Raw genomic sequence first — 56,342 nt, forward strand, 5'->3', positions numbered from 1 at the left:
CGTGGCCGAGGCGTTGAGGTAACGGCGGCGATTTTCCAGGTCGTCCAGCGTCACCAGCATCTGTGCGGCGGTGATGCCCTTTTCGTCGAGCAGGCTGGCCCAGCATTGCGAGAGGGCGATCTGCCCCGTCGCCGCCGCCGCCTGCGCATCCTCCAGCGACCCGCGCCCGCCCTTGGGCAGCTTCAGCCGCCGCGCGCCCAGCGCGATCGCGCCCGACGACACGATGATGACCTGCTGCCCCGCCGCGCGACGCACCGCGACATCGGCGACCAGCGTGCGCAACCAGTCCACCCGCACCGCGCCCGCCGGATCGACCAGCAGCGCGGAGCCGATCTTGACGACCAGGCGGCGGACGAGGGCGGGGGGGAAACCGGAGAGGGCGTTCATGGCGGTCTAAAACAACATCCGTTCGGTTCGAGCTTGTCGAGAACCCTCGCGCATGGTTCTCGACAAGCTCGAACCAAACGGAGGTAGGGCTATAGCGCCGTCAGATCGGCGACCATGTCCCGTCGCTTTCTTCCCCGCTATCTTCGGACGCCTCGCGCGCATCCTCGTCCATTACCAGCAGCACCGCGTCGAGCAGCGCGCCCACGCCCTCGCCGGTCGCGCCGGAGATGATGAACACGTCCTCGACCCCCGCCTCTTCACGCAGTTGGTCGGCAATGTCCTCCATCAGCTCCTGCCCCAGCAGGTCGCCCTTGTTGAGCACGACGATCTGCGGCTTCTCGTCCAGCCCCTCGCCATAAGCGGCCAGTTCCTCGGTGACGATATGGAACGCCTCGACCGGATCGTCGGTCGTCGCGTCGATCAGGTGCAGCAGGACGCGGCAACGCTCGATATGCCCCAGGAAGCGATCGCCGATGCCGACCCCTTCCGCCGCGCCCGCGATCAGGCCGGGAATGTCCGCCAGCACGAACTCGCGGTCGCGGTGCAACACCACGCCCAGTTGCGGCTTGGTGGTGGTGAAGGCATAGGCGCCGACCTTCGCCTTGGTGTTGGTCACCTGATTGATGAGCGTAGACTTGCCCGCATTCGGCATCCCCACCAGCCCGACATCGGCCAGCAGCTTCAGCCGCAGCCACACCCACATTTCCTGGCCAGGCCAGCCCGTGCCATGTTGGCGCGGCGCGCGATTGGTGCTGGTCTTGTAGGACATGTTGCCCCGGCCGCCGTCGCCGCCACGCAGGAAGGTGACGCGCTGCCCGACCTTAGTGAAGTCGGCCAGGACGTCCTGGTCCTCATAGTCGCAATGGCCGTCCTCGTCCTCACTGCCTTCAATCGGCTTGGGGTCGGACAGGATCTGCGTGCCGACCGGCACCTTGATGATCAGATCCTTGCCGCCCGCGCCATAGCGGTTCTTGCCCATGCCGGGCGTGCCGCGCTGCGCCTTGAAATGCTGCGTGTAGCGGAAGTCGATCAGGGTGTTGAGACCCTGCACCGCTTCGAAGATGATGTCGCCGCCCTTGCCGCCATTGCCGCCGTCGGGACCGCCATATTCCTCATATTTTTCGCGGCGAAAACTGACCGCGCCGGGGCCGCCCCAGCCGGATTTGATATAGATTTTGGCTTGATCGAGAAAATGCATGGGCGGCCCATAACCGCAAAAGGGGAAAAGTTAAACCTTGGCCTGCGCCGCCATCGCCGCAGCCTCCTGCATCAGCGCGAAAGTCAGGCTGCGCGTGGCGATTTCGCGCGCTTTTTCGCGCGGCAGGGCAAGCGCGGCGGCCATGGCGCCACCCAATTGCGAATCGCCCAGCGCCAGCAGCACCAGCATCAGCGTATTGTCCCGGATCAGTTCGGCCAGATGCGGGGTCAGCGCGCTCGCCGCCAGCTTGTCGACCAGCCGGTGGATCGCCTCCACCACCGGGTCCAGCGCATCCTCATTGCCCGACGCCAGCATCCAGCTCGCCAGCGCGCCCGCGCCTTCCCGGTCGAACGCATCGAAGGTCATGTCGACGATCGTGCGTGGACTGACCTCGCCGCGTCGCGCGGCATCCACCGCCTCGCCGATCTTGGCGGTGATGGTATCGGCCAGATGCGCCGCCAGCGCCTTCTGCAATCCCGCCGCCGATCCGAAATGGTGCAGCAGATTGGCGTGCGTCCGCCCGACCCGCCCCGCCACGGCCTTCAACGTCACCGCCTGCGGCCCTGCCTCGATCAGCAGGTCGCGGGCCGCCTCCACGGCGACGAGGCGGCTTTCATCCGGGCTGAGGCGCGCGCGTTTTATTGACATGATTGTAAGCAACTCTTATTTACATCAATGTAAGTAACGACCGGAGACATTCCCATGACCCCGACCGACCTCACCATCACGCCGCGCGACCGCCGTTTCGGGCGAGACCGTGCAACAGCGCGACATTGGCTGAACGGCGACCCGATCGCCACGGCTTTCTTCAATGCGCTGTCGATCACCTTCCCGCGCGGCGAAGCCTTTTTCATCGAGAGCGTCCGCGCCTTCCGCGACGGCGTGCCCGACAGGCTGGCGGGCGAGATCGCCGCCTTCACCAAACAGGAGGTCGTCCACAGCCGCGAACATATCGCCTTCAACCGGCAGGTGACCGACCATGGCTATGACGTGTCGCGCCTCGACGCCGACGTGACGATGGTGCTGGACTTGGCCAAACAGCGCCCGCCGATCGCCAGCCTGGCCGCGACCATGGCGCTGGAGCATTTCACCGCCATCCTCGCCCATGAGCTGCTTCGCGACCCGCGCCATCTGGACGGCGCCGACCCGGAGAGCGCGGCGCTGTGGCGCTGGCACGCGATCGAGGAGATCGAGCATAAGGGCGTGGCGCACGACACCTGGGTCCATGCCACGCGCGACTGGAGCCGCGTCAAACGCTGGTGGGTCAAGACGGCGATGATGCTGGTCGTGACCAGGCATTTCCTCCACCACCGCGCCCGCGGGATGATGGACCTGTTGCGGCAGGACGGTATTACCGGGCGCCTCGCCTGGGGTGGGTTGCTGCGCTATGTGCTAGTGCGGCCGGGTATCGTGCGACAGGTGGCGCGGCCGTGGCTGGGCTATTTCCTGCCCGGCTTCCATCCTTGGGCGGTCGACGACCGCGCGCTCATCGCCCTCGCCGACAGCCCCTACGCCCATGCGCGGCCTGACGGCGCATGGCCTTCGACCGCTTGACCGGACGCGGGCAGGGGGCTCTTATCGGCGCATGACCGATGTCCCCACACTCGAAACCGCCCGCTTGGTCCTGCGCCCCCATCGGGTGGACGACTATGGCGCCTGCCGTACCCTCTGGGCCGACCCGGACGTCGTGCGCCATATCGGCGGCGTCCCGCTCGACAGCCAGGCCGTCTGGTTTCGTATCCTGCGCTATGCCGGCATGTGGCCTTTGCTCGGTTACGGCATGTGGGTGATCGAGGCGCGCGACAGCGGCGCTTTCCTGGGCGAAGCCGGACTGCTCAGCGCGCAGCGGGGTCTTGCCGAACTGGAGGGCGTGCCGGAAGCCGGCTGGGTGCTCGGTCCGCAAGCCTGGGGCAGGGGGATCGCCACCGAAGCGATGCAGGCGATATTGAATTGGAGCGACGCCCATCTCGAAGCGCCATCGCTCCGCTGCATCATCGATCCGGGCAATATGGCCTCGATCAAGGTCGCCGAGAAACTGGGTTTCCAGATGCTGACCGACACCGAACTGGGCGGGAAGCCGACGCGGGTGTTCGATCGACCGAAAGCGCCTCCCCTGTAAAGGAAGGCGCCCAATCAGGCCGCCATCGGCACGACCGCATCGCGATACAGGTCTATCGCCGGGTCGTTGCTCTGCCGTCCGGCATCGCCTTCCTCGAACAACAGACAATCGACCAGAGCGTCGCGGCCCAGGCTGTAGCGTTGCGCGGTCCGTCCGCTGAAGCGGAAGCCCAGCTTGCGCAGGACGTTGCCCGACGCGCGATTGTCGGCGAAATGACCGGCGCGGATGTCGCGTACGCCATTGGCCCGCGCCATGCCCAGCACGGCGCGCGCGGCCTCGGTCGCGAAGCCCAGGCCCCAATAGGGACGGGCGATCCAATAGCCGAGTTCGGGTGCGCCATCCTCGTCCATATGGACGCCGCAGCCGCCGACCATGCGCGGCGCGCCCTGGGTGCGGGTGAAGGCCAGCAGGCGGGGCAGGTGCGGATGCTGCGGCAGGGCCAGAAACGCCTGCGCATCGTCCGGTCCATAGGGGCTGGGCGCGCGCGACAGGTTGCGCAGGATCGCCGGGTCGTTGATCGTCTGGGCCAGCGTGGCGGCATCTTCCATCCAGCCCGGACGCAGGAGCAGGCGGGGGGTACGGGCAAACATTCTCGTCTCTCCTCTTGTCTGCGCCCTTAGCCGCCAATCATGACGACTTCGCGACGCGCGGTTCTGGATGAATCCCCGCCCGCAAGACGCGCGAGAAGACGTGGAGTTCCAGAGGCTTGGAGGGAAATCGGAAGAGAAATGCACCCTTGTCTGTCAGCACAGTTCCGGCAAGGAACGGGCAACGGAAAAAGGGGCGCTCCCATGGAAGGAGCGCCCCTTGTTTCCCTCGAAAACCGATCAGTGCTTCATGGCTCCGACCGGGAGGATCGCCCCTTTTTGCGGGGGACGATCCGTCATCGATCGTCCGTTATTCGGCCGCCTGGGCCAGTGCGTCGACCGACACATATTTGCGGCCGAGCTTGCCGGTGTGGAATACCACGCGGCCCTCGTTCAGCGCGAACAGCGTATGGTCCTTGCCGATGCCGACATTGCGGCCCGGATAGACGCGCGTGCCGCGCTGGCGAATGATGATGTTGCCGCCGATCACTTCCTGACCGCCGAACTTCTTCACGCCAAGGCGCTTCGACTCAGAATCGCGACCGTTGCGCGACGAACCGCCAGCTTTTTTATGTGCCATTGTCTAAACTCCTGGAATATCTGGCCGGAAGCGATCAGGCTTCGGCAGCAGCCGGCGCTGCGTCTTGGGTCTTGGCAGCGGCCTTGTCGGCCTTCTTGCTTTCGCCGCCGATCGACAGGATCCGCAGGATCGTGTGATTCTGGCGGTGGCCGTTCTTGCGGCGATAATTGTGACGGCGACGCTTCTTGAAGACGATGACCTTCTCGCCCTTCGCCTGCGCGATGATTTCCGCCGCAACGGTCAGCTTGGCTACGTCCTTCAGGTCGCCGCCTTCGCCGGCCAGCAGGACATCGCCCAGCGTCACCTGGTCGCCGGCTTCGCCAGCCATCTTTTCAACGACGATCTTGTCTCCGGCGGCGACGCGATACTGCTTGCCGCCTGTGCGCACGATAGCGAACATGGCTTGTCTCTTCTCGTTCAAATCTGCTTTACGCAGCTCACCAAAGACATGACGCCTTAGCCGACCCGCGCGGGAATGTGGCCCGTTAGTGGAATGACTCGCGCCTGTCAACCGATGGCGGCGCAGGACGGGGGTGGTTTTCCCGCGTCACCATGCCTATCTTGGCGGCGAACAAGGGATAGCGACTATATATGCGGCACGCCATCGGGCAGGAATGGAACGGAAAGGGCGCAACCCTGCGCCTGCCCGTCCTGATCGCCTTATGGACGCTGATTCTGGTCACATTGCTGTCCGCCCTGGCGCCGTTGGGGCCGCCGCTCAGCCGGGCCACCGGCTCCGCCTTCAATCCCGCCACTGCCGACGTCGTATTGAAGGCGCGCACCCAGGCCAGCGGGCAGGTCGTCGCAGCACCGCGCCCCGATGGCGACGGCGCGCCGCCGCTGATTCTGGCCATCGCCCTCGCCATCATCCTACTGGCCGGCCGTCATGCCCTGCCGATCGCGCCGACGGTCCGTCTCGTCCAGAACCCCCGGCCCTTTACCCCGTCGCGCACCCGTCGCGCCCGCGCGCCGCCTGCCGCTTCCTGACGATTCGCTTCTCCGCCCGCACCTTGCGGGCATTCGTCGGAAGAAGGAGCATCCCATGGCTCGCAGGAAAGCCCGGCGCACCCGTCGCCGCCCGCCCTGGTGGTTCATGCCCGCCGTCATGTCCGGTCTGGCCGTCGCCGCCGCAGGTCTGTCCGCGGTGATGATGACCGTCGTAGAATAATCATGTTAGACTGTACGACGGCGCGGCCCGTATCGCGCCGTCGGCAGCAGCGTTTCGAAAGGCTTCCATGCCCCATCACACGCCCCTGATCGGCACTATCGTCGCCGGCCTCGTCGTCGCCTTCATCATGGGCGCCATCGCCCATCGCCTCAAACTCTCGCCGCTGGTCGGCTACCTCGTCGCCGGCATCATGGTCGGCCCCTTCACCCCCGGCTTCGTCGCCGATGCGGGCCTGGCCAACGAACTGGCCGAAATCGGCGTCATCCTGTTGATGTTCGGCGTCGGCCTGCATTTCTCGCTCAAGGATCTTCTGTCGGTCAAATATATCGCGGTCCCCGGTGCGCTGGTGCAGATCGCGGTCGCGACTCTGCTTGGCATGGGCCTCTCCCACTTGATGGGATGGCCGCTGATGGGCGGGATCGTGTTCGGCCTCGCGCTCTCGGTCGCCAGCACCGTGGTGCTGCTGCGCGCCCTCCAGGGGGCCGATCTGGTCGAAACCCGGCGGGGCCGGGTCGCGGTCGGCTGGCTGATCGTGGAAGATCTGGTAATGGTGCTGGCGCTCGTCCTGCTGCCCGCGCTCGCCAACGTCATCAACAGCGCCGACGCGGGTGGGGGCGCGGGAGCGTTGATCGCGCCGCTGGTCGGCACCCTGCTCAAGGTCGCGGGCTTCGTCGCGCTGATGCTGGTGGTGGGTCGCCGCGTCATCCCCTGGGCGCTGCACTGGGTCGTCCATACCGGGTCGCGCGAGCTGTTCCGCCTCGCCGTCCTCGCCATTGCGCTGGGCGTTGCGTTCGGCGCGGCCTATGCGTTCGACGTGTCGTTCGCGCTGGGCGCCTTCTTCGCCGGCATGATCCTGGGCGAAACGCCCTTGAGCCGCCGCGCGACGGAAGAAACGCTCCCCCTGCGCGACGCCTTCGCCGTGCTGTTCTTCGTGTCGGTGGGCATGTTGTTCAATCCCGCCGTCCTGTGGGAACAGCCGCTGCCGCTGCTGGCCACCGTCGCGATCATCGTCGTGGGCAAATCGATCGCCGCCTATGCCATCGTCCGCCTGTTCCGCTATCCCAACGACACCGCGCTCACCATCGCGGTCAGCCTGGCGCAGATCGGCGAATTTTCCTTCATTCTCGCCTCGCTCGGCACCGGACTTGGTGTCCTTCCGGCCGACGCGCGCGACCTGATCCTGGCCGGGGCGATCGTATCGATCTTCCTCAACCCGATCCTCTTCTCGCTGGTGGTGCGCGCGCGCAAGCAGGAGGAGCAGGATGAGGAGGACGCGCGCGCCGCCGCCGCCGCGCCCCGCATGGGCCATGTCATCCTCGTCGGCTATGGCCGCGTGGGCAAGCTGATCGCCGAACGGCTGGCCCAGCGCCGGATCGACTTCACCATCATAGAGGATGACGCCGAAAAAGTGGCGGAGGCGAAGGAAGCCGGCCTGCCGGTCGTGCGCGGCAACGCGCTGGAGGATAAATATCTGATCGCCGCCGGCATAGGGGAGGCGCGGCACCTGCTGATCGCCGTCCCCGAAGGCTTTGAGGGCGGGGCGATCCACGAACATGCCCGGCATCTGAACGACCGGCTGCAGGTCATCGCCCGCGCCCATTCGGACGCGGAGGTCGAATATCTCGAATCGCTGGGCGTGCCCCATATCGTGATGGGCGAACGCGAACTGGCCGGGCGCATGCTCACGCTCTGCGGCGCGGGATAAAGAAAAAGCCCCGTTCGGTACGAACCGAACGGGGCTTTTTCTAACCCAATTTAGCCGATCAACCCCGGCTGCGCGGCGGCCCCTTGCGCGGGCCACCGGCGCCAGCGCCCTTGAACGGGCGCGGGCTGTGCGGGGCGCCGCCGCCACGCGAACCGGCGCCCGGACCGCCACGGGGCGGGCCGCTGCGATTGGGCCGCGCATCGTTGGACGGGCGCAACTGCTTGCGGTTTTCCCGCGCTTCCATGCGGGGAGCGCCATCGACCGGATCGAACATCACATCCGCGCCTTCGTCGCCCGCTTCGCCCGAACGGCGGACCGCAGCCAGGAACTTGGCCGAAATCGCCTTGGGGATTTCGAACATCGTTTCATTGGTGGTAATGCGGATCGCGCCGATATCGCCGCGCGACACATGGCCGCGGCGGCAGATCAGCGGCAGGATCCAGCGCGGATCGGCATTTTGGGTGCGGCCGATATTCATGCGGAACCACTGCGTATCCTCAAAACCTGGACGCGGTCCATCGCGGCGCGCCGGGGCTTCGCTGGCGTCCAGCAGCTCTTCGGGCGCGGGCATGGCGGAGCGGGCGCTCTTCACCAGCATCGCGGCAATTTCCTTGGCGCTCTTGGCTTCCAGCAGCTCGGCGCCCAGCGCCCAGTCGGACTCTTCCAGTTCCACCGGCGCCAGCAACTGCGCGCGCAGTCGCTCGGCATCCTGCTGGGCGATCGCTTCCTTGCTGGGCGCCGTCGTCCATTCGACCGGGATCTTGGCCCCGCGCAGCATCGATTCGACGCGGCGGCGGCGGGGATAAGGCACGATCAGCACGGCGGTGCCCTTCTTGCCCGCGCGCCCGGTGCGGCCCGACCGGTGCTGCATCGTTTCCGCGTCGCGCGGCAGTTCGACATGGACGACCAGCGTCAGCGAGGGCAGGTCGATGCCGCGCGCCGCGACGTCGGTCGCCACGCACACCCGCGCTCGCTTGTCGCGCAGCGCCTGCAACGCATGGTTGCGCTCATTCTGGCTATGTTCGCCCGACAGCGCCACGGCGGCGAAGCCACGCTCGGTCAGGCTGGCGTGCAGGTGACGCACATTGTCGCGTGTCGCGCAGAACAGGATCGCCGTCTCCGCCTCATGATAGCGCAGCAGGTTCACCACGGCATTTTCGATGTCGGCGGGGGCGACGGTCATCGCCTGATAGCTGATGTCGCCATGGCCGCGCTCACCGGCGGCCGACGTGATCTGGAACGCATCCTTCTGGTAGCGCCGCGCGAGCTGCACGATCGGCTTGGGCATGGTCGCCGAAAACAGCAGGGTGCGGCGGCCATCGGGCGTGGCGTCGAGAATGCCTTCCAGATCCTCGCGGAAACCCATGTCGAGCATCTCGTCGGCTTCGTCCAAGACGGCGGTCTTGAGCGCCGACAGGTCGAGCGCGCCGCGCTCCAGATGGTCCCGCAGGCGGCCCGGCGTGCCGACCACGATATGCGCGCCCTGCGCCAGGGCGCGGCGTTCCTTGGCGGCGTCCATGCCGCCGACGCATGTGGCGATGCGGGCGCGGGCGCCGGCATAGAGCCATTCCAGCTCGCGGCTGACCTGCAACGCCAGTTCGCGCGTCGGCGCGATCACCAGCGCCAGCGGCCAGGCGGGCGGGGGCAGGCGATCGGCGTCTCCGAGCAGCTCGCTCGCCATGGCCAGGCCAAAGGCGACGGTCTTGCCCGAACCGGTCTGCGCCGACACGATCAGGTCGCGGCCATGCGCTTCCTCCTGCGTGACTTCGGCCTGGACCGGGGTCAGCGCTTCATAGCCCTTGGTGGTCAGCGCCTGGGCGAGGAGGGGGTGGAGAGTGTCGAATGTCATATTATTGTTTTCCATCGGATAAAGCGACCCGCCTTCTTCCGACGGAATCAACATAACCTTTCTCGCTGTCGCCTGTGCGCGATCAGCCGGTGCGTCAGGTCATTTCGCACCCGTTCAGGTTGGTAGCCCAACCGCCATTCCGTGGAACGGCCAAGGGGACGAGCGTTTCGCCCATCCCCCAAATAAGAAAGCCTCCTTCCCGCGTTCCCGAGGAAGGAGGCTTGCCTTAACTATATAGCGCAAAAATCAGACCGAGGCGACTTCCGCCACATCGACCTTGACGCCCGGGCCCATCGAGGACGACAGGGCGATCTTGCGGACATATTTGCCCTTCGAACCCGACGGCTTCGCCTTGACGATCGCATCGACGAAGGCGTCGAAATTCTTGCGAAGATCTTCGGCCGAGAAGCTCGACTTGCCAAGGCCGGCGTGGATGATGCCGGCCTTTTCGACGCGGAATTCGATCTGACCACCCTTGGCGGCCTTCACGGCTTCGGCGACGTTCGGCGTCACGGTGCCCAGCTTGGGGTTCGGCATCAGACCCTTGGGGCCCAGCACCTTACCCAGGCGACCGACCAGGCCCATCATGTCCGGCGTCGCGATAACGCGCTGGAAATCGATGTTGCCGGCCTGGATCGATTCCAGCAGGTCTTCGGCGCCCACGATGTCGGCGCCGGCGTCGAGCGCCTGCTGGGCCTTGTCGTTGCGGGCGAACACGGCGACGCGGACGTCCTTGCCGGTGCCGGCGGGCAGGGTGACGACGCCACGGACCATCTGGTCGGCGTGACGCGGATCGACGCCCAGGTTGATCGCGATTTCGACCGATTCGTCGAACTTGGCGGTCGCGTGGGTCTTGATCAGGCCCAGCGCTTCATCGACGCCGTGCAGCTTTTCACGGTCAACTGCGGTGGCCAGAGCCTTCGCCTTCTTGGTCAGCTTTGCCATGGTCTTAGCCCTCCACCACGTCGAGGCCCATCGCGCGAGCGGAGCCTTCGATGATCTTCGTTGCAGCGTCGATGTCGTTCGCGTTGAGGTCGACCATCTTGGCCTGCGCGATTTCAGCGAGTTGGGCGCGCGTGATCTTGCCGGCGACGATCTTGCCCGGTTCCTTGGAACCCGACTTCAGGTTGATCGCCTTCTTGATCAGGTAGGTGGCCGGCGGCTGCTTCGTCGTGAAGGTGAAGCTGCGGTCCGCATAGACGGTGATGATGGTCGGCAGCGGAGTGCCCTTTTCCATCTTGTCCGTCGAGGCGTTGAACGCCTTGCAGAATTCCATGATGTTCACACCGCGCTGACCCAGCGCCGGACCGATCGGCGGCGAGGGGTTGGCGGCTCCAGCGGGCACCTGGAGCTTGATATAGCCCGTAATCTTCTTGGCCATTGTCACTCACTCTGTTGCTGGACGCACCTGCAAGGCGCGCCCGGTTCAAGTTTAGCGGTTCAACCGGGGGCCGAAGCCTCCTCCCGCACAACATTTCCGGTCGCCCGGAAATTTCTGTTCGCGTCCCTGCCGGAGCAAGGCCGCCAAATTCTTACTTCGACAGTTCGACCTGCTCGAAATCCAGTTCGACCGGGGTGGCGCGACCGAAGATCGACACCGACACCTTGACCCGGTTCTTCTCGAAATCCAGTTCCTCGACCACGCCGTTGAAGCTGGCGAAGGGACCGTCGAGCACCTTGACGCTGTCGCCGATCTCGTAATCGACGCTGACCTTGTGCTTGGGCGCGGCTTCGGCTTCCTTGCGGGCTCCGAAATAGCGGGCGGCTTCGGTTTCGCTGATCGCCTGTGGCTTGCCCATCGAACCCAGGAAGCCCGTCACCTTGGGCGTGTTCTTGACCAGGTGATAGATGTCGTCGTTCATCGCCAGCTTGGCGAGGACGTAGCCGGGCATGAACTTGCGCTCGACCTGGACCTTCTTGCCGCGCTTGACCTCGGTCACCGTCTCGACAGGCACTTCCACCTGTTCGACCAGCTGGGAGAGGCCCATGCGCTCGGCTTCGGACAGGATCGATTCCTTGACCTTGTTTTCGAAGCCCGAATAGGCGTGGATGATGTACCAGCGCGCCATGTTACCCTTTCAAATTCCCAATCAGGCCCGGCTCTAGCGATTTACTTGAAAATCGCGCCAACAAAAACTCGGGCGATTTACTCGGAAATCGCGCCGACAAAGCTCAGGCCCGGCCTGCGGCGACGCCCAGCAACCACTGGACGATCGCGCCGAAGAAGGTGTCGATGCCGAAGAAGAACAGGCCCAGCAGCGTCGTCATGATGACGACCATCACGCCGGTCATCATGGTTTCGCGGCCGGTAGGCCATACGATCTTCTTCGCCTCGGTCTGCACCTGATTGACGAATTCGCCGGGGGAAACCTTCGCCATCGCCTGCCTCTGCACGTCTCGAACCAACACCAATTCGCGAAGCAACAGTCCGCCCTCCCGATCCCGCCCTGTCTGGCGTCCGGGGGTGCGGCCACATGCTCCGCGACCAAATTCACCGGCCTGTGCGGCCGCGATTTCTTGACGGTGCCCGTTGCCGGCCACCTCGAAATCGCTTCGGCGCACTTAGCCGCGAACCCCCGAATTTTCAAGGGTCCGCGGCCAGTTCGCTTGGCAGGAGTGGAGGGACTCGAACCCACGGCATTCGGTTTTGGAGACCGACGCTCTACCAACTGAGCTACACTCCTGCACTGGCCCTAGCCAGCGAAGGAGGGCGCTTTAGCGTGGCATGACAGGGAGGGCAAGCGCGATTATGCCGCTTTTGCGTCTTGCGGCGCGACGCTGGTGTCGGCGCTGGTCTGGCGCTCGGCTTCCGCGTTGATCTGCGCGCCCAGCAACACGATATAGGCCGATACGAACAGCCAGAGTTGCAGCACCACCACTGCGCCCAGCGATCCATAGGTCTTGTTGTAATTGCCGAAGGTGGACACGTAGAAGGACACGCCCAGCGTCGCGACCAGCCAGAACAGCGTCGCCGACACCGATCCCACGGTCAGCCACTGCCATTGCGCATGGCGCCGGTTGGGGCCGAAGCGATAGATCAGGCCGAAGATGATGCTGGCCAGCAATCCCGCGCACACCCATGTCGTCGCCTTGATCGCGAACAGCACGCCCGGTCCCCAATTGGTCAGGAAATCCTGCAACAGGCCGATGATCGTTGCGGTGAACACGCCCACGACCACGACCAGCACCGCGGAAAAGGTGATCCCCATCGACGTGCGATAGAAGCGGAAGATGTTGCGCCCTTCCTTCTGCCCATAGACGATATTGAGCGCCTCCATGATCGCGGACGCCGCCCGCGTCGCGCCATAGACGGCGATCGCCAGCGCCAGCAGCAGGCCGAATCCGATCGCGGGCTTGCGCGTGCTGACCACGCCCAGCAACTGGTCGTTGATCAGTGACGCGGCATCGGCGGGCACGACGGAGATGATCGCCTGCATATGCCGCTGCACCATCGCCGGATCGCCGAACAGGCCATAGGTCAGCACGACCGCGGCCAGCAGCGGCGCGATTGACAGGAAGGCATAATAGGCGACGCCCGCGGCCAGCAGTCCGACATGATTGCCCGACAGCGCGCCATGCACCCGTTTGAGAATTTCCCACCACGCTCGCGGCGGTATCTTCCATGGCGCATCGACATGCACCTGCTGCGCGACTTTCTGCGTCATCCACATCCCCTGCCGGTCATGCAAGGCAAGCGCGCGAGCGGTCGGGCGGTTCCCTCCACCCTGCTGTCTACAGAAACACGCCGCCCTTCATGATCCGCCGCGCCCGCCCCTGCGCCGGCAGCCGGTCGAACGGTGTGTTCCCCGCCGCGGCCGCCATCTTCGCCGAATCGACGATCCAGGGTGCGTCGGGATCGACGAAGATCAGGTCCGCGGCGCTCCCGGCCGCAAAGCCGCCCGCATCGACGCCCAAAATCTTCGCCGGATTGGCCGACAGCAGCGTCATCAGCCGGTTGATCGTCACCTGCCCGTCGCGGACCAGGTTGAGCGATAGCGCCAGCAGCGTCTCCGCCCCCGCCATGCCCGGCGACGCATCGGCGAAGGGCAGGCGCTTGTCCTCCGGCCCGCGCGGATCGTGGCTGGAGGTGATGACGTCGATCGTCCCGTCGGCGACCGCCGCGAGGCAGGCCTGCCGGTCGCGCTCGTCGCGCAGCGGTGGCGACAGCCGTGCAAAGGTGCGGAAGTCGGTCGCCGCCTGGTCGTTCAGGAACAGATAGGCCGGGCTGATGCCGCATGTGACCTTCAGCCCTTCCGTCTTGGCCGCGCGGATCAGGTCGAATCCCGTCTTGGTCGTCACCAGCCGGAAATGGATCGCCGCGCCGGTTTCGCGCGCCAGCATGATGTCGCGCGCGATCGCCAGTGCCTCGGCGCAGGCCGGGGCGTGGGGGAGGCCGAGGCGGGTCGCCGTCTCGCCGCTGGTTGCCACCGCCTTGGCGGTCAACCCGCCATCTTCGGCATGGGCGATGACGGTCAGGCCCAGGCCGCTGGCATAGGACAGCACGCGCAGCATCACGCCCGAATCGGCGATCCATTGCCGTCCGGTGCCGACCGCCTTGGCGCCCGCCATCTGCATCAGGCCCATTTCGGCCATTTCCTGGCCAAGCAGCCCGCGCGTCGCCGCGGCGATCGGATGGACCCAGAAATCGGGCTTGCCCGCGCGGGTCGCTTCCCGGATCAGGCCGACCTCGTCCAGTGGCGCGCGCTGGTCGGGCATCAGCGCCGCGCGCGTGATCCCGCCGAAATGGAAGGCCGGCTTGTCGGTCGCAAAGACGCCCAGATCGATCAGGCCGGGCGCGACCACCAGCCCCTGCGCATCGATCCGCTGCGCGTCGTCCGGCACCGCGACATCGCCCGCCGCGACGATCCGGTCGCCCGCGATCAGCACGATGCCGGGCGTCAGCGCATCGCCGGCAGGATCGGCCAGTCTGCCGTTGATAATGGCGATCCTGCTCACGCTGTCATTTCCTCAAACCAAATGCCGTCAAAGGATGGAAGGCTCATACCCACCCCTCCGTTCCCCGCGCCCCGCGCGTCAGCACGTCCAGGCAGGCCATGCGCACCGCCACGCCCATCGCCACCTGCTCGGTGATGGCGGAGCGCTCGGGATGATCGGCGACCGAACTGCTGATCTCCACGCCCCGGTTCATCGGCCCCGGATGCATCACCAGAGCGTCCGGCTTGGCCAGCGCCAGCCGTTCCGGCGTCAGCCCGTAGAGCGCATGATATTCGCGCGGGGAGGGGATGAACGCTCCGTCCATCCGCTCATTCTGGAGTCGCAGCATCATCACCACGTCGGCCCCCTCCAGCCCCTCATCCATTCGGGTGAAGGGCGTCGCCCCCAGCATCTCGACCTCGGGCGGCAGCAAAGTCGGCGGCGCGACCGCGCGCACCTGCGCGCCCAGCGCGGCCAGGCACAGCATGTTCGATCGCGCCACCCGGCTGTGCAGCACATCGCCGCAGATCGCGACCACCAGCCCCTCGAACCCGCCCTTGCGTCGCCGGATCGTCAGCGCATCGAGCAGCGCCTGTGTGGGATGCTGGTGCCAGCCATCGCCCGCGTTCAGCACAGGGCAGTCCACCTTGTCCGCGATCAGCCGCACCGCGCCCGAACTGGCATGGCGGATCACGATGACATCGGCCGCCATCGCGTTCAGCGTCATGGCGGTGTCGATCAGCGTTTCGCCCTTCTTCACGCTCGACTGGCCCGCATGCATGTTGACGACATCCGCGCCCAGCCGCTTCCCCGCAATCTCGAACGACAGCAACGTCCGCGTGCTGTTCTCGAAAAAGGCGTTGATCTGCGTCATCCCCGCCAATCGCCCGTCATGCTTGCGCGCCCGGCCCTTGTTCGCCTGCGCCCAATGTTCCGCCTCATCCAGCAGGAAGCGGATTTCCCAAGGCTTCAGGTCCGCGATGGACAGAAGATGCTTGTGCGGAAACAACGCCCGGCCTGTCAGCTCGGGTGTCGCGTCGGGTATGAAGATGTCGGGCATGAACCGGTGCTTTAGGGAAGGCGGCCGGGCAGGGCAAGGCGTCGATGGCGCGCTTATCCCCGCCCGCGCCATTTCCCGAAGATCGCCTTGTCCTTCATCACCTCGCGCGCGGCATTATGCCCGGGCGCGCCGGTCACGCCGCCGCCCGGATGCGTCCCCGCGCCGCACATATAGAGGCCCTTCACCGGCCCGCGATAGGCGCCATGGCCCAATACCGGGCGCGCCGCCCACATCTGGTCCAGCGTCAGATTGCCATGCATGATGTCGCCGCCGACCAGCCCGAACTTGCGCTCCAGGTCGAGCGGCGAATGAATCTGCCGCGCGATCACGCTCCTGGCGAAGCCCGGCGCCTGCGCCTCCACCGTCGCGATGATATCGTCCGCCGCCGTCTCGCGCTCCTCGTCCCAGCTCCGCCCAACGGGAAGCTCCGGCGCGAATTGCTGGCAGAACAGGCTCGCCACATGGCAACCTGCGGGTGCGAGCGTATCGTCGATGGTCGACGGGATCAGCATCTCCACGATCGGCGCCTTCGACCAGCCGTCCCGCTTTGCGTCCATGAAGGCGCGGTCCATATAGTCCAGCGTCGGCGCGATGATGATCCCCGACTGGTGATGCTCCCCCACGCCCGGAAGGCAGGTGAAGTCGGGCAGGGCGCTCAGCGCCACATTCATGCGGAACGTCCCCGATCCCGCCTTGAACGCCTTGACCCGTTTGGTGAAATCGGCCGGCAGGTCGCTTGGGTCCATCATCCGCTCATAGAGCAGCTTCGGCCCGACATTGGCGATCACCGCGCCGCCCATCACTTCCTCGCCGCTCTCCAGCCGTACGCCGACCGCGCGCCCGCCATCCACCAGCACCGTCTCGACCGGGGCCTCCAGGCTGATCTCCACCCCCATGGCGGTCACGACTTTAGCCATGATCTGCGTGATCGCGCCCATGCCGCCGACGCTGTGGCCCCATGCGCCCTTCTTGCCGTTCACCTCGCCGAACACATGGTGCAACAGCACATAGGCGCTGCCCGGCGTATCGGGGCTGGCGTAATTGCCGACCACCGCGTCGAAGCCGAACGCCGCCTTTACCGCGTCGCTCTCGAACCAGCCGTCGAGGAAGCTACGCGCCGACTTGGTGAACAGGTCCAGCACGTCGCGCTGCTGCTCCAGCCCCAGTCCCGCGACGCGCCGTCCTTGCTTCAGCGCCTCGACGATCATGGTCAGCCCGTCGCCGACATTGGGGGGGCTTTTCAGCACCAGGTCGCGCAGCACGTCCGCCACCACCTCCAGCGCCGCATAATAAGCGGGCAGCGCCTCGGCATCCTGCGCGCTGAACTTGGCGAATTCCGCCTGCGTCTTTTCCAGCCCGCCGCCCAGTTTCAGATAGCCGCCATCGGGCTGCGGCAGGAAATTGCTGATCGGCCGCTCGATCACGCGATAGCCATGATCGGCCAGTTGCATGTCGCGGATGACCTTGGGATTGAGCAGGCTGACGGTATAGCTGGCGGTCGAATTGCGGAAGCCCGGATGGAACTCCTCCGTCACCGCCGCCCCGCCTACGACGTCGCGCCGTTCCAGGATGCGAACCTTATAGCCCGCCCGCGCCAGATAGAAGGCGCAGACCAGCCCATTATGCCCGCCCCCGATAATGACGGCGTCGTAGGATTTGGTCATGCTTTATTACTCCACCCCATCCCCGGCGCGCGATGCAGTCGCGCTTGCGGGATCACATCGCGCACCCGCCCGCAAAAATGCCGCAGCGCCACTTCCCGCTCGCTCAATGGCCCGACGGTGAAGCTGGCCGACGCCATCCCCGCCTGCACCCGCGCGACCAAATCGGTATCCTCGGCATTGACCTGCCGGTTGATCCGCCAGTTGAGGTAGCGCGCCGCCTTCATCTCCCGCCGCGCATCGGGCAGGGCGTAACTAATCTCGCGGATCAGCGTCTGCATCGGCGACACCGGCAGCCAGGCCATGAAATCCACTTGGTCGGGATAGATGTCGAACGCGAAATTGGGCCACAGCTTATAATAGGTCCACAGCCGCTGCCGTTCCGGCGGCAGATGTGGCACGTCCGGCAGGAAGTGCTGATAGGCCCGCTCGGACAGGTTGGCCGACGGCCGGTCCAATATCGGTCCCCACATCTTGTCGGCGTGGCGCGATGCCTCCACGCCATAGCCATCGCCCATCAGCCGCTTGAGGCCCGGATGCGCGACCGCGATATGCAGCCCGTCCGAATAATTGTCGCCGATATTCTTCCAGTTCACCGGCCGTGGCCGCAGCGTCACCCGCCCCAGCGCCCGCATGTCCTCGAAGCGATAGGCGGCTACCTCGTCCTTATAGGGCGCCATCATCTGCGCCACCGACGGCCCGCCATCATTGGCCAGCCGCACGAACAGGAAGCCCTGCCAGCTTTCCACCTCGACCGGCATCAGGCCATGATCCGCCATCGCGAAAGCCGCGCCATAGCTGGCCTTCATCGGCACGCCGGTCAGCCGCCCGTCCGTCTCATAGGTCCAGCCATGATAGGGGCAGACCAGCTTCTTCGCGCAGCCGCTGGCGCCATCCACGATCCGCGCGCCCCGATGGCGGCAGACATTGGTAAAGGCGCGCACCGTCCCATCGTCGCCGCGGATTACGATCACGCTCTCGCCGATCATATCGAGCGTGTGGAAATCGCCGGGGGTGGGAATGTCGCTCTGGTGGCAGACGATCTGCCAGGCCGGGCGAAAGATGCGCTCCACCTCGACCGCGAAAAATTCAGGATCGCTATAGGTCCATGCGGGCAGGCTCCACCCGGCGTCCGGGTCCACCATCCTGTCGATCTGCCCCGCCACCTTGTAAGGATTCCCTAGCGTCAATTCATAATTTTACGATTGTATAATGTAACCGTGCGGAACGCCATCCCAAATCGATTCAGCTGTCCGACTCGCTGTCGCTTTTGGCATCCGCTTGCGCCCCGTACCGCCGCGCCAGCATGGCGCAGGCCATCAACTGGATTTGGTGGAAGACCATGATCGGCAGCAGGATCGGTCCGACCGCCGCCGCCGGGAACAAGACGCCCGCGATCGGCACGCCCGACGCCAGGCTTTTCTTGGACCCGCAGAACTGCAGCACGATCGCATCTTCCCGCGACAGGCCCAGCATCCGCCCCAGCATCAGCGTGAAGAGCAGGATGACGACCAGCATCGCGATGCACAGCCCCGCCAGCACCAGCAGTTCCTCGCTCGACACTCTGGACCATAGCCCCTCGACCACCGCGGCGGAAAAGGCGGCATAGACCACCAGCAGGATTGATCCGCGATCGACCCGTCCCAGCATCATCTTGTGCCGCGTCACGAAGCCGCCGATCCACGGTCGCAACAGATGCCCCACGCCGAAGGGAAGCAACAGTTGCAGCACGATCCCCTCGACCGAAGACAGCGAGATCAGGCTCCCGCTGCCGCTCCGCTGCATCAGCAGCGCGACCAACAGCGGCGTCAGAAAGATGCCCAGCAGGTTGGAGAAGGAGGCGCTGACCACCGCGGCAGCCACATTGCCCCGCGCGATCGCGGTGAAGGCGATGGACGATTGCACCGTCGACGGCAGCAGCGCCAGAAACAGCAGACCCGCGCGCATATCCTGCGGCACGAAGCCGAATCGGCCGACCAGCAATCCCAGCAACGGGAAGGCGACGAAGGTCGTCCCCAGCGTCGCCAGGTGCAATTTCCACGCCTTGGCACCGCTCCAGATCGCCTCGCGCGACAATTTTGCGCCATGCAGGAAAAAAAGCAGCACGATCCCCGCGTCCGCGACGATCCCGGCGATGCGCGCGCCCTCGCCGCGTGCCGGCAGCAGCGACGCTAGGGCGACGGTCGCAAGCAGGAGTAGCAGAAACGGGTCCAGGGCTTGGCGCAGGCGGTTCATCATCAGCTTCGGTCAGGCGATAGAATAGGCGGGGGGATAGACGCAGGCCATGGGATGCGCCAACAACTTCGCCTTGGGCCGGCACAAGTTAGACAGGACAGGGAGACTCTGACCATGAGCGACCATATCGCGATCGTGGACGAGGCGGGCGTGATCGAAATCCACATCGATCGCCCGGACAAGAAGAATGCGCTGACCGCGGCGATGTATCGCGCCATGACCGCCGCACTGGCCGACGCATCGGCCCGCGCCGACATCGGCGCCGTGCTGATCGCGGGTCGGGGCGACGCCTTTTGCGCGGGCAACGACCTGAAGGATTTCACCGCCGGGCCGGAGGGCGGGGCCGCCGCCTTCGACTTCATCCGCGCCATCGCCGCCTTCGACAAGCCGCTGGTCGCGGCGGTGCAGGGGCTGGCGGTGGGCGTTGGCACGACCATGCTCTTCCACTGCGACCTCGTCTATGCCGCGCCCGACGCGCGCTTTGTCATGCCCTTCGTCAATCTGGGGATCGTGCCCGAAGCCGGCTCCAGCCTGCTCGCGCCCGCGGTCATGGGCCATGCCAAGGCGGCGGCGATGCTGTTGCTGGGCGAACCGATGGATGCAGACGGCGCCGACCGCGCCGGTTTCGTCACTGCGATTGTCCCGGCCGCGGGTCTGTTCGACCATGCCCGCGCCAAGGCGGCGGCGCTGATGGCCAAGCCGCCACAGGCGCTGGCCGCCACCCGCCGTTTGATGAAGGGCGATCCCACCGCGCTCAATGCCCGGATCGAAGAGGAAGCACGCCTGTTCCGCGAAACGCTTGCCTCGCCCGAGGCGCAGGAAGCCTTTGCCGCCTTCTTCGAAAAACGCGCGCCGGTGTTTCGACGGAGCTAATCGGCCTTTCGACCAAAGCGTATCTCGCTGACGATCACCGCTGCGACGATCAGCAGTCCGCCGACCAGCGCCGTCGGCGGCAGCCTTTCGCCCGCGACCCGGCCGATGATCCCGGCCCAGACCGGCTCGCCGGCGTAGATCAGGGTCGCCCGCGTCGGCGACACCGTGCGCTGCGCCCAGTTCATGACCAACTGTATCAGCGCCGTCATCGCCCCCAGGCCGCAGGCGCTCAAAACGACTGACCAGGAAAAGGGCGGCACGCTCTCGCCCGCCGGCCCCATGCACGCGAAGGCGAGCAGGGCGGTCACCGCCAGTTGCACCACCGTCACCCGCGCAACATTCACGCGCCCGGCCCACAGGCTGATGAAGATAATCTCCAGCGCGATCGCCACGGTGCTGAGCAAGGTCAGCAATTCGCCGGTCCCCAGCGCCAGTCCATCCTTGGGCGCGGCGATCAGCAGCAGCCCGACAAAGGCCAGCGCGACCCCGGCCCAGCTCGCCAGCCTTGGCCGCCGCCGCAGGATCACCCACTGCAATATCGGCACCAGCGGCACATAAGCGGCGGTGATGAAGGCCGACGTGCTGCTGCTGATCGTCTGCAAGCCCCAGGTCTGGAGCGAATAGCCCACGAAAATGCCCAGCCCGATCACCAGTCCCGCCACCAGTTCGCGCCGCGTCAGCCCGCGCAGCACCGGCAGGGCGAGCGGCAGCGTCAGCAGGGCGGCGGTCGCAAAGCGCAGGCCCACGAAGAAGAGCGGCCCGCTTTCGCGCATCGCCTGATGCACGATCAGGAAAGTACCGCCCCACAGGATCGTCACCCCGATCAACGCGAGTTCGGGGCGGCCGATCATCATTCGGCTTTCTGCAGGCTTGTCGGAAGGATCATTGTGCAACATAATGCACATTGCCCTATGAGCACTATATTGCACAGTCAAGATATGCCGACGCAGGAGCGGCGCCCGGATGTCCTCGCCCATGTTGCGGGCAATGTCCGCGCGCTGCGTACCGAGCGCGGCTTCAGCCAAGATGATTTGGCGGCGCAGGCGGGTGTGAGCCGCCGCATGATTTCCGGCATCGAAAGCGGGGAAGCGAATGTCAGCCTGTCGACGCTGGACCGGTTGGCCCAGGCGCTGGACGTCAGCTTTTCGCGCCTTGTTCGCCCGCCCGACATGCGCGACAACAGCCGGATCGACAGCTTGGCGTGGCGGGGGCAAAGCCCCGACAGCCGCGCCACCTTGCTCGGCACCGTCCCCGCCGCGCGAGAAGCCGAACTATGGACCTGGTCGCTGGCCGCGGGCGAAACCTATCCTGCCGAAGCGGATGCGGCCGACTGGCACGAGATGCTCTATGTCATGGAAGGCGTGTTGACGGTCGAGAGAGAAGGCGCCGATCCCCAAATAGTGGTGGCCGGCGACTTTCTCATCTTCACCAGCGATCGGCCCTATATCTTCGTCAATCACGAAGCAGGGCCGGTGCGGTTCGTCCGAAACGTGGTCTTTTAAGCGACAGGGGCGTCAGGCCCGCTCACTCGTTCCGCAGATCGCTGCCCGCCTTTTCCAGCGAGGCGCCGACGTCGCGCTTCGTCTCGCCTGCTTCGCGCTTGGCATCGGCTGCGGCCTTGTCGGTCGCCGCGCCGATCTTGTCCGCACCATGATCGATCGCGCGACCGGCGTCATCAAGGCCGTTATCGATCTTCGCGCCGGCGCGGTCTACCGCCGAACTCATATCATTGCCGATCGCCGATCCGGCATTGTCCAGATTGTCCTGCGCCTTTTCCGAGCAGGCGGACAGGCCGGCGACGGTCAGCAGCGCGGCGGCGGCGGTAAGGGAAGTGCGCATCGTGGCTCCTCTTGCCATTGAATGGAGCTCCATAAGCGCAGGAAGCGGCAGAAGGTTTCGCCCGCATACACTATCCGCCGCGCAGGCCGAATACCATCGATCGGTCCGCTTCGGGGATCAGCCCTTCCAGCACGCGCCAGAATCCGGTGACCGATCCCTGTCCCGCCTGGGCATAAGCGGTCGCCATCTTTTCGCGCAGCGCGCGGAACAGTTCCGCCTCCAGCGCCTTGCCCGACGGGCTGAGCCGCAGCAGTTTCTGCCTGCGATCGCTCGCACCCACCCGCGTCTCGATATAGCCGCGCTCCACCAGATCGCTCAGCACCCGGCCCAGGGATTGCTTGGTGATCGCCAGCAGCCGCAGCAGGTCTTTGACGGTCAGGTCCGGCTGGCGCGAGATGAAGTAGAGTGCGCGATGATGCGCCCGGCCCAGACCCTGCGCAGCCAGCCCCTCATCGATCGATCGGGTGAGCGCCGAATAGCCGAAATAGAGCATCTCTATCCCTCGCCTGATCTCGTCCTCGCGCAGGAAGAGAGGGGACGCAGGCGAGATCGGGGCGGGCGAGGCGGGGGAACTGGAAACCGACATGAAGGGGTGTGATCCGGCAAAGAGACAAAGCGCATATTGGCGTCACGAAACTATCATGACTAGGCTTTCCTTTCGCCGATGACGCGTTATATGGCGATCCGCGCCGAGATGATCGGCCCTGCTGGGGCGTCGCCAAGTGGTAAGGCAGCGGCTTTTGATGCCGCCATTCGCAGGTTCGAATCCTGCCGCCCCAGCCAGTTTTCTCCTAAACTACCGCAAAATCTGAACTTTTGGATGACGGCCTGCGGACTTCAGCCGTCATGCGCGCGACATTGGACGAAGTCATCAACCTGTCGGCGCCGCGGGCATTTGGGCCGCAAATCCGTCTTCCAGTCATAGGCAACACTTCGTCAGCCTGTTTCGCACGGATGGTTCGAATAATCGCTTGGGTTGATGCAAGCGGTCCAAACGATGCTATAGTCGTTGGTAAAGGGGCGCTGATGCGAATTGTCATTATCGACGACAGCGGGTTGCGCGCGACCGTGCTGGAGCAAGGTCTGCGAGACGCCGGCTATGACGACATTCACATCGTTCCGCCCCGCGGCGCCTTTGTCGCACGATTGGAACGCATGGCCCCTGATGTCGTGCTGATGGATCTTGGCAGTCCCAGCCGCGACACTCTGGAGGAGATGCTGATCGTCAGCCGCGCCTTGGCCCGTCCTATCGCCATGTTCGTCGATCAGTCGGACGAGGCCATGATCGGTGCCGCAATAGATGCGGGCGTTTCCGCCTATGTGGTTGACGGTTTACGCAAGGAGCGCGTGAGGCCTGTGCTGGAACTTGCGGTCCGGCGCTTCAACGCCTTCGCCAAGATGCAGGCCGAACTGAACGAGGCCCGCACGGCGCTTTCCGAGAGGAAAATTATTGATCGGGCCAAGTCGATCCTGATGAACCAGCGCAATCTCTCGGAACAAGACGCCTATGCGCTGCTGCGATCGGGAGCAATGAACCAGGGGAAGAAGATTGTCGACGTGGCGCAGGCGCTGATTACCGCGAGCGACCTTCTGGGAGGGGGCATATGACGACGACAGTGAAGATCGCCTTCCTGCCTTTGAATGACGCCGCCGTGCTGGTCGCCGCGCGCGACATGGGATTTGCCGAAGCCGAAGGCCTGGATTTGGAGCTTGTGCGGACGACCAGTTGGGCGACACTTCGCGACCGCCTGGTATTCGGACAGGTCCATGCCGCGCAAATGCTGGCGCCCTTGGCCATTGCGGTAACTTTGGGGCTGAGCCAGCAGCCCGCCGCCTTGGCCGCTCCTTACAAGCTCAACGTCAACGGCAATATGCTGGTGATGGCGAGCGATTTTGCCCAGGCGCTCGACCAGAGCGTGGCGGCGCGGCTGGCCGATCCATTGGGCACGGCGCATGATTTTGCAGCCGCGATCGGCCTTTGGCGGCGTAAGCCGATCATCGGCGTGGTCCATCGCTTTTCCAGTCATTCCATGATGTTGCGTTATTGGCTGGCAAGTGCGGGCATCGATCCGGACCGGGATGTGGTGTTGCGCGTGCTGCCCCCATCGTTGACGGTCGAAGCACTGCGCGCGGGCGAGATTGACGGCTTCATCGCAGGGGAACCCTGGGGTAGCGCGGCCGTCGAAGAAGGCCTGGCGGAAACGGTGGCGATCGGCGAACGCATCTGGCAGCGCGGGATAGAAAAGATACTGGCCTTTCGCGAAGCTTGGCTGGAAGACAATGCAGAAACGGTCGACCGCCTGGTGCGGGCGTTGGCGCGTGCGGCCGTCTGGTGCGATAATCCGGCCAATCACTCTGCATTGGCTGCCTTGCTCGCCAATCCACGCTATGTCGATCAACCGGCGGAGTTGATCGGTCGCGGATTGAGCGGCCAGATTGTCGCGCGTTCGGGGGAGGCACCAATCGCCCATCCTGACTTCATGCTTTTCGCACGCGAAGCGACGTTTTTCCCGTGGCGCAGCCAGGCCCTTTGGATATATTCTCAGCTTGTGCGCTGGAAGATGGTCGAGCATTCGCCCGACAATGCCGCAAAAGCAGGCGCGGTGTTCCGACCGGACATATTCCGCCGTGCACTCGCCGAAAGCGATGTCGCCATGCCGGGCGCCAGTATGAAGCTGGAAGGGGCGGTGAATCTGCCATTGGCGGTAGGATCACGGCGGGGCGAATTGACGCTGGGGCCGGATCGCTTTTTCGATGGGCGTGTGTTCGACCCGGAAAAAATCGACGAATTTTTGGCCGGCTTCGGAGCGCCACGCTGAATCGACGTGGAATTTTGTGCCTTGCAACATAGCGCGAATCACGAGATAAGATAGCCGTCGCGCGACGAAGCGCGCTTATCAGGATGCGCCGTCCCAATGATGGGATCGCCATTCTCATCATATCTCGCAGCAAAGCCGCTGACCGGATTCATCCAATGGGTGACGTCCGGCCTGCGGCTTTTTTTTGTCCATTTTCCGCATATTGGGGAGCGTCATATGGCTACCGCTTATTGGGATCGTGAAGAAGGAGGCGCGCCGCCCGCCGTCGCGACAAGCTTCTGGAAGGCCGGCCACACGCCGACCTTGATCGCCGCCTTTCTGTATTTCGACCTTGCCTTCATGGTGTGGGTGCTGCTGGGGCCGCTGGCGCCCATGATTTCCAAGACATTGATGCTGACTCCGGCGGAAAAGGGCCTGATGGTCGCCACGCCGACCCTTGCGGGCGCGTTGCTGCGCGTGTTCAATGGCCTGCTGGTGGACCGGATCGGGCCGAAGCGGTCGGGTGCGATCAGCCAGATCATCGTCATCGTCGGTTTGTTCAGCGCCTGGGCGATGGGTGTCAACAGCTTCGGCGGGACGCTGATGCTGGGCGTTATCCTGGGCTTTGCAGGGGCCAGTTTCGCAATCGCGCTGCCGCTTGCCAGCCGCTGGTATCCGCCCGAGCATCAGGGCAAAGCCATGGGTCTTGCCGGAATGGGGAATTCGGGCACGGTTCTGGCATCGCTGTTCGCGCCGATGCTGGCCAAGGCTTTCGGCTGGAACGCGGTCCTGGGACTTGCCTGTATCCCCCTCACGATCGTCTTCGCGGCCTATATGGTCATGGCCAAGGATGCGCCGAACCCGCCCGCGCCCAAGAAGCTGATCGACTATTTCCAGCCGCTTGGAAATGCTGATGCGTGGTGGCTGATGGCCTTTTATGCCGTCACTTTTGGCGGTTTCGTCGGCCTAGCCGCATCCTTGCCGATATATTTTACGGACCAGTTCGGCCTGACCCCGATCGTCGCAGGATATTGCACCGCCGGTTGCGTCTTTGCAGGATCGCTGGTCCGTCCGCTGGGCGGCGCGCTCGCCGACCGGATCGGGGGTGTGAAGACGTTGACGATGGTCTATATCGTCGCCGCGCTGGCGCTGGCGGGCGTCGCTTTCGCAACGACGCTGGTGGGCGCGCTTGGCTGCTTTGTCCTTGCCATGCTGGCCCTCGGCACGGGCAACGGCTCGGTGTTCCAGCTGGTGCCGCAGCGATTTCAATCCGAAATCGGCGTGATGACGGGGCTCGTTGGCATGGCCGGGGGTGTCGGCGGCTTTTATCTCGCAAGTTCGCTGGGCATAGCCAAGCAACTGACGGGCAGCTTTTCGTCAGGCTTCCTGATCTTCGCGGGGTTTGCGGTGATCGCGGTGCTGAGCCTTACCCTGGTGAAGGCCAGGTGGCGCGCCACCTGGACCAGCGGCGCGCGTATCTGACTGTAGAGCATGGACGGCGGCCCATCGCAGGCCGCCGTCTTCCATTGCATCCAGTCCGAAGGGGGGACTTCCATGAAATATCTTCTTGCATCGGCGGCCGTGCTGGCCGTCGCGGCGCCGGCCTGCGCCCGGGACATCACGCTGAAACCTGTCGCCGAAGCGCGGCTTCGCTATGAGCATGTGGATCAGGACGGCCTGTCCAAAGAGGCCGATGCCCTCACAATCCGGGCTCGGGCCGGACTGACCGCCACGAGCGGCGCGATCAGCGCGACAGTCGTGGGACAAGGGACGCTGGCAGTGGTGGACCATTATTATGACGGGTTGAATGGCGCAGCGATCCGCCCGCTGGTGGCCGACCCGCAGAATATCGCCCTCTATGTCGCGCAACTGCAATATAGGAGCAAGGCGATCACATTGACCGCCGGGCGACAGAAGATCGCGCTGGATGATGAACGGTTCGTCGGCAATGTCGGCTTTCGCGAGAATGCGCAGACGTTCGACGCGGTGCGCGCGGAACTGGCGCCCATCAAGGGCCTGAAACTGGATGTCGCCTATGCGTGGAGCGTGCGCACGATCTGGGGCGTGGACGGGATTGGCGCACGGCAGCAGGCCGTAAGCGGCGACAATATATTCGCGAACCTGTCTTACGCCGCGCCCATCGGAACGATCACGGGCTTTGCCTATCTGGTGGATCAGGATGAGGCCGCAGTGCAGGCTTTCCGCCTTTCGAGCCAGACCTACGGCGTGCGGCTGGCGGGCGGCGGGGCCCTGTCGAAGACGATGAAGATCGGCTACCAGCTCAGCTATGCGCGCCAGTCTGATTATCACGCCAATCCGAATGCCTATGATGCTGATTACTGGCTGGCCGACGCTACGCTGGAAATGAAAGGCTGGAAGCTGAACGGCGGCTATGAAGTGCTTGGGGCCAGCGATGGTCTGCCTTTCACCAGTTTTCAAACGCCGCTTGGGACCAATTTCAAGTTTCAGGGATGGGCCGACAAGTTTCTGACGACGCCGGGCAATGGCGTGCGCGATCTTTATGTCGGGGGCAGCTATGGCTGGAAGCAGATGGGGCCGCTGATTGGGGTTGCGCTGGGCGCGAGTTGGCATCGTTTCGACGCCGATCGCCTGAATCAGCATTATGGCAATGAAATCGACATTCTCGCATCTGCGAAGGTGAGGAAGGCGATGCTGTCGATCCGCTATGCGCATTATGATGCGAGCACCCTGGCCACCAATACCGATAAGCTGTGGTTGCAGGCCGATTGGGCCATTTGATTTGCAAAGCGTTCGAGGAATCACTTGAGCCCTCGGCTGATTTGCCATATGCTGCGCTGCAAAGGACAAGGATGTCCTTCTTCACATAGCCGATCCGGTTCAGCGACGAACCAGCTAGGCACATATGATGGCAAAGCCGCCATTCTGACTTCGGTTTTTAACCGAGGCCAGAATGGCGGCTTTTTTGTTTTCTGGAGTCATGGGGATGGAATTGCAAGACGGTTTGGGGCCGGTGACGAGCAGCGAGGATAATGTCCTCGTCCCGATGGACGATGTCCGGGAGCATCTGGTGGTCGTGGGTAACGGCATGGCCGGCTGCCGCGCGGTGGAGGAATTGCTGGCACGAGATGCGGGACGTTATCGCGTCACCATCTTCGGGGCCGAACCCCATGTGAATTATAATCGCATCATGCTTTCGCCGGTGCTCGCCGGGGAAAAGACGTTCGATGACATTATCATCAACAGTCGTGCCTGGTATGATGACAATCGGATCGATCTGATCGTGGGCGATCCGGTAACTGCGATCGATCGGGTCGCCAAGACCGTTACCAGCCAGGCCGGCCGCACCATTGGCTATGACAAGTTGTTGATTGCGACCGGCTCCGATCCGTTCATCATTCCTGTGCCGGGCAAGGACCTGCCCGGCGTCATCAGCTTTCGCGACATGAAGGATGTCGACACGATGCTGGCCGCAGCGCAAGCGGGCAAGGCATCGGGGGGAGGCAGCGCCGTCGTGATCGGCGGCGGACTGTTGGGATTGGAGGCGGCGCATGGCCTGACTTTGCGCGGTATGAATGTGACCGTGCTGCACATCATGCCCACGCTGATGGAACGCCAGCTCGACGAAGCGGCCGCCTGGCTCCTCAAGAGCGCGCTGGAAGGGCGGGGGCAGACCGTGCTGACAGGCGCCGATACGGCGGAAATCTATGGCGAGGGCAAGGTCGAGGGCGTCCGCCTGAAGGATGGCCGCGACATTCCCGCCAGTCTGGTCGTGATGGCGGTCGGAATCCGGCCTTCGGTAGCACTGGCGCGAGAAGCGGGCCTTGATGTCGGACGGGGCATCAAGGTCGACGATCATATGGTCACCAGCGACGCGGACGTTCTGGCAGTCGGTGAATGTGTCGAGCATGACGGCAATGTTTACGGTCTCGTCGCACCGCTGTGGGACATGTGCCGCAGTTTGGCCGATGGACTGACCGACCGGCATAGCGGGTATAAAGGTTCCGTCACATCGACCAAGCTCAAGGTTGCAGGGCTGGACGTTTTTTCCGCCGGCGATTTCTCTGGTGGCGAAGGGTGCGAGGATATCGTCCTGCGCGACGCATCTCGCGGCGTATATAAGCGCGTTGTCGTGAAGGACGACAAGGTCGTCGGCGCAGTGCTGTATGGCGATACCGCGGATGGCGGCTGGTATTTCGACTTGCTCAGGAAGCAGGAGGATGTGGCCGATATCCGCGACCTGCTGATTTTCGGCCAAGCCTTCGCCTCGGGAGGGGGCGCACTGGACCCTAAGGCGGCCGTTGCGGCGCTCTCGGACGATGCCGAGATATGCGGCTGCAACGGCGTCAGCAAGGGCCAGGTCGTGGCCTGCATCGAACAGGGCGCATGTAGCCTGGATGCGGTGCGTGCGGGATGCAAGGCGTCGGCGAGTTGTGGCAGCTGCACCGGGTTGGTGGAAAATCTGATGGCCGTGGTGCTGGGCGACGATGTCCAGTCCGGCCCCAAAACCATGTGCAAATGCACCAGCTTCGGCCATGACGATGTCCGCCGCGAAATCGTGGCGCAGGATATGCGTTCGATCCCTGAGGTGATGCAGAAGCTGCACTGGTCGACTCCTGATGGTTGCTCGTCCTGCCGCCCGGCGCTCAACTATTATCTGCTCTGCGCGTTGCCGGGCGACTATGTCGATGACCAGCGGAGCCGTTTCGTCAATGAACGGATGCACGCCAATATCCAGAAGGATGGCACCTATTCCGTGGTGCCGCGGATGTGGGGCGGCCTTACCAACCCGCGCGAGTTGCGTGCGATCGCCGACGTGGTTGAAAAATTCAACGCGCCGATGGTCAAGGTGACTGGCGGCCAGCGGCTCGACATTTTTGGAATCAAGAAGGAGGATCTGCCAGCCGTCTGGGCAGATCTGAACGCCGCGGGGATGGTGTCCGGCCATGCCTATGGCAAGTCGCTGCGGACGGTAAAGACCTGCGTAGGGTCGGAATGGTGCCGCTTCGGCACGCAGGATTCGACCGGCCTTGGCGTCAAGATCGAGCGGATGACCTGGGGGTCATGGATGCCACACAAGTTCAAGATCGCGGCGTCGGGCTGTCCGCGAAATTGCGCGGAGGCGACGATCAAGGACTTCGGTGTCGTGTGCGTGGACTCAGGCTATGAACTGCATGTCGGGGGCAATGGCGGGATTCACGTCCGCGTCACCGACCTGCTCTGCAAGGTCACGACGGAGCAGGAGGCGATGGATTATTGCGCCGCCTTCATTCAGCTCTATCGCGAGGAAGCCCGCTATCTGGAGCGTACGGCGCCTTGGATCGAGCGGGTTGGCGTCGACTATGTCAAACAGCGGATCGTCGAGGATGGTGCCGGTCGCGAGGCACTGCGTTGCCGTTTCCTGTATTCACAAAGCTTCAGCCAGGATGATCCCTGGGCTGAACGCGCTGACGGCGCGCATGGCGAGTTGCACCAACATATCGCCGAAGTGCGGCCGATGGAGATGGTAGGATGATTGGCGATTGGCTCGACATCGGTTCCGTGGATCAGATCACGCCCGGCAACGCGCGCACCTTGCCGGTGCGTGGCGGCGACGAGATCGCGATCTTTCGCACGCTGACGGGTGACTTTCATGCATTGGTCAATCGCTGCCCGCACAAGCATGGCCCGTTGTCGCAGGGCATTGTTCATGGCGGCGTCGTCACCTGCCCGCTGCATAGCTGGCACATTTCGCTGAAGACGGGAGAGGCGCTGGGCGAGGACAAGGGTTGCGTGCCTGTGATTCCGCTCAAGGTTGATGCAGGCCGCATCTTCCTGCTGCGGTCGGCCGTGATGGACAAGCGGGCGGCATGACCGAAGCGATCCGCACCACCTGCGCCTATTGCGGCGTCGGCTGCGGCATTGCGGCGACGCCTCTGGGGGCGCGCTCGGTCGCCATTCGGGGGGATGAGGCGCATCCGGCGAATGCCGGGCGGCTTTGCTCGAAGGGCACGCATCTGGGCGAAACCGTGGCGCTGACCGGACGACTGCTTCATCCTGTCATCGGCAGCAAGCGGGCAAGCTGGGACAAGGCGCTCGATCTGGTCGCCAAGCGCTTTCGCGAAACGATCGCGCGCCATGGTCCGGACAGCGTCGCCTTCTACGTTTCGGGCCAGTTGTTGACCGAGGACTATTATGTCGCGAACAAGCTGATGAAGGGTTTCATCGGTTCGGGCAATATCGACACCAATTCCCGCCTTTGCATGTCCAGTGCGGTCGCCGGGCATAACCGCGCATTTGGCGAGGATGTGGTGCCTGCCCGATATGAGGACCTGGACGAGGCGGACCTGATCATATTGGTCGGCTCCAATACGGCTTGGTGCCATCCCATCGTCTATCAGCGGATACAGGCTGCCCGCGCGGCGCGGGGGACGAAGCTGGTGGTGATCGATCCGCGCCGCACGGAAACGTGCGAAGGGGCGGATTTGCATCTGGCGGTAAAGCCAGGCACAGACGTTGCATTGATGAACGGACTGCTTGCCTGGTGTGACCGGCATGGTGGCACCGATCCCACATTCATACAGCGGCACGTAGATATGCCAGAGGGCTTTTGGGAGCATGTCCGGTCCGGGCATGACCTGTGGACCACGGCGAAGACGTGCGACCTTGCACCGGCCGTGCTGCAGCAATTTTTCGAACTGTTTGCCGCGACGCCGCGCACCGTCACATTGTTTAGCCAGGGCATCAATCAGTCGATCCGCGGCACCGATCAGGTCAACGCGATCATCAACGTTCATCTCGCTACCGGCCGCATAGGCAAAGCTGGGGCCGCTCCCTTTTCGATTACGGGTCAGCCCAATGCGATGGGCGGCCGGGAAGTCGGTGGCCTTGCCTCGACCCTTGCCGCGCATATGGATTTTGCGCCCGACAACGTGGCGCGGGTCGGTCGCTTCTGGGCGGCGCCGAACATGGCGACCAAGCCGGGTCTGAAGGCGGTGGACCTGTTCCGAGCGATGGATGAAGGCCGGATCAAGGCGTTGTGGGTGATGGCGACCAACCCCGCCATATCGCTGCCCGATGCGGGACGCGTGCGCGAAGCGATGGCGTCATGCCCGTTTGTGGTCGTGTCGGACATAATGGCGGATACGGACACCGGCGCGCACGCCCATGTCCGCCTTCCGGCCGCCGGTTGGGGGGAAAAGGACGGCACCGTGACGAATTCGGATCGTACCGTCAGCCGTCAGCGTCCCTTTCTGCCATTGCCGGGCGAGGCCCGGCCCGACTGGTGGATCATCAAGGAGGTCGCGCGCCGCATGGGCTGGCGCAATGCCTTTGCCTATGATCGTCCGGCGGAAATCTGGCGCGAACACGCACGCCTGACGGCCTACCAGAATGACGGGCAGCGACTGTTGAACCTGCGTTCTCAGGCCGCCATGGGCAATGAAGCCTATGACGCGATGCAGCCCTTTCGCTGGGGGGGGACGCCCTTCGCGGATGGCCGGTTTCCGACAGCCGATGGCAAGGCGCGGCTGGTTCTGACCAGGCAGATGACTGTGGCAGAACCGCTCAAGGCATGGCCGATGACGCTCAACACCGGACGGTATCGCGACCAGTGGCATACGATGAGTCGCACGGGTCTGTCGCCCAAGCTGGCGCGGCATCGCGAAGAGCCGATGGTCGAAATCCATCCTGACGACGCAGCGGCGCTGGGTATCGCCGACCGCGATCTGGCGCAGGTGCGGACGGCGCAAGGTCAAAGCATTTTTCGCGTGGCATTGAGTGAGGGGCAAAGGCGAGGTGAGATTTTCACGCCTATCCACTGGACCGATCAAAATGCGAGCGGCGGGCGAACCGGACTGCTGGCCCGTCCGCTGGTCGATCCGCATTCCGGTCAACCCGGCTTCAAATCTACGCCCGCCAGCATTGAACGGGTGACGACGCAATGGCGGGGCTTCCTGATCCTGCGTGGCGATGAGCCGGTGCGGCCGCAATGCCTGTGGGCAACGCGTATCACCGTGCCGGGCGGGGCGCTGTACGAACTTGCGGGCAATGGCGACCCGGCGCGACTGGAAGGGCTTATGCCGCAGGGAGACCGGGTCGAAGCCATGGATGCGTCGCGTGGCACACGTCGCATTGCCACCATTAGTGAAGGTCGGCTGGGCGGGGTGATGATGGTGACGCGCACGGGCCTGCTGCCATCGCGCGACTGGCTTATCCGGCAACTGGAGGCGGAAGGGGTGGGTGGCTCGGTTCTCGCCGCGCGCGGTCCCGGCAGCCAACCGGACAAGGGCGCAACCATCTGCGTCTGTTTCGATATCGGCCTCAATCAGATCGTCGCGGCCATTCGCGAGCAGGCGCTGGTGGACGTCCCGGCCATTGGCAAGGCGCTCGGCGCGGGGACGAATTGCGGTTCTTGCCGCCCTGCACTTGCCAACATCCTGAATCAAGCCACCCAGGAGACGCTCCATGCAGCAGAATGATCTGTCCGATGACTTGATCGCGCCGGGTGAGGTTTGGCTGGTCGGCGCCGGGCCGGGCGACCCGGACCTTCTGACCCGTAAGGCGGAAAAGCTTATCGCGGCGGCGCAGATCGTCTTCTACGACGCACTGGTCGGCCCGGCCGTCCTCGACCTGATTCCGATGGGCGTAGAGCGGGTCAGCGTAGGAAAACGTTCGGGGCGTCATTCCAAGGACCAGCGAACGATAGACGAGATGCTCGTTTCTGCCGCGCTGGCAGGGAAGCGGATCGTGCGGTTGAAGGGAGGCGACCCCGCGATGTTTGCGCGCGCGACAGAGGAGATAACCGCTCTGCGCGCTGTGGGGGCCAGCGTGCGCATCTGTCCGGGCATAACCGCCGCCAGTGCGGTCGCCGCTTCGGCTGGCATCTCCCTTTCGCTGAGGGGGGTGGCGCGCCGTGTTCAGTTCATAACGGCGCATAGCCGTAGAGGGCAGGCATTGGATTTGGATTGGAACGCATTGGCTGACCCTGCCTGTACGCTTGCCGTCTACATGGGTAGAGACGCCGCGCCTGAACTGAGCCAGGCGCTGATCGAGGCAGGATTGCCTGGGGCAACGCCCGTCCTCATCACTTGTGACGCGTCGCTGCCTGACGAACGGCGACTACGCACCCGGCTCGATCTGCTGCCGCTCGTTGCGTCTGCATTTGCAGAAGATCGGCCTGCGCTCATACTGATCGGGGAGGCGGTGGTTCATGCGGATGCCACTGTACCTGCCGCTGCCCTCGAAGCTCATCCTGCCGTCTTATAGCAATGGAAATCGCTACGGCGCCCGAACATCCTGTACGGCAATGACGGCCAGACGGGGTCTGGCCCTGCGCCGACAGGGTGCCGGAAAGCGAGTCCTCGCAAGATGGCAATAGATCCTAAGTTGCCGCTTCTCCCTGGCCCGGCCCGCAGCTAAAGCCTTGGGCCAAAGCAGGAGTAGCGCATGGACCGACAGCCCGCCGTCACGATCGAGGCCATCATCGACGCCGCGCGCGTCATCGCCCCTGCGGCGGTGCGCACGCCGCTGCTGGAAAATCATGCGCTCAACGACCGGCTGGGCCGCCGTGTCCTGCTGAAGTTCGAAGGGGCGCAGCGCACCGGATCGTTCAAGTTCCGCGGCGCTTACAACCGCCTTGCCCGCCTTGATGTGCAGCAGCGGGCGGCCGGCGTCGTTGCCTGGTCGTCGGGCAATCACGCCCAGGGCGTAGCCGCTGCGGCCCAACTGCTCGCCATGCCAGCGACCATCGTGATGCCCGTCGATGCACCCGCGATCAAACTGGTCAATACCCGCGCGCTGGGGGCGGAGGTCGTCACCTATGACCGCCACAGCGAAAGTCGCGAAGAAATAGCCACCGCGCTGGCGCGAAACCGGGGCGCGACGCTCGTGCCGTCCTTCGACGATCCTTTCATCATCGCAGGGCAGGGGACGGCTGGCCTTGAAATCCTCGACCAGGCGGCGGAGGCGGGGGCCATTATCGGCCAGATTCTGGTCTGTTGCGGCGGCGGCGGCCTGACCGCTGGCATCGCGACGGCGGTGAAGGCGCGTGCGCCTGCTATCGCCGTCTATACCGTAGAACCCGCCGATTTCGACGATACCGCCCGGTCGCTCGCCAGCGGCGTGCGCGAAAGCATAGCGCCGGACGCCCGCAGCATCTGCGACGCGCTGATGGCGCCCAGTCCCGGCGCGATGACCTTCCCGATCAACCGGGCGCTGCTGTCCGGCGGCCTCGTCGTCAGCGACGATCAGGTGCGCGACGCCATGCGCTTCGCCTTTTCCACGCTCAAGCTGGTGGTGGAGCCGGGCGGGGCGGTCGCGCTGGCGGCGATGCTCCATGACCTCGCGCCGTCGTGCGATGGCGCGAGTGTCGTCCTGCTGTCCGGCAGCAATGTCGATCCCGCAGCCTATGCGGCGATTATCGGCGGTGGTCCGGCATGATCGACCCGCGCGCGATCCGCACCTTCCTGGCGGTGTGCCGCGCCAACAGCATCAGCGGCGGCGCGCGTGCGCTCAACATTTCGCAGCCGTCGGTGTCGAATGCCATCGCGCAACTGGAGCAGTCGCTGGGCGTCTCGCTGTTCGAACGCTCGCGTAGCGGGATCCGGCTCACGCCGGAAGGGCAGGCGCTGCTCCGCCGCGCCGAGGCGATGGACAGCCTTCTCGCCGATGTGCAGGCGGAAGTGCAACTCGCCAGCCGCGGCATTGTCGGACCGTTGCGGATCGGCGGCACACCCGGCGCGCTGGTCAGCCTGTTGCCCGACGCGGTACACCGGCTGGAGGCGCGGATCGGCCGCTTCGCGCTGCATGTCGTGGAGCGGCCCGACCATGATCTGGCCGCGATGCTCCATCGCGGCGACATCGAACTCGCCTTCGTCACCACCGGCATCGACGAACCGCCGGAGGGCATAGAGGAGCGGACTTTCTCCCGCGATCCCTTCGCCCTGATCGTGGGCAAGCAGAACGACCATCTCCCCGCCAGCCTGTCGTTGCGCGACACTGCGCTGATGCGCTGGGTCTTGCCCGAAGCGCGCGGCGCTTTCCGCCGGCAGGTGGACGCCCTGTTCATGGCCGCCGACATTCCCGTGCCGCAGGACATAATCCGCTGCGATTCCTTGCTCACCACCAAGGCGATGGTGCGGGGCAGCCAGCGCGTCACCATCTTGCCGATGCAGGTCGCGTCAGCCGAACTGTCGATTGGCGTACTGCGCGCCATCACCATCGAGGAAGCCGCCTTTCCACGCAGCATCGGCGTACGGATGCTGGCAGGCGGGCGGCTGTCCCGACTGGGCGATGCGCTGCTCGACGTTCTTATTCATAGCTCCAAGCTATGACGTTCGCAAAAATCATTATTTTTCTTTGGTTCGAAAGCAACGCATAAGCGTCCCAACAGGAGCTTTCGGGAGAGACCATCGTGCGGCACATCATCCGCAACATCGCTATCTTCGACGGTACGGGCAGCGCCCCGGTCGCCGGAGCGGTGGTCATAGAAGATGACAGGATCGCAGCCGTCCTGCATGACGACGCCGCCATCGCCGCGGTCGAAGCGGACAATGTGATCGACGGTCAGGGCGGCACGCTGATGCCCGGCATGGTCGATTCCCATACCCATCTCACCTGGGGCAGCTCGATCGAGAAAATCTATCACCAGTTCATCCTGCCGCCCGAAGAGTTGAAGGTCGCCGCCTGGCGCAATGCCCGGGTGCTGCTCGACCATGGCTATACCAGCCTCTATTCGGCCGGCGCGCTGGGCGACCAGATCGAGCCCGAACTGGCCCGCGCGATCGAAGCGGGCGAAACCCCCGGTCCCCGTCTCGTTCCTTCGACGCTGGAGCGCAGCCCCGAAGGTGAGGAAGGGGTCGAAACCGGAGACGTGTTCAACGGCCGCGGTCCCGACGCGATGCGCGCCTTCGTCGCCTATTGCGCAGCGGAAGGGGTGAAGTCGCTCAAGCTCGTCATTTCCGGCGAAGACGCGCTGAAGCCCGGATCGTCGGGCGACATTCTATACACCGACGCGGAAATGCTGGCGGCTGGCGAAGCCGCCAGGGATGCAGGGCTGTGGATCGCCACCCACGCCTATTCGCCCCGCGCCATCACCCTCGCGCTCGAAGCGGGTGCGCGCATCCTCTATCATTGCTCCTTCGCCGACGATGCCGCGATCGACGCGATGGCGGCAAAGAAGGACGACATCTTCTACGCTCCCGGCCCCGGCGTCTCGGTCGCCGCGCTGGAAGCCTCGCCGCCGCCGCATATCAACATGAGTTCCATGAAGGCCAGCGCGGCCGAGCGTCTGGAACTGGAGAAAGTCCTGGTTCCCAAGCTGAAGGCGCGGGGCGTACGTATCCTGCCCGGCGGCGACTATGGCTTTCCGTTCAATCCCCATGGCCGCAACGCCCGCGACCTGGAGCATTTCGTCACCTATTATGGCTTCACCCCGGCCGAGGCATTGAGCGCCGCGACCATGCTGGGCGGGCAGCTTATGGGACAGCCAGTTGGACAGGTGAAGCCGGGTTATCTGGCCGACCTGCTGCTGATCGACGGCGACCCGACGCAGGATGTCCGCATCATGCAGGATGCCAATCATATCAAGATGATCATGCTGGGCGGGCGGATGCATAAATCCCCCGCAGCGCAGCCCGTGACCGCCTGACCGGAAAGACGCTACCATGTTCGACGTTGCGATCATCGGCTGCGGGCCGGTGGGGGCCTTTGCGGCCAATTTACTGGGCAAATCCGGCCTGTCGGTCCTGGTGATCGAGCAGGAGGCGCATCCCTATCCGCTGCCCCGCGCGGTCCATCTGGACCATGAAATGATGCGCCTGTTCCAGTCGGCCGGCGTGATCGATCGGGTGGCGAGCGACATGCGCGACACCGAAGGCCATCTGCATGTAGGCGCCGACCATGGCGTCATCCGCTATATGGGGACGGTGGGCCGGGCGCGCCCGTTTAGCTGGTCCAACGACTATTTTTTCTACCAGCCCGAACTGGAGGATCATCTCCGCGAGGCGCTGGCGGATTTTCCCAATATAACTGTCCAACTCGGCGTCGCATTTGAAGGGCTGGAACAGGATGAAAGCGGCGTCACGCTGCGCCTGTCGGGTGGCCAGGCGGAGCAGGCCCGCTATGTCATCGCGTGCGACGGATCGCGCAGCGCGGTGCGTAAGGCGCTGGACATCCGCCTCGACGATCTGGATTTCGAAGAGCCCTGGCTGGTGGTCGATGCCGAAGTCGATGGCCCGGTGCGCTTCCCAGACCTGTGGGGCGTCCCCGACGCCGCCGACCTGCAAAAGCTGTCGGTGATGATGTGCGATCCCGAACGCCCGGCGACGATCGTGCCGGGGCGCGGCAATCACCGCCGCTGGGAATTCATGCTGCTGCCGGGCGAAGACGATCAGGCGATGATGGCGCCCGATGCGGTCGCTGCCCTTGTTGCACCCTATCTCTCCGGGGTGCCGCACAAGGTGGTGCGCGCGGCGACCTATCGCTTTCATGGACTGATCGCCGAGCGGTGGCGGATGGGCGGCGTCTTCCTGGCCGGCGATGCCGCGCACCAGACGCCGCCCTTTTTCGGGCAGGGCATGTGCCATGGCCTGCGCGATGTCGCGAACCTCGCCTGGAAACTGGAAGCAGTGCTGAAGGACCATGCACCCGACGCCTTGCTCGACAGCTACCAGCCTGAACGCGATCCCCATGTTCGCGCCGTCATCGCCGCCGCCGTGGGCGCGGGCCGCTATATCTGTATGCTTGACCCGCAGGCGGCCGCCGAGCGCGATGCGGCGATGCGCGAAGCCGCAAAGGGCGCGCAACATGGCACCGCCGCCGACCTGATCCCCGCCATCGCCGCCGGCATCATCGCCGGCGATACGCCGGGCGCTGGCGAACGCTTCATCCAGCCGCGCGTCGGCAACCGGCTGCTCGACGACGTGACGGGCGGCGGCTGGCGTCTCTTCACCCGGACCCCGATCGACAGGGCCGACCTGACCGTCATCGACCTCGCGCGACTGGACGACCAGGGCGCGATCGCCGCCTGGCTGGCCGATCGCAACGCCGACGCCGTGCTGGTCCGGCCCGACCATTATGTCTTCGGCACCGGCAAGCCGTCGGACCTCATCGCCCGCAGCGCCGCCCTGATCGCCGGCGTCCCTCGACAGGAGATTGCCGCATGAGCCTTACTCTCGCCCAGGCGCGCACGATTATCGACACAGCGCTGGACAAGGCCCGCGCCGATGGCGCGCAGCCGCTTGCCCTGGTCGTGCTGGACGCGGGCGCGCACCCTGTTGCCACCGTGCGCGAGGATGGCGCCAGCCTGTTCCGCTTCGACATAGCGAAGGCCAAGGCCACAGGCGCGCTGGGCATGGGGGCGGACACCCGACTTCTGGCCGTGCGCGCCGCTGCCAACCCCCTATTCTTTCAGAGCGTCGTCGCCGCCACCGGTGGTCGGCTCGCTTTGTCGCCCGGCGGCGTGCTGATCCGTGACGTGGAAGGAACGGTGATCGGCGCCGTCGGGATCAGCGGCGACACCGGCGATTGCGACGAAGCCTGCGCCATCGCCGGTATCCTCGCCGCCGGCCGTTCCCACGGAGACGTGCAATGAAATTACGCAGCATCGAACTGGCGATGCCCGGCGCGGCGGACGCCGCCGCGTTCATGACCGACATTTGGGGCATGGCGCCGGCGGACGTCGTCGGCAATATCCATTATCTGCGCGGATCGGGCAGCTTCCCCTATCTGGTGGCACTGGAGGAATCAGCCGACAGCTATGTCCGCTCGACCACCTTCGTCTGCACCGCCGACCGGCTGGAGCAGCTCAAGCGCGCGGTCAGCGCAGCGGGCCTGACCGCCGCGCCCGCCACTTCTGATGATTTGGGCGGCGGCCACGGCATCATCGTCGAACTGGCCGAGGGTGAACTGCTGCGCTTCCTGGTCGACGCGGCGGAAGTGGCGCCGATCGAGGGGCATGACCTGCCGGTCAAGCTCACCCATGTCGTCTTCAACAGCGCTGACGCCGAAGCGACCGGCCATCTGGTCCAGGATGCGCTGGGCTTCCGCGTGTCGGACCGGACGAAGGGCATGGTCTTCGTGCGCTGCAACGACTCGCATCATTCGACCGCCTTCGCGCGCGCAGGCTTCGCGTCGCTCAACCATATCGCCTTCGAGATGGAGGATCTGGACGCGGTGATGCGCGGCATCGGTCGCCTGCGCGATCAGGACATGGCCCCGGCCTGGGGTCCGGGTCGTCATGGCCCGGGCGCCAATGTCTTCGCCTATTTCATCGCCCCCTTTGGCCCGGTCATCGAATTTTCGACTGCGGTGAACAAAGTGCCCGACGATTATCAGGCCGGCGCGCCCGAGGACTGGACCTGGCCCGAAAAGCGGATCGACCAGTGGGGCATGTCCGACAAGGATTTCGGCGGCCTGCGCGCCGCCGAGGAGAAATTCCGCCACCGTCGCGACTGGGAGGCCGCGCCGCTTGACGCTTGACCGCCGCACCGCGCTCGCCGCGCTTGGCGGCGCGCTGCTCGGAACGACAGGATTGAAGGCCGCCCCGCGCGGTAGAGGAGACAGAGACGTGACCCGATTTGTAAGCTTCCGCCGCCCCGACGGCACCCCCAGCTTCGGTCGCCAGGATGGCGAGACGATCGTGGAACTGGCGACCGATGCGACGCCCAGCCTGAAGGCGGCGCTGAGCGACGGCAGCCTGTCGATGCTGGCCGACGGCGCGCCCTTCGCCGCCGCCGATGTCGTGCTGCTGCCGGTCATCCCCGATCCTCCCAAGATATTGTGCGTCGGCTTGAACTATGCCGAACATGTCAAGGAAACCGGCCGCGAGCAGAAGGCGCATCCTGCGATCTTCGTGCGCTATGCCGACAGTCTGGTCGCCGACGGCCAGCCGCTGGTGAAGCCCCGCGTGACCGAGCGCTTCGATTATGAGGGCGAACTGGCGGTCGTCATCGGCAAGCCGTGCCACAAGGTCGCCGCCGCCGACGCCTGGGCCTATGTTGCGGGCTATGCCTGCTTCAACGACGGCAGCGCACGCGACTGGCAGCGCCACAATATCCAGTTCACGCCTGGCAAGACTTTCCCCGGCACCGGCGGTTTCGGCCCCGCGCTGGTGACGGCGGACGCAATCGAAGACCTTGGTGCGCTCCGCGTCCAGACCCGCCTCAACGGCGAACTGGTGCAGGATCAGCCGATCGCCGACATGATCTGGGATATCCCCACGGTCATCGCATATATCAGCGCCTTCACGCCGCTCGCCCCCGGCGACGTTATCGCCACAGGCACCCCCGGCGGCGTCGGCGATAAGCGCACCCCGCCGCTCTACATGAAAGCCGGCGACAAGGTGGAAGTCGCCATCGGCGCCATCGGTACGCTCACCAACCGCATCATCGACGAACAATAAGCCTGAACGACCCAATCATAAGAAGGGGAGGAATATATATGCGTAACTTCATTTCGATCGCGGCGCTCGCCAGTGCCAGTGTCATCGCGCTGACGGCGCCCGCCATGGCCCAGGATGCTGCTGCGCCTGAGCAGGCGGCGCCCGACGCCAATTCGGACATCATCGTCACCGCTCAGCGCAAGGCCGAGAAGGTGACGGAGGTACCCATTTCCATCACCGTCGCCAACCAGGCCCAACTGGAACGGCAGCAGGTCAATACGGTCAACGACCTCAGCCGCATCGCGCCGTCGCTGGAAATCCAGCAGGCGCCCGGCCAGAATACCGGCGGCGGCGGCGCGATCCGTGGCATCGGGACCCAGACTTTCTCGGCCGGCGCGGTCGCTTCGGTCGGCGTCGTCGTCGATCAGGTGAGCCAAGGCAATGCCAACATCTCCGACCTGTTCGACGTGTCGCGGATCGAAGTGCTCAAGGGGCCGCAGGGCACGCTCTTCGGCCTCACCACCTCGGCCGGTGTCATCAATATCACCACCAACGCGCCCGATCCCAACGGCTTTTCTGCGCGCGTCCGCACCGAATTGTCGGATGCCGGCACTGCCGGTTCCAAATTCGGCAATCAGGTGATTCAGGGCGTGGTCAACATCCCGCTGGCGTCGAACGCGGCCATTCGTGTGTCGGGCGTCACCAACCTGCGCCAGGGCGTCAACCGCAATACACTGACTGGTAACTACAACGACAATGACCGTTATGGTCTGCGCGGTCGCCTGCTCTGGGAACCGACCGAGCGGCTGACCGTCAACCTGATCGGCGACTATAGCAAGAGCCGGGCTGAAAATGGCGGCGACTTCTTTACCTTCGTCAAGACCAGCGGACCGGGCACGGCACTGGGCGGCCTGCTCCAGGATGGCCAAGGCATTACGGCGCGCCTTGCAAGCTGCGGTGTGACGCCGGGCGAGGGCAATCGCAACTATTGCTCCAGCAGTGCCTATGTCGGTCGTTCGGAAAATTACGGCGGTTCGCTTCAGATCGATTATGAAGCCGATCCGTTCACACTGACCTCCGTCACCGCCTATCGCAAATCGAACGAGACCGGCTTTGGCGCAGCGACCGACGTGTTCCGCGGCGAGCCGCTGGAACTGCAGGTCGGCAATGGCGCCGTGAATCGTCGGCTCAGCCTGTTCACGCAGGAATTCCGGGTGTCTTCGCCTGCGGACCAGTTCCTGGAATATACGCTCGGCGCCTTCTATTCGAACCAGAAGCAGTTGCGCGATCCCGAAACCCTGTCGGTCTCGGTCGTGCCGTTCCCCGGCTTCGTCATTCCCATCGTGCGGAATCCTGGCGCCGACGTCGCAATCAAGGACGAATCGCTCGCCTTCTTCGGTCAGGGCACCTTCCATCTGTCGCCCAGCCTGCGCCTGATCGCCGGTGGTCGCTACACCACCGACCGCCTGTCGCTCGACTATTATAACTATGCGATTCCCGCCGATCCGTTCACCAGGACGGTCCTCGACGTTCAGAAATTCTCGTGGCATCTGGGCGCGCAATATGACCTCGACCAGCGGACGATGGTCTATGCGACCGCATCGCGCGGCTTCAAAGGGGGCCAGATCGCAACCCCGTCGGCCCCGCTCCAGCCGTTCGTCGTGCTGCCGGAAATTCCGATGGCCTATGAAGCGGGGCTCAAGAGCACCCTGTTCGGCGGCTGGGTGGCGGACCTCAGCGTCTTCTATCAGAAGATCAAGAACTTCCAGGCGCAACAATGCACGGTCGATAGCACAGCGGTCATCTCCTGCGTGCAGACCAACATCGATGGCGTGAAGTCCCGCGGCGCGGAAATCAACTTCTTCGGCAAGGTGTTCGACGGCCTGTCGCTGAACACCGGCTTCATCTATGCCAAGGCGACCTATCCGAAGGGCTTTATCGGCACTGATGGGACTGACATCGGCAGCAGCCAATTGGCCTATGCCCCGAAATATAAGTTCACCCTGTCTGGCGAATATGAAGTGCCTGTCACCAGCCGCTTCAACGGTTTCCTGGCCGCGGATACGGTCTGGAAGTCGCGGGTCCGCTATGAAGCCAATTCGAACAGCGAAACCACCTTCCGTTCGCACTGGCTGGTCGGCGGTCGCATCGGCGTCCGTACCGAGGATAATCGCTACAGCGTCGCGGTGTTCGGCCGCAACCTGTTCGACGTGCACGAGCCCTCGCTGATGCAGAGCAATTTCCCCTATACCACCGATAGCGGGGAGCAAAATATCGGCGCCATCTACGGTCCGCAGTCCTTCCGTCAGGTCGGTATCAGCTTCGACGCCAAATTCTGATGCGATAAGGCAGGGCGGCGCAGGTGACGCCGCCCTGCCTCTTTTTTGTCAATCGTGGCGGTCAGGGATGCGGGAATGAACCAGATCAGACAATCGATCGCCGCCATGGGCACCGACCTTGGCCCGGACATTCTCTCGCAATGTCGCGCCCTGTTCGATGCCGACCAATCCGTCCTGCGCGAGCAGGTGCCGGTGACGGTCGCGGATATCGCCTATGGCCCGCATGAGCGACATCGCCTCGACCTGTATCGGCCGCAGGGCAGTGATCTGGCGCCCGTCCTCGTCTTCGTCCACGGCGGCGGCTTCCTCAAGGGCGACAAGGGCGGCGTCGATGCCTGGCCCAACGCAAATGTCGGTCGCATGGCGGCACAGGCCGGGTTTGTGGGGGTCGTCATCAACTATCGCCTTGCACCGGACAATGTCTGGCCTGCCGGATCGGAAGATGTCGCGGCCGTCGTCGCCTGGCTCAAGGCGCATGCGGCGCAACATGGCGGCGATCCGGAGCGGATCGTGCTGATGGGTACGTCCGCCGGTTCGGTGCATGTGGCGGGCTATCTGAAACTGGCCGGCGTCCGCGACATTCGCGCCGCAATCCTACTCTCAGGCCTTTACGGCTACACGCCGCTCGACGAGCGCGACACATATTATTATGGCGACCCGGCGCTCTATCCCGACCGGATGCCGCTGGATGCGGTCGCCTCCACCAGCCTGCCCCTGTTCCTGGCCTGCGCCGAGTTCGATCCGCCGCGCTTCCAGGCCGAGTTTCTGGGCCTGATGCAGGATCGCCGCACCCGCCACGGTGCCATGCCGCGGGCCTTCATCCATTCGGGCCACAACCATTACAGCATGGCCATGCACCTTGGCACCGCCGACCGGCGGCTATCGGACGAAATCTGCGCTTTCGTGCGCGAAACCACCAAATCATAATCAGGAGAAACAGATGCTCGATCGCAGGACGCTGCTCGCGACCGGAATCGCCACCGGGGCCATGATGGCCGCTCCCGCCATGGCCGCGCGCAAGGCGGCCGCCAGCCCCGGCTTCCCCCAGGGCTTCTATTGGGGCGTCGCCACCGCGCCGCACCAGATCGAGGGCAATAACATCGCCAGCGACCTGTGGTTTATCGAAAACCAGCAGCCGACTGTCTTCGCCGAACCATCGGGCGATAGCTGCAACAGTTTCGAACTGTGGGAAACCGACCTGGATCTGGTCAAGGGCATGGGCCTCAATGCCTATCGCTTCGGCATCGAATGGGCGCGGATCGAGCCGGAGAAAGGCCTCTTCTCCCAAGCGATGCTGGCCCATTACAAGGCGATCATCGACGGTTGCCTCCAGCGCGGTCTGGCGCCGATCGTGACCTTCAGCCATTTCACCGCGCCGCGCTGGTTCAGCGCGCAGGGCGGCTGGACCAACCCGGAAAGCGCGCAGTTGTTCGCCCGCTATTGCGACAAGGCGATGCGCGCGCTGGGGCAGGGGATCGCCAGCGCCATCACCTTCAACGAACCCAATATCCTGCTGCTTTTGAAGCCCATGCTGCCGCCGCAGGTGTGGGACATCCAGAAACTCACGCTGGAAACCGCGGCCAAGCGCCTGGGCGTGCCGAAATTCGTCGCCGCCAATGTCGCCGGGGGCGAGGATCTACCAGCGTTGCAGGCCGGTCTGGAGGCGGCACACAAAGCGGGCAAGGCCGCGATCAAGGCGGTACGTCCCGACCTGCCTGTCGGCTTCTCTCTTGCATTGATGGATGATCAGGCGGTCGGCAGGAATTCGGTGCGCGACCGGATGCGGAAGGAATTGTACGGCAACTGGCTGGAGATAGCCAAGGCCGACGACTTCATGGGCGTTCAGAATTACGAGCGCGCGCTCTGGGGCGACAAGGGGCGTCTGCCAACGCCCGCCGGTTCGATCGTCAATTGGTCTGGCACCGAAGTCTGGGCGCCCTCGCTCGCGGGCGCGGTCCGCTACGCCCATGCAGCGACAGGCGTGCCGATCCTGGTGTCGGAACATGGCGTCGGCACGACCGACGACACCATCCGCGCCACATTCATCCCCGCGGCGCTCGCCGAACTCAAGAAGGCGATGGACGACGGCGTGCCGGTGCTGGGCTATTGCCACTGGTCGCTGCTCGACAATTTCGAATGGATATTCGGCTATAAGGTCAAGTTCGGCCTGCACAGCGTCGATCCGGTCACCTTCGCCCGCACCGCCAAACCAAGCGCCGCCGTCTATGGCGCGATCGCCAGCCGCAATGCGGTCTAAGGAGAGAAAGACATGAAGCGTTTCGCCGCCGCTGTCGCCCTTATACTCGCGGTTCCCGCCATCGCCCAGATGCCGACGCCGGTTCCCGCCGAAGCCCCCGCCGATCCGAACGCCATTCCGCTCTATCCGGACATGAAGGCACCCAAAGGATCGACCGAAAATTGGGTGCGTTTCGGCAAGGATCTGGCGGTGCGCAATGTCACCGTGCCGACCATCACGCCTGTCCTGCCCGATCCCGCCAAGGCGACCGGTGCGGCGGTGGTGGTCGCGCCCGGCGGCGCCTTCATGCTGCTGGCGATGGATCATGAGGGCTGGAGCGTCGCGCGCTGGCTCGCCGATCACGGCATCGCCGCCTTCGTCCTGAAATATCGGCTGAACCAGACCCCCGCCGACATCGGCGAAGCGTCCGCCTATATGGGCAAGCGCATGGCGGAGTCGCTGCGCGATCCGACTGCCGCGCCGGGAATCACTGAACCGCGCGCAACGCTGGATGCGCTGGCGGCACTCAAGCTGGTGCGCGCCGGCGCCGGCAAATGGGGCGTCGATCCGCAGCGTGTCGGCATGATGGGTTTCTCCGCCGGTGCGATGACTGTGCTTAACGCAGCGCTGGAAGGGAAGGGGAGCGATCGCCCATCCTTCATCGGCTATGTCTATGGCCCCATGCTGGCGCGCGAGGTGCCGGCCGATGCGCCGCCCATGTTCGCCGCCATTGCCAATGACGACAGCCTGTTCCCAAACCCCTCCTACGGCCTGGTCGAAAGCTGGCGCCGCGCCCATGCGCCGGTCGAACTGCACGCCTATGAACGTGGCGACCATGGCTTTGGCACGGGCAAGCCGGGTACGACGACCATGGGTGTGCTGCCGCAATTTGAAGCCTGGCTGGCGATGCGCGGGCTGTTGACCGCGAAGGCCGCGCAATGAGCGCTGCGCCTGTCCTTCCGATCGCGCGCGAAGCTGGCATCGGCTTTGCGATCAATGCGACCCTCAGCCTGGCCTTCTTCCTCGGCATTTTCGGTATGGCCGCGCGCCTGCTCACCTGGGGCACACCCGATGCGCTGGGCCTCGACTTCGTGCCGCAGAGCATCGCAGTTGCACTCATGAGCGCGCTCGTCCCGTCTTTGATCGCGCGCAAGCGGCTAGGGCTGGCCATATCGGTCCGCATCATCCTTCTGCGCGCGTTCGGCTTTGCGATCGGTGGCGCAGTGCTAGGCGGTCTGCTGGCCTGGGCGACCGACGCTGCCGCTCTACCGCCTATCGGCTGGGGGCAGGCACTGGCGCTGAAATTACTCTACGGCGGATCGCTGGGCGCCCTCATAACAACCCTGGCTCTCAAGAGGATGACCCGATGATCCGTTCTATGATGACGCTGGCGCTGATGCTCGCCACGCCCGCGATGGCGCAGGACGTGCGCATGGAAACGGTTCCGTCGCAGGGCCAGGAGGGGGCGATCGCGCTCTATCCGGACCAGCCCGCAGTGAAGGCTGGCAACGACGAACAATGGTCGAGCATGCATGTGCAGATCGGAGCGAACAGCATCGACAATATCATGGTCCGCAACGTCGTGCGCCCGACCATTACGCCCTATCTGCCCGATCCCGCCAAGGCGACCGGCGCGGCGGTGGTAGTTGCGCCCGGCGGTGCGTTCCTGTCGCTGTCGATGACTGGCGAGGGCAGCGATATCGCGCACTGGCTGGCCGATCATGGCGTCGCCGCCTTCGTGCTGAAATATCGCCTCAACGAAACGCCGCGCGACGATCAGGCTTTCCTGGGCGTCATGGGGCAGCGTTTCGCGGCCGCTGCGCAGTCCAACGCAACGCCGGAGGTCAAGGAACCCCGCGCCACGCAGGATGCGTTGCAAGCGCTTGCCATCATCCACAGCCGCGCTGCGGATTGGCATGTCGATCCGGCGCGGATTGGCATGATCGGCTTTTCGGCGGGTGCCATGACGACGCTGAACGCGGCGCTGGAGGGCAAGGGCGACCAACGTCCTGCCTTTATCGGCTATATCTACGGCCCCATGATCGACATCGCGGTGCCCGCCGATGCGCCGCCCATGTTCAATGCTATCGCGATGGATGACGGCCTGTTCGCCAAGCAGGGCTTCGGCATCGTCGAAGCCTGGCGCAGGGCGAAGCGGCCGGTCGAACTCCATGCCTATGAACGGGGCGATCATGGTTTCGGTGCGGGTCGGCCGGGGACGACGACGGCGATGCTCCTGCCCGAATTCCTCGCCTGGATGGACATGCGCGGCCTGCTCGGCACGCGCTGATTTTCGCAAGGATTGCTCATGACGCGTAAAGCTCTTCGCCTCGCCGCCCTGCTGGCCTGCGCCTCCTTCGCCGCGCCGCTCCGGGCCGACGAACTGGCCGACGGCTTCCGTAATCCGCCGCAATCGGCGCGCCCGCGCGTCTGGTGGCATTGGATGAACGGCAATGTGACCAAGGAAGGGATCGACAAGGATCTCGACTGGATGGCGCGCATGGGCATTGGCGGGGTACAGAATTTCGACGCCAGCCTGATGACGCCGCAGATCGTCAAGGACCGGCTGATCTACATGACGGACGGCTGGAAGGACGCCTTCCGCCATGCCGTCCGGACCGCCGACGCGAAGGGGCTGGAATTCGCCATCGCCGCCTCGCCGGGCTGGAGCGAGACGGGCGGTCCCTGGGTCAAGCCGCAGGACGCGATGAAGAAGCTGGTCTGGAGCGAAACCGACCTGCGCGGCGGTCAGCGCCTGAAGAGAGCGCTGGCCGCGCCGCCCTCCATTACCGGCGCGTTCCAGAGCGCGAAGTTCAGCGATCCGCTCGCCGCCGGCGAGGAAACAGGCGCGCTGCCCAGCTTCTATGCCGACGCGCGCGTCCTTGCCTATCCGATCAAAGCCAGCCTTTTGCCGCAGCCGCGCGTCTTTCAGGCGGACGGAACGGCGCTCGCCGCAGCGCCGTTGTTCGATAACGACCTCGAAACCGTGGGGCAGATCGCCAAGGGCGACGCCGCCAATCCGGGTGGGCTGATCCTCGACTATGGCAAGCCCGTCACCATCCGTTCCGCTAGCCTGTTCGTGCCCCATGCCCGGCCGCCTTTTGGCGATCCGGTTTATCGCCCGATGCTGGAGGCGGAAACGGTGCAGGGCTGGCAGCCGGTCGGCGGCTTTTCCCTGACCGAAGTGTCGGCGACGATCGGCTTCGCGCCCGTCACCGCCCGGCGCTTCCGCCTCGTGCTTTCGCCCAACGATGGACCCAAGTCGCTTGGGCTGGGCGACGGCGCGCCGGGGGCGATCATGCTCGACGTGTTCGGGCGCCCCGCCAGCGCGACGCTCGGCATCGGCGACCTGCGTCTGTCTGCCGAGTCGAAGATCGACCAATATGAAGCGAAGGCCGCCTACGCCATCGCGCCCGACTATAACAGGCTGAGCGAGAGTATCGTGCCCACGGCGATGGCTATCGACCCCGCCAGTGTCGTGGATATCACCGATCATCTGCGTCCCGACGGCACGCTCGACTGGACCGCACCCAAGGGTAGCGACTGGCGCATCCTGCGCATGGGCTATTCGCTGACCGGCAAGATGAACCATCCCGCCACGCCCGAAGCGACCGGCCTGGAGGTCGATAAATATGACGCCGCCGCCGTCCGCCGCTATCTTGAAACCTATCTCGGCATGTATCGCGATACGGTGGGTGCGGAATGGATCGGCAAGAAAGGCATCCGGGCGCTGCTGACCGACAGTATCGAGGTCGGCGCATCCAACTGGACCCCGCGCATGGTCGAGGAATTCAAGGCCCGGCGCGGCTATGACCCGACGCCGTTTCTGCCCACGCTGACCGGCGCAGTGGTCGGCTCCGCTGCGCGCAGTGACGCCTTCCTCCATGACTATCGCCAGACACTCGCCGACCTGCTGGCCCACGCCCATTATGGCACGGTGGCACAGGTGGCGCATGAAAACGGTCTGACCGTCTATGGCGAGGCGCTGGAAAACGGTCGCCCGGTGCTGGGTGACGATCTGGCCATGCGGTTCCATACCGATGTGCCGATGGCGGCGATGTGGACCTTCAACCGCGGGGCCGCGCCGCGCCCGACGCTGATCGGCGACATGAAGGGGGCGGCGTCGGTCGCCCATATCTATGGCCAGAATATCGTGTCGGCGGAGTCCATGACATCGGCCTTCGCGCCCTGGGCCTTTGCGCCGTCGGACCTGAAGCGGGTGATCGATCTGGAGTTCGCATCGGGCGTCAACCGGCCGATCGTCCATACCTCGGTCCACCAGCCGGTCGACGACAAACTCCCGGGTCTCAGCCTCATGATCTTCGGCCAATATTTCAATCGGCATGAGTCTTGGGCAGAAATGGCCAAGCCCTGGGTCGATTATATGGCGCGCACCGGCTATCTGTTGCAGCAGGGGCGCGATCATGCCGACCTCGCTTATTTCTACGGCGAGGACGCGCCGATCACCTCGCTGTTCGAACATGGCGTGCCCGTAGATCTGCCGACCCGTTACGCCTATGACTTTGTGAATGCCGATATCATCGCCAACCGCATGAGCGTGGACGATGGCGAACTGGTGGCCGGCAACGCCCGTTACCGCGCGCTCTATCTCGGCGGATCGAGCCGGGTGATGACGCTGTCAACGCTGCAACGGATCGCCGGGTTGGTCGATGCGGGGGCGACCGTGATCGGCGAAGCGCCCGAACGCGCGCCGGGCCTGCAGGATGACGCCGCCGCGTTCAAGGCGCTCACGAGGCGTCTCTGGAGCGGCGCTCCGCAAGGCAAAGGGCGCGTGATCGCCAGCAGCGACGTCGAAGCGGCGCTCGCAAGCGCTGGTACCGGTCCGGACTTCCGCATCGGCGATGGCGCACAGGACGCAGACTATCGCTTCGTCCATCGCAAACTGGCCGATGGCGACCTCTATTTCGTCAACAACCGCACGTCCAAGGTTGGCCATATCGAGGCGCGTTTTCGCGTGACCGGCAAGCAGCCCGAAATATGGCGCGCCATCGATGCTACGACATCGCCCGTCTCCTATCGCACCGAAGGCGGCGAAACGGTGATTCCGCTGGATGTCGGCTCGGAGGACGCCTTGTTCATCCTGTTCCGCAAGGCTGCGGTGGCGTCGTCCGTCACCATCGCGGCCAAGGCCACCCGCTCGGTCGCAACGCTAACCAGTCCCTGGGCCGTCAGCTTCCAGTCCGGTCGAGGCGCGCCCGCCAGCATCGCCATGTCGACCCTGACGCCGCTCGAAAGCAATGCCGACAAAGGCGTGCGCTATTTCTCCGGAATTGCGACCTACGCCACGCGCTTTGCCTTGCCCAAGGGGGTGAAGTCCGGCGTTCCATTGTGGATCGATCTCGGCAAGATCGGCGACCTGGCCGAGGTGCGCGTCAATGGCCGACTGGCCGGCACGAGCTGGTTCGCGCCCTATCGCCTGGACATCGGCAAGCTGGTGAAGCCGGGCAACAACCAGTTGGAGGTCAAGGTCGCCAACCTGTGGGTCAATCGCCTGATCGGCGACCAGCAGCCCGGAGCGGAGAAGATCACCTTCACTGCTGCCCCGACCTACAAGCCCGATGCGCCGCTACGCCCGTCCGGCCTGATCGGGCCGGTGCAGTTGCTCGCCGAATGAACCCTAATGATCGAGCGTCTCGCCGTCCCGCAAGGACGGCGGGCGCTTGACCTTCTTGATCTGGCGCAGGCCCAGGAAAACCGCGCCGATGATCGCGGGGATCAGGGCCAGGTCGATCCAGCCGGGCAGATGGGCGCCCTGATGCTCGATCGCTTCCTTGAAATGATGCCACAGGCCCAGCGCATAATAGCTGATCGCCACCACCGACAGCCCCTCGACCGTATGCTGCAGGCGCAGTTGCAGCCCGGTGCGCCGGTCCATCGATGCCAAAAGGTCGCGATTGCGGCGCGCCAGGGCGGTATCGACTCGCGTCCGCAGCATCGCGCTGGTCCAGGCGGTGCGCTGCGACAGGTCCTCCAGCCGCCGGCCGAATGCGTCGCAGGTCCGCATCGCGGGCAGCAGCCGTCGTTCGGTGAAATCGTCGAGCGAGCGATAGCCGCGCACCGGCGCGACATCCAGACGGCGAATGCGGTCGAAGCAGAGTTCCGCATAGGCATGGGTCGCACTCATGCGATAGCGAGTGCGAGCGACGATCTGCGCCAGTTCGGCGCTGAGCGATGAGATATCCTCCAGCACGGCGTCGGCGTCCGCCTGCGGCTCCGCCACGCGTGCGGTGACATCGGTCAGGCGTTGCTCCAATCTGGCCAGTACCGGGGTCGCCTGCTGCGCTTCGGGCAGGCCAAGCAGGGCGATCTTGCGATAATTGCCCAGTTCCTGGAGCCGTTGCACCAAAAGCGACGCTTCGGCGCCTTCCAGTCCTCGATCCTGAATCAGCAGTCGGCCGAACCCATTGTCGTGCAGCCGGAAATCGCCCCAGATGCGCGCGCGTCCTTGCGCGATGTCCGAGATGATGAGGTCGTCCGAAGCGAAATACCCGGCGATGGTCGCGTTGGATGGCTCGTTCCTGGTCAGGGCGATCTGGGTCGATCGGATGATCCGCCCCGGTAGCTGGTCTATCCAGTGCGATACCGGCAGGAAGGGCGCAAGGTCGAACGGCTCGCCATAGCCGTCGGCGATGAAGCTGTAGGTGATGAACTCGCTGTGGCGTTCCCAGGAAAACCCCAATGCGCCGACGCGGCAGGCAAAGAAGCGGTCGTTCGCATCGGGGGAGGCGTCGTTAGGGGGTAATAGGCCTTGCAGAGCGGGGACGCTGTCCCGCGCCTCCTGCTCATCGACGATCATCACGAACTGTACGGCGCGTGCAGGAGTGTCGAGCCGCGGCATCTTGCGGATATGCATTTCGCGCGAGAGCGATGCGCGCAGGGCATGGCTGCGCTGCGCCAGGTTGGGAAATGGGCCATCGCCCGCCTGCATGACCGCGTCCGTCATCGTCCAATCCCCCTCGATCCATTTCGGTTTATTTTAGTCGGACTAATGGGGTTTGGGCAATTGGCTGGATCCAAAGAATGAGGATGGGGCGATCGTCAGATGCGGCGGGCGATGGCGCCGGCCGCCCACCCCATGCCCACGGCCATGGCGATCGCTACCAGGCCGTAGACGAAGGACCAATGTTCGGCCGCGGTAGCCATGAATTGTTCGAAGCCGGATTTGCGCACGGTGATGTCGCGCACCGCGGCGGCGACCACTCGGCCGTCCTGCACCAGGAAGGTCTCGGCCGTATAATCGCCCACGATGACGCGCGCCGACAAGGGCAGGCGTGCGCGATACAGGACGCCATCGGTGATCTCCACCGTGCCCGGCCGCTCGACGAACAGGCCGGATCGCGCTCGCAAATCGACCAGTCCCAACTGAAAGCGCGACAGTTCCGCGCTTTCATTCAGCGAGGAGGGGGAGAGTTGCAGCTTGTCGACGCCCAGTTCGTAAATGGCGGCGGTGCGTTCATCGACGATCCGGTCGATCGGACGCGACGAGGCCATGGCGTAGAAGCTGGGGGCGGAACGGAAGCGGGCGGTGTCGGCATTCACCCATATTCCGGCGACCTTCTGCTTTTCGCGCATGGCGATCGATTGTTCCGGTCCCTTGAGTATGACGACGATGTCCGCCGGCTTGTCGGGACGCCGCCCGTCGGGATAGACGATCGCGCCGAACAGCAGCAGGTCCGCGCCGGTGAAGCTATACTGGATTTCCACCTCGCGCTGGGACACATCCGGCACCAGTTGCGGTTCGTCCGCCCCGATCAGCGCCACCGCGGCGGGCAGGGCGAGCAAGATGGGCCAGCGACGCATCAGCGCACCTCGATCGTGTAGATTTCGTCGGGTCGCCATCCCAGCCCCAGCGCCATCCGGGCCGCGACCAGCAGCACGATCGCGGCCAGCAATATGCGCAGATATTCGGGACGGATCGACATGGAGATGCGGGTGCCGATCTGCGCGCCGACCACACTGCCAATCAGCAGCAGCAGCGCCAGCACCAGGTCCACCGCCTTGGTCGTCATCGCGTGCATCATGGTCGTCGCCATGGTCACGAACAATATCTGGAACAGGGAGGTGCCGACCACCGACTGCGTGGCCATGCCCAGCAGATAGAGCATGGCGGGCACCAGGATGAAGCCGCCGCCCACGCCCAGCAACATCGTCAATATTCCGGTCGCCATGCCCAGCAGCAGCGGCGCGAGCGGCGAGATATAGAGGCCGGAGCGGTAGAAGCGCCAGCGCATCGGCAGCGCCGCCACCAAGGGATGGTGGCGCCGCTTGCGCGCCGGCGGACGTTTGCCGGTCTTCAATGCGATCAGTGCCTGGATCGATTCCTTGGCCATCAGCGCGCCGATGCCGCCCAGCATCAGCACATAGAGGATGCCGATGACGGTATCGATCTGGCCCAGATATTGCAGCAGGCGAAAGATGAAGACGCCCAAGCCAGCGCCGATCACACCGCCGGCGATCAGCACGCCGCCCATGCGGAAATCGACGGTGCCGCGGGACATATGGGTGAACACGCCGGACACGCTGGCGCCTGTCACTTGCGATGCGGCTGAAGCGGCGGCGACAGTCGGAGGGATGCCGTAAAAGATGAGCAAGGGCGTCGTCAGGAATCCGCCGCCGACGCCGAACATGCCGGACAGCAACCCGACGACACCGCCCAGGCCGATGATGACAAGCGCATTGACCGACAGATTGGCTATAGGCAGGTAAAGATCCATGCCTGCCGGAGGTAGCGCCAACGGGCAGCGATATAAAGCGGCGATGGCGTCAGGCGATTAAAAATCGGCGGCGAGAGTGATGGCGAGGCCCGATCCCGGACGGGCGTCCCCCGCGATACGTTCGCGCCATTCGACGGCGATCCGGGCGCCGACGTTCGGCAAGGGCAGGCGGAATTGCACTTCGGGGCCGATGTCCAGCCTGTTGATGCCCGGTTGGGTACCGCCCGACAAGGCTGCACCGACCCGCATGGGGGATCGCGCCAGTGGGGTGGAGAGCGAGAATTTACCGTCGATGAAAGCATCTCCCCGCCTGAAGCCCACTATTCCGGCTTGGCTATAGCCCTCCGCTACCACTGCCGGCGCGATCGCCACCGGGCCAAATCCGCCCACCACCATCACCGCATTGGCGTTGCGCGCGCCGGTGCCGAGCGCGATGCGCCGTTCGACCGCGAGACGAATCGGGACCGCGCGGACCGGCTGGATCGACAGTCCGATCGCGCCTTCGGGCGCCGCCGGGTGCTGGAGCGCGCTGGTCAGGCGGCCATAGGCGACGGTTCTGCTGGCGGCGCGCGGCGTCAGATCATAATCCACTCGAAGCCCTGCCTGCGAGCCGCCGAGTTGCCCCGTCGACACCGTCCCGCTCGGGCTGGCACCTCCTTGGCGCCACAGCAGCCACGCGGCGGCGTGCCATCGATCCCGCGTCTTTTGCTCGACCATGAGAGGAGGCGGGCTGGCTGACGGCGTCTGGAAACGGCTCATATAGGCCGGGTCGCTGGCATAATGGCGGTTGGCGAACGCCACGGTGAAGGTGATGAAATCCATCAGATCGACCGGCATGGCGCTGTCGATGTCGGCAGGCGCTCGCGCGACAGATATCTGCATATTCGCTGTGCTCGCTTGCGTGGCGATCGGTGGCGGCGGTAGCGCAGTCGGTCGGATGGGTGGTTGCACGACCGCGACGGCGCTGGAGGCGAGCAGCCCTTGCGGCAGAAGCGCTGGTGACGAGATATGACGGATATCGGCATATTGCCGTTCCGGCGGCGTGACGCCTTGCTGACCCAGCAGACGGATAGCAACCCAACCCACCAACACCATGACAAAGAAACGCAACGGGCGTCCGCTGGCGGTGCGGTTCATGGATCGGTCTTCAGGTCGGGGAAGCGATGCTGGGTCTTGTCCCAGCTCAGCGGATTGCCCAAGAGCGATTTGCCATAAAGGAAGACAGCTCGTCGGGCCGCCAATATGGCGATGTAGTTGGCGATGACGGTGCGGGGTATCGCCATCAACCCATGGCGCCAGCCATAGGCCCGGCCGACAAACAGCGCGCGCATGGCTGCCCGCCACCCCATCAAGCCCATGTTGAGCCACAGCAGGGCATCGACGATGGGCGAGCGGAGCGGGAGGGATAGCGGCAGGAACAGGCCCAGCGCGACGATCAGTCCCCACAGGATTAACGCCAGATAGGCGGCGAACAAGACGAGCGCGGCCATGGTGGCGCGCCGGTCGCGGATGCGCATCCACCATTCGGCGGGACCGCCATGCCAGCCCATGCGGTCCCAACCCGCCAGCGATATCCCCACCATCCAGCGGGCCTTCTGCCGGACGGCGGCCTGGATGCTGTCCGGAAAATATTCGCGCGTCGCAACCAGCGCTCCGCTCCGGTCGCGCATACGGACGAACACGCCGCGCCCGCCCATAT

54 protein-coding genes and 2 tRNA genes (2 of these 56 only partly in view) are annotated in these 56,342 nt (G+C 64.7%); 30 read left to right on the forward strand and 26 right to left on the reverse strand.

Annotated features, from left to right (window positions below; genetic code table 11):
- From proB to K9B33_RS09910, 3 genes are all read right to left on the reverse strand, one after another.
- Window positions 1-387, reverse strand: partial view of a glutamate 5-kinase gene (gene proB, locus K9B33_RS09900; RefSeq protein ID WP_224548444.1) — the 5' portion only. Its footprint begins 741 nt before the window's first position; 387 of the gene's 1,128 nt are visible here — the first part of the coding sequence; the start codon lies at window positions 385-387; its stop codon lies off the left edge, out of view.
- Window positions 388-487: 100 nt separating this feature from the next.
- Window positions 488-1,585 (reverse strand): GTPase ObgE, encoded by a 1,098-nt coding sequence (gene obgE, locus K9B33_RS09905; protein WP_224548445.1) that lies wholly within the window; start codon window positions 1,583-1,585, stop codon window positions 488-490.
- Between the two features lie 30 nt (window positions 1,586-1,615).
- The gene (locus K9B33_RS09910; protein WP_224548446.1) at window positions 1,616-2,233 is read right to left on the reverse strand and encodes a TetR/AcrR family transcriptional regulator; all 618 of its coding nucleotides are present in this window, start codon (window positions 2,231-2,233) and stop codon (window positions 1,616-1,618) included.
- Between the two features lie 54 nt (window positions 2,234-2,287).
- Here K9B33_RS09910 and K9B33_RS09915 point away from each other — a divergent pair, with 54 nt between their 5' ends.
- Together K9B33_RS09915 and K9B33_RS09920 are read left to right on the forward strand one after the other, a co-directional pair.
- Window positions 2,288-3,139, forward strand: a complete 852-nt coding sequence (locus K9B33_RS09915; RefSeq protein ID WP_224548447.1) for a metal-dependent hydrolase — start codon at window positions 2,288-2,290, stop codon at window positions 3,137-3,139.
- A gap of 31 nt (window positions 3,140-3,170) precedes the next feature.
- Window positions 3,171-3,704, forward strand: coding sequence for a GNAT family N-acetyltransferase (locus K9B33_RS09920; protein WP_224548449.1), 534 nt, complete (start codon window positions 3,171-3,173; stop codon window positions 3,702-3,704).
- A 14-nt stretch (window positions 3,705-3,718) separates the two neighbouring features.
- Here K9B33_RS09920 and K9B33_RS09925 read toward each other — a convergent pair whose 3' ends face one another.
- The 3 genes from K9B33_RS09925 to rplU form a co-directional block, all read right to left on the reverse strand.
- On the reverse strand, window positions 3,719-4,294 hold the full coding sequence (locus K9B33_RS09925; RefSeq protein ID WP_224548451.1) for a GNAT family N-acetyltransferase: 576 nt from the start codon (window positions 4,292-4,294) through the stop codon (window positions 3,719-3,721).
- Between the two features lie 307 nt (window positions 4,295-4,601).
- Complete coding sequence (gene rpmA, locus K9B33_RS09930) at window positions 4,602-4,871, reverse strand: 50S ribosomal protein L27 (RefSeq protein WP_066604014.1); 270 nt, start codon at window positions 4,869-4,871, stop codon at window positions 4,602-4,604.
- A 34-nt stretch (window positions 4,872-4,905) separates the two neighbouring features.
- Window positions 4,906-5,271 (reverse strand): 50S ribosomal protein L21, encoded by a 366-nt coding sequence (gene rplU, locus K9B33_RS09935; protein ID WP_066604011.1) that lies wholly within the window; start codon window positions 5,269-5,271, stop codon window positions 4,906-4,908.
- Window positions 5,272-5,462: 191 nt separating this feature from the next.
- On the opposite strand from rplU, the gene K9B33_RS09940 reads away from it, so the two are divergent.
- The 3 genes from K9B33_RS09940 to ybaL all read left to right on the forward strand — a co-directional run bounded on the left by K9B33_RS09940 (window position 5,463) and on the right by ybaL (window position 7,744).
- Window positions 5,463-5,858, forward strand: a complete 396-nt coding sequence (locus K9B33_RS09940; RefSeq protein WP_224548452.1) for a hypothetical protein — start codon at window positions 5,463-5,465, stop codon at window positions 5,856-5,858.
- 55 nt (window positions 5,859-5,913) lie between these two features.
- Window positions 5,914-6,039, forward strand: coding sequence for a hypothetical protein (locus K9B33_RS23055; protein ID WP_263499533.1), 126 nt, complete (start codon window positions 5,914-5,916; stop codon window positions 6,037-6,039).
- A 67-nt stretch (window positions 6,040-6,106) separates the two neighbouring features.
- A complete protein-coding gene (gene ybaL, locus K9B33_RS09945; RefSeq protein WP_224548454.1) occupies window positions 6,107-7,744 on the forward strand; it encodes a YbaL family putative K(+) efflux transporter in 1,638 nt (545 codons plus the stop codon).
- Between the two features lie 58 nt (window positions 7,745-7,802).
- Here ybaL and K9B33_RS09950 read toward each other — a convergent pair whose 3' ends face one another.
- The 12 genes from K9B33_RS09950 to K9B33_RS10005 form a co-directional block, all read right to left on the reverse strand.
- A complete protein-coding gene (locus K9B33_RS09950) occupies window positions 7,803-9,593 on the reverse strand; it encodes a DEAD/DEAH box helicase (protein ID WP_224548455.1) in 1,791 nt (596 codons plus the stop codon).
- Window positions 9,594-9,839: 246 nt separating this feature from the next.
- Window positions 9,840-10,538 carry a 50S ribosomal protein L1 gene (rplA, locus tag K9B33_RS09955; protein WP_224548456.1) on the reverse strand — a complete coding sequence of 233 codons (699 nt, stop codon included), beginning with the start codon at window positions 10,536-10,538 and terminating at the stop codon, window positions 9,840-9,842.
- 4 nt (window positions 10,539-10,542) lie between these two features.
- Window positions 10,543-10,974 (reverse strand): 50S ribosomal protein L11, encoded by a 432-nt coding sequence (rplK, locus tag K9B33_RS09960; RefSeq protein ID WP_066603999.1) that lies wholly within the window; start codon window positions 10,972-10,974, stop codon window positions 10,543-10,545.
- A gap of 151 nt (window positions 10,975-11,125) precedes the next feature.
- Window positions 11,126-11,662: a transcription termination/antitermination protein NusG gene (gene nusG / locus K9B33_RS09965; RefSeq protein WP_066603996.1), complete on the reverse strand. Its 537-nt coding sequence runs from the start codon at window positions 11,660-11,662 to the stop codon at window positions 11,126-11,128.
- A gap of 103 nt (window positions 11,663-11,765) precedes the next feature.
- Window positions 11,766-11,972 carry a preprotein translocase subunit SecE gene (gene secE / locus K9B33_RS09970; protein ID WP_066603991.1) on the reverse strand — a complete coding sequence of 69 codons (207 nt, stop codon included), beginning with the start codon at window positions 11,970-11,972 and terminating at the stop codon, window positions 11,766-11,768.
- 229 nt (window positions 11,973-12,201) lie between these two features.
- Window positions 12,202-12,277: transfer RNA gene (locus K9B33_RS09975), tRNA-Trp, on the reverse strand.
- A 63-nt stretch (window positions 12,278-12,340) separates the two neighbouring features.
- A complete protein-coding gene (locus tag K9B33_RS09980; RefSeq protein ID WP_224548457.1) occupies window positions 12,341-13,258 on the reverse strand; it encodes a YihY/virulence factor BrkB family protein in 918 nt (305 codons plus the stop codon).
- Window positions 13,259-13,325: 67 nt separating this feature from the next.
- Complete coding sequence (locus K9B33_RS09985; protein ID WP_224548458.1) at window positions 13,326-14,549, reverse strand: dihydroorotase; 1,224 nt, start codon at window positions 14,547-14,549, stop codon at window positions 13,326-13,328.
- A gap of 43 nt (window positions 14,550-14,592) precedes the next feature.
- On the reverse strand, window positions 14,593-15,588 hold the full coding sequence (locus tag K9B33_RS09990) for an aspartate carbamoyltransferase catalytic subunit (protein ID WP_224548459.1): 996 nt from the start codon (window positions 15,586-15,588) through the stop codon (window positions 14,593-14,595).
- Window positions 15,589-15,641: 53 nt separating this feature from the next.
- A complete protein-coding gene (locus K9B33_RS09995) occupies window positions 15,642-17,252 on the reverse strand; it encodes a phytoene desaturase family protein (RefSeq protein ID WP_224548460.1) in 1,611 nt (536 codons plus the stop codon).
- Window positions 17,249-18,394, reverse strand: a complete 1,146-nt coding sequence (locus K9B33_RS10000; RefSeq protein ID WP_224548530.1) for an aromatic ring-hydroxylating oxygenase subunit alpha — start codon at window positions 18,392-18,394, stop codon at window positions 17,249-17,251. The genes K9B33_RS09995 and K9B33_RS10000 overlap by 4 nt, the downstream gene beginning before the upstream one ends.
- A 100-nt stretch (window positions 18,395-18,494) precedes the next feature.
- Window positions 18,495-19,484 carry a bile acid:sodium symporter family protein gene (locus K9B33_RS10005; protein ID WP_224548532.1) on the reverse strand — a complete coding sequence of 330 codons (990 nt, stop codon included), beginning with the start codon at window positions 19,482-19,484 and terminating at the stop codon, window positions 18,495-18,497.
- 114 nt (window positions 19,485-19,598) lie between these two features.
- Here K9B33_RS10005 and K9B33_RS10010 point away from each other — a divergent pair, with 114 nt between their 5' ends.
- On the forward strand, window positions 19,599-20,357 hold the full coding sequence (locus K9B33_RS10010) for an enoyl-CoA hydratase-related protein (RefSeq protein WP_224548461.1): 759 nt from the start codon (window positions 19,599-19,601) through the stop codon (window positions 20,355-20,357).
- On the opposite strand, the gene K9B33_RS10015 is transcribed toward K9B33_RS10010, so the two are convergent.
- Window positions 20,354-21,253, reverse strand: a complete 900-nt coding sequence (locus tag K9B33_RS10015) for a DMT family transporter (RefSeq protein ID WP_318011103.1) — start codon at window positions 21,251-21,253, stop codon at window positions 20,354-20,356. The genes K9B33_RS10010 and K9B33_RS10015 overlap by 4 nt on opposite strands.
- A 27-nt stretch (window positions 21,254-21,280) precedes the next feature.
- Between K9B33_RS10015 and K9B33_RS10020 the strand changes: the two genes are divergently transcribed.
- Window positions 21,281-21,859 (forward strand): helix-turn-helix domain-containing protein, encoded by a 579-nt coding sequence (locus K9B33_RS10020; RefSeq protein ID WP_224548463.1) that lies wholly within the window; start codon window positions 21,281-21,283, stop codon window positions 21,857-21,859.
- A 22-nt stretch (window positions 21,860-21,881) separates the two neighbouring features.
- Here K9B33_RS10020 and K9B33_RS10025 read toward each other — a convergent pair whose 3' ends face one another.
- Together K9B33_RS10025 and K9B33_RS10030 are read right to left on the reverse strand one after the other, a co-directional pair.
- Window positions 21,882-22,196, reverse strand: coding sequence for a hypothetical protein (locus tag K9B33_RS10025; protein ID WP_224548465.1), 315 nt, complete (start codon window positions 22,194-22,196; stop codon window positions 21,882-21,884).
- Between the two features lie 70 nt (window positions 22,197-22,266).
- Window positions 22,267-22,782: a MarR family winged helix-turn-helix transcriptional regulator gene (locus K9B33_RS10030; protein WP_224548467.1), complete on the reverse strand. Its 516-nt coding sequence runs from the start codon at window positions 22,780-22,782 to the stop codon at window positions 22,267-22,269.
- 122 nt (window positions 22,783-22,904) lie between these two features.
- Here K9B33_RS10030 and K9B33_RS10035 point away from each other — a divergent pair.
- The 23 genes from K9B33_RS10035 to K9B33_RS10145 all read left to right on the forward strand — a co-directional run bounded on the left by K9B33_RS10035 (window position 22,905) and on the right by K9B33_RS10145 (window position 51,543).
- A tRNA-Gln gene (locus tag K9B33_RS10035) sits at window positions 22,905-22,979 on the forward strand.
- A 243-nt stretch (window positions 22,980-23,222) separates the two neighbouring features.
- Entirely contained in the window at window positions 23,223-23,804 is a 582-nt protein-coding gene (locus K9B33_RS10040; RefSeq protein ID WP_224548534.1) for an ANTAR domain-containing response regulator, read from the forward strand.
- Window positions 23,801-25,015 (forward strand): CmpA/NrtA family ABC transporter substrate-binding protein, encoded by a 1,215-nt coding sequence (locus K9B33_RS10045; RefSeq protein WP_224548468.1) that lies wholly within the window; start codon window positions 23,801-23,803, stop codon window positions 25,013-25,015. The genes K9B33_RS10040 and K9B33_RS10045 overlap by 4 nt, the downstream gene beginning before the upstream one ends.
- A gap of 216 nt (window positions 25,016-25,231) precedes the next feature.
- Window positions 25,232-26,476 carry a nitrate/nitrite transporter gene (locus K9B33_RS10050; protein WP_224548470.1) on the forward strand — a complete coding sequence of 415 codons (1,245 nt, stop codon included), beginning with the start codon at window positions 25,232-25,234 and terminating at the stop codon, window positions 26,474-26,476.
- A 72-nt stretch (window positions 26,477-26,548) separates the two neighbouring features.
- Window positions 26,549-27,754, forward strand: a complete 1,206-nt coding sequence (locus K9B33_RS10055) for a hypothetical protein (protein ID WP_224548472.1) — start codon at window positions 26,549-26,551, stop codon at window positions 27,752-27,754.
- A 205-nt stretch (window positions 27,755-27,959) separates the two neighbouring features.
- Window positions 27,960-30,488 carry a nitrite reductase large subunit NirB gene (nirB, locus tag K9B33_RS10060; RefSeq protein ID WP_224548473.1) on the forward strand — a complete coding sequence of 843 codons (2,529 nt, stop codon included), beginning with the start codon at window positions 27,960-27,962 and terminating at the stop codon, window positions 30,486-30,488.
- Window positions 30,485-30,826 (forward strand): nitrite reductase small subunit NirD, encoded by a 342-nt coding sequence (gene nirD / locus K9B33_RS10065; protein ID WP_224548475.1) that lies wholly within the window; start codon window positions 30,485-30,487, stop codon window positions 30,824-30,826. The genes nirB and nirD overlap by 4 nt, the downstream gene beginning before the upstream one ends.
- Window positions 30,823-33,432: a nitrate reductase gene (locus tag K9B33_RS10070; protein ID WP_224548477.1), complete on the forward strand. Its 2,610-nt coding sequence runs from the start codon at window positions 30,823-30,825 to the stop codon at window positions 33,430-33,432. The genes nirD and K9B33_RS10070 overlap by 4 nt, the downstream gene beginning before the upstream one ends.
- Window positions 33,419-34,219 carry a uroporphyrinogen-III C-methyltransferase gene (gene cobA / locus K9B33_RS10075; protein ID WP_224548479.1) on the forward strand — a complete coding sequence of 267 codons (801 nt, stop codon included), beginning with the start codon at window positions 33,419-33,421 and terminating at the stop codon, window positions 34,217-34,219. Before K9B33_RS10070 ends, cobA begins: the two co-directional genes overlap by 14 nt.
- Before the next feature lie 180 nt (window positions 34,220-34,399).
- Window positions 34,400-35,392, forward strand: a complete 993-nt coding sequence (locus tag K9B33_RS10080; RefSeq protein ID WP_224548481.1) for a threonine/serine dehydratase — start codon at window positions 34,400-34,402, stop codon at window positions 35,390-35,392.
- A complete protein-coding gene (locus K9B33_RS10085; protein WP_224548483.1) occupies window positions 35,389-36,285 on the forward strand; it encodes a LysR family transcriptional regulator in 897 nt (298 codons plus the stop codon). Before K9B33_RS10080 ends, K9B33_RS10085 begins: the two co-directional genes overlap by 4 nt.
- Window positions 36,286-36,365: 80 nt before the next feature.
- Complete coding sequence (locus tag K9B33_RS10090) at window positions 36,366-37,601, forward strand: amidohydrolase family protein (protein ID WP_224548484.1); 1,236 nt, start codon at window positions 36,366-36,368, stop codon at window positions 37,599-37,601.
- Between the two features lie 16 nt (window positions 37,602-37,617).
- On the forward strand, window positions 37,618-39,117 hold the full coding sequence (locus K9B33_RS10095) for a bifunctional 3-(3-hydroxy-phenyl)propionate/3-hydroxycinnamic acid hydroxylase (protein ID WP_224548485.1): 1,500 nt from the start codon (window positions 37,618-37,620) through the stop codon (window positions 39,115-39,117).
- A complete protein-coding gene (locus K9B33_RS10100) occupies window positions 39,114-39,545 on the forward strand; it encodes a GlcG/HbpS family heme-binding protein (protein ID WP_224548486.1) in 432 nt (143 codons plus the stop codon). The genes K9B33_RS10095 and K9B33_RS10100 overlap by 4 nt, the downstream gene beginning before the upstream one ends.
- On the forward strand, window positions 39,542-40,432 hold the full coding sequence (locus K9B33_RS10105) for a VOC family protein (RefSeq protein ID WP_224548487.1): 891 nt from the start codon (window positions 39,542-39,544) through the stop codon (window positions 40,430-40,432). Before K9B33_RS10100 ends, K9B33_RS10105 begins: the two co-directional genes overlap by 4 nt.
- Before the next feature lie 88 nt (window positions 40,433-40,520).
- The gene (locus tag K9B33_RS10110) at window positions 40,521-41,354 is read left to right on the forward strand and encodes a fumarylacetoacetate hydrolase family protein (protein WP_224548536.1); all 834 of its coding nucleotides are present in this window, start codon (window positions 40,521-40,523) and stop codon (window positions 41,352-41,354) included.
- A 38-nt stretch (window positions 41,355-41,392) separates the two neighbouring features.
- Window positions 41,393-43,672: a TonB-dependent receptor gene (locus tag K9B33_RS10115; RefSeq protein ID WP_224548488.1), complete on the forward strand. Its 2,280-nt coding sequence runs from the start codon at window positions 41,393-41,395 to the stop codon at window positions 43,670-43,672.
- 75 nt (window positions 43,673-43,747) lie between these two features.
- A complete protein-coding gene (locus K9B33_RS10120) occupies window positions 43,748-44,599 on the forward strand; it encodes an alpha/beta hydrolase (protein ID WP_224548489.1) in 852 nt (283 codons plus the stop codon).
- Between the two features lie 13 nt (window positions 44,600-44,612).
- Window positions 44,613-45,929, forward strand: coding sequence for a family 1 glycosylhydrolase (locus K9B33_RS10125; RefSeq protein ID WP_224548490.1), 1,317 nt, complete (start codon window positions 44,613-44,615; stop codon window positions 45,927-45,929).
- Window positions 45,930-45,941: 12 nt separating this feature from the next.
- Window positions 45,942-46,850 carry an alpha/beta hydrolase gene (locus K9B33_RS10130; RefSeq protein WP_224548491.1) on the forward strand — a complete coding sequence of 303 codons (909 nt, stop codon included), beginning with the start codon at window positions 45,942-45,944 and terminating at the stop codon, window positions 46,848-46,850.
- Window positions 46,847-47,278, forward strand: coding sequence for a hypothetical protein (locus K9B33_RS10135; RefSeq protein ID WP_224548493.1), 432 nt, complete (start codon window positions 46,847-46,849; stop codon window positions 47,276-47,278). Before K9B33_RS10130 ends, K9B33_RS10135 begins: the two co-directional genes overlap by 4 nt.
- Complete coding sequence (locus tag K9B33_RS10140) at window positions 47,278-48,198, forward strand: alpha/beta hydrolase (protein WP_411974001.1); 921 nt, start codon at window positions 47,278-47,280, stop codon at window positions 48,196-48,198. The genes K9B33_RS10135 and K9B33_RS10140 overlap by 1 nt, the downstream gene beginning before the upstream one ends.
- Window positions 48,199-48,216: 18 nt before the next feature.
- Window positions 48,217-51,543, forward strand: coding sequence for a glycosyl hydrolase (locus K9B33_RS10145; RefSeq protein WP_224548496.1), 3,327 nt, complete (start codon window positions 48,217-48,219; stop codon window positions 51,541-51,543).
- 3 nt (window positions 51,544-51,546) lie between these two features.
- Here K9B33_RS10145 and K9B33_RS10150 read toward each other — a convergent pair whose 3' ends face one another.
- From K9B33_RS10150 to K9B33_RS10170, 5 genes are all read right to left on the reverse strand, one after another.
- Window positions 51,547-52,872, reverse strand: coding sequence for a DUF3422 domain-containing protein (locus K9B33_RS10150; protein ID WP_224548497.1), 1,326 nt, complete (start codon window positions 52,870-52,872; stop codon window positions 51,547-51,549).
- Window positions 52,873-52,967: 95 nt separating this feature from the next.
- Window positions 52,968-53,729, reverse strand: a complete 762-nt coding sequence (locus K9B33_RS10155; protein ID WP_224548499.1) for a TIGR02186 family protein — start codon at window positions 53,727-53,729, stop codon at window positions 52,968-52,970.
- A complete protein-coding gene (locus K9B33_RS10160; protein WP_224548501.1) occupies window positions 53,729-54,643 on the reverse strand; it encodes a sulfite exporter TauE/SafE family protein in 915 nt (304 codons plus the stop codon). The genes K9B33_RS10155 and K9B33_RS10160 overlap by 1 nt, the downstream gene beginning before the upstream one ends.
- Window positions 54,644-54,700: 57 nt before the next feature.
- The gene (locus tag K9B33_RS10165; RefSeq protein ID WP_224548502.1) at window positions 54,701-55,780 is read right to left on the reverse strand and encodes a hypothetical protein; all 1,080 of its coding nucleotides are present in this window, start codon (window positions 55,778-55,780) and stop codon (window positions 54,701-54,703) included.
- A protein-coding gene (locus K9B33_RS10170; protein ID WP_224548537.1) for a glycosyl transferase family protein crosses the window boundary here: on the reverse strand, window positions 55,777-56,342 show its end. 823 nt of this gene lie beyond the right edge of the window; 566 of the gene's 1,389 nt are visible here — the last part of the coding sequence; the start codon falls outside the window, past its right edge; its stop codon occupies window positions 55,777-55,779. Before K9B33_RS10170 ends, K9B33_RS10165 begins: the two co-directional genes overlap by 4 nt.

The sequence above is a fragment of the Sphingobium sp. 3R8 genome (assembly GCF_020166615.1).
GTDB lineage: Bacteria > Pseudomonadota > Alphaproteobacteria > Sphingomonadales > Sphingomonadaceae > Sphingobium > Sphingobium bisphenolicum.

What these genes read in the sequence shown, in the direction of transcription:
- obgE (WP_224548445.1), bottom strand. Translation starts at nt 1,585, where the DNA reads ATGCATTTTCTCGATCAAGCCAAAATCTATATCAAATCCGGCTGGGGC.
- K9B33_RS09910 (WP_224548446.1), bottom strand. Translation starts at nt 2,233, where the DNA reads ATGTCAATAAAACGCGCGCGCCTCAGCCCGGATGAAAGCCGCCTCGTC.
- K9B33_RS09915 (WP_224548447.1), top strand. Translation starts at nt 2,288, where the DNA reads ATGACCCCGACCGACCTCACCATCACGCCGCGCGACCGCCGTTTCGGG.
- K9B33_RS09920 (WP_224548449.1), top strand. Translation starts at nt 3,171, where the DNA reads ATGACCGATGTCCCCACACTCGAAACCGCCCGCTTGGTCCTGCGCCCC.
- K9B33_RS09925 (WP_224548451.1), bottom strand. Translation starts at nt 4,294, where the DNA reads ATGTTTGCCCGTACCCCCCGCCTGCTCCTGCGTCCGGGCTGGATGGAA.
- rpmA (WP_066604014.1), bottom strand. Translation starts at nt 4,871, where the DNA reads ATGGCACATAAAAAAGCTGGCGGTTCGTCGCGCAACGGTCGCGATTCT.
- rplU (WP_066604011.1), bottom strand. Translation starts at nt 5,271, where the DNA reads ATGTTCGCTATCGTGCGCACAGGCGGCAAGCAGTATCGCGTCGCCGCC.
- K9B33_RS09940 (WP_224548452.1), top strand. Translation starts at nt 5,463, where the DNA reads ATGCGGCACGCCATCGGGCAGGAATGGAACGGAAAGGGCGCAACCCTG.
- K9B33_RS23055 (WP_263499533.1), top strand. Translation starts at nt 5,914, where the DNA reads ATGGCTCGCAGGAAAGCCCGGCGCACCCGTCGCCGCCCGCCCTGGTGG.
- ybaL (WP_224548454.1), top strand. Translation starts at nt 6,107, where the DNA reads ATGCCCCATCACACGCCCCTGATCGGCACTATCGTCGCCGGCCTCGTC.
- K9B33_RS09950 (WP_224548455.1), bottom strand. Translation starts at nt 9,593, where the DNA reads ATGACATTCGACACTCTCCACCCCCTCCTCGCCCAGGCGCTGACCACC.
- rplA (WP_224548456.1), bottom strand. Translation starts at nt 10,538, where the DNA reads ATGGCAAAGCTGACCAAGAAGGCGAAGGCTCTGGCCACCGCAGTTGAC.
- rplK (WP_066603999.1), bottom strand. Translation starts at nt 10,974, where the DNA reads ATGGCCAAGAAGATTACGGGCTATATCAAGCTCCAGGTGCCCGCTGGA.
- nusG (WP_066603996.1), bottom strand. Translation starts at nt 11,662, where the DNA reads ATGGCGCGCTGGTACATCATCCACGCCTATTCGGGCTTCGAAAACAAG.
- secE (WP_066603991.1), bottom strand. Translation starts at nt 11,972, where the DNA reads ATGGCGAAGGTTTCCCCCGGCGAATTCGTCAATCAGGTGCAGACCGAG.
- K9B33_RS09980 (WP_224548457.1), bottom strand. Translation starts at nt 13,258, where the DNA reads ATGACGCAGAAAGTCGCGCAGCAGGTGCATGTCGATGCGCCATGGAAG.
- K9B33_RS09990 (WP_224548459.1), bottom strand. Translation starts at nt 15,588, where the DNA reads ATGCCCGACATCTTCATACCCGACGCGACACCCGAGCTGACAGGCCGG.
- K9B33_RS09995 (WP_224548460.1), bottom strand. Translation starts at nt 17,252, where the DNA reads ATGACCAAATCCTACGACGCCGTCATTATCGGGGGCGGGCATAATGGG.
- K9B33_RS10000 (WP_224548530.1), bottom strand. Translation starts at nt 18,394, where the DNA reads ATGGTGGACCCGGACGCCGGGTGGAGCCTGCCCGCATGGACCTATAGC.
- K9B33_RS10005 (WP_224548532.1), bottom strand. Translation starts at nt 19,484, where the DNA reads ATGAACCGCCTGCGCCAAGCCCTGGACCCGTTTCTGCTACTCCTGCTT.
- K9B33_RS10010 (WP_224548461.1), top strand. Translation starts at nt 19,599, where the DNA reads ATGAGCGACCATATCGCGATCGTGGACGAGGCGGGCGTGATCGAAATC.
- K9B33_RS10015 (WP_318011103.1), bottom strand. Translation starts at nt 21,253, where the DNA reads ATGTTGCACAATGATCCTTCCGACAAGCCTGCAGAAAGCCGAATGATG.
- K9B33_RS10025 (WP_224548465.1), bottom strand. Translation starts at nt 22,196, where the DNA reads ATGCGCACTTCCCTTACCGCCGCCGCCGCGCTGCTGACCGTCGCCGGC.
- K9B33_RS10030 (WP_224548467.1), bottom strand. Translation starts at nt 22,782, where the DNA reads ATGTCGGTTTCCAGTTCCCCCGCCTCGCCCGCCCCGATCTCGCCTGCG.
- K9B33_RS10040 (WP_224548534.1), top strand. Translation starts at nt 23,223, where the DNA reads ATGCGAATTGTCATTATCGACGACAGCGGGTTGCGCGCGACCGTGCTG.
- K9B33_RS10045 (WP_224548468.1), top strand. Translation starts at nt 23,801, where the DNA reads ATGACGACGACAGTGAAGATCGCCTTCCTGCCTTTGAATGACGCCGCC.
- K9B33_RS10050 (WP_224548470.1), top strand. Translation starts at nt 25,232, where the DNA reads ATGGCTACCGCTTATTGGGATCGTGAAGAAGGAGGCGCGCCGCCCGCC.
- K9B33_RS10055 (WP_224548472.1), top strand. Translation starts at nt 26,549, where the DNA reads ATGAAATATCTTCTTGCATCGGCGGCCGTGCTGGCCGTCGCGGCGCCG.
- nirB (WP_224548473.1), top strand. Translation starts at nt 27,960, where the DNA reads ATGGAATTGCAAGACGGTTTGGGGCCGGTGACGAGCAGCGAGGATAAT.
- nirD (WP_224548475.1), top strand. Translation starts at nt 30,485, where the DNA reads ATGATTGGCGATTGGCTCGACATCGGTTCCGTGGATCAGATCACGCCC.
- K9B33_RS10070 (WP_224548477.1), top strand. Translation starts at nt 30,823, where the DNA reads ATGACCGAAGCGATCCGCACCACCTGCGCCTATTGCGGCGTCGGCTGC.
- cobA (WP_224548479.1), top strand. Translation starts at nt 33,419, where the DNA reads ATGCAGCAGAATGATCTGTCCGATGACTTGATCGCGCCGGGTGAGGTT.
- K9B33_RS10080 (WP_224548481.1), top strand. Translation starts at nt 34,400, where the DNA reads ATGGACCGACAGCCCGCCGTCACGATCGAGGCCATCATCGACGCCGCG.
- K9B33_RS10085 (WP_224548483.1), top strand. Translation starts at nt 35,389, where the DNA reads ATGATCGACCCGCGCGCGATCCGCACCTTCCTGGCGGTGTGCCGCGCC.
- K9B33_RS10095 (WP_224548485.1), top strand. Translation starts at nt 37,618, where the DNA reads ATGTTCGACGTTGCGATCATCGGCTGCGGGCCGGTGGGGGCCTTTGCG.
- K9B33_RS10100 (WP_224548486.1), top strand. Translation starts at nt 39,114, where the DNA reads ATGAGCCTTACTCTCGCCCAGGCGCGCACGATTATCGACACAGCGCTG.
- K9B33_RS10105 (WP_224548487.1), top strand. Translation starts at nt 39,542, where the DNA reads ATGAAATTACGCAGCATCGAACTGGCGATGCCCGGCGCGGCGGACGCC.
- K9B33_RS10115 (WP_224548488.1), top strand. Translation starts at nt 41,393, where the DNA reads ATGCGTAACTTCATTTCGATCGCGGCGCTCGCCAGTGCCAGTGTCATC.
- K9B33_RS10120 (WP_224548489.1), top strand. Translation starts at nt 43,748, where the DNA reads ATGAACCAGATCAGACAATCGATCGCCGCCATGGGCACCGACCTTGGC.
- K9B33_RS10125 (WP_224548490.1), top strand. Translation starts at nt 44,613, where the DNA reads ATGCTCGATCGCAGGACGCTGCTCGCGACCGGAATCGCCACCGGGGCC.
- K9B33_RS10130 (WP_224548491.1), top strand. Translation starts at nt 45,942, where the DNA reads ATGAAGCGTTTCGCCGCCGCTGTCGCCCTTATACTCGCGGTTCCCGCC.
- K9B33_RS10135 (WP_224548493.1), top strand. Translation starts at nt 46,847, where the DNA reads ATGAGCGCTGCGCCTGTCCTTCCGATCGCGCGCGAAGCTGGCATCGGC.
- K9B33_RS10145 (WP_224548496.1), top strand. Translation starts at nt 48,217, where the DNA reads ATGACGCGTAAAGCTCTTCGCCTCGCCGCCCTGCTGGCCTGCGCCTCC.
- K9B33_RS10150 (WP_224548497.1), bottom strand. Translation starts at nt 52,872, where the DNA reads ATGACGGACGCGGTCATGCAGGCGGGCGATGGCCCATTTCCCAACCTG.
- K9B33_RS10155 (WP_224548499.1), bottom strand. Translation starts at nt 53,729, where the DNA reads ATGCGTCGCTGGCCCATCTTGCTCGCCCTGCCCGCCGCGGTGGCGCTG.
- K9B33_RS10160 (WP_224548501.1), bottom strand. Translation starts at nt 54,643, where the DNA reads ATGGATCTTTACCTGCCTATAGCCAATCTGTCGGTCAATGCGCTTGTC.
- K9B33_RS10165 (WP_224548502.1), bottom strand. Translation starts at nt 55,780, where the DNA reads ATGAACCGCACCGCCAGCGGACGCCCGTTGCGTTTCTTTGTCATGGTG.